The sequence below is a fragment of the Caulobacter sp. GW821-FHT11A05 genome, assembly GCF_058809015.1.
The window spans coordinates 1-53381 of the sequence record NZ_JBXASF010000004.1; the positions used below are offsets into that span (position 1 = coordinate 1).

Here is a 53381-nt window from a genome sequence, read left to right on the forward strand (position 1 = left end):
GCATCGTCGTCGCCTTGCTGCGCACCGGCCAGACTTGGCAACCAAACTACCAAGCCTAAACACAGTTGCTCATCCGAGCCCTTCGGGCCCACCTTCTCCCGCGAGGGGAGAAGGAAAGCCCAGAGGCGAACCCTTCGGCTATTGAGCATCCTACTTGCGGACATCGTCCCGCCCGGCCTCGCTGGCGGATTGCGCGAACTGCGCCGCCACCATCAGGCCCTTCATCGGGCGCAGCAGGCCAAGCACGACCAGCACGGTCAGCGGCAGCCACAGCACCAGCAGCACCCAGATCGGCGGGTTGAAGGCGATCATGTGGAACATGGCTCCGAAGGCCATCAGGAAGCCGGCGATGAGGATGATGAAGACGGCGGGTCCGTCCCCGCTGTCGGCCTTCGTGAAAGTGGCGCCGCACGCATCACACGCCGGCGCCACCTTCAGGAAACCATCGAACAGGAACCCTTCGCCGCAGCGGGGGCAGCGACCGGCCGCCCCCGCGAGGTAAGGATTGGTCATGCTCACGCCTCCAGGCGAAGTGCGAAGCGGTTCGCCGCCCGGGAGGCGTGACCACGTAAAAGTGGTCGCGCGTGCAGACGCAAAACCGGTGTCCACTTTTGCTGCACGCGCGCGGCCTACATCGTCCCGAAGATGACGTAGATGAAGGCGAACAGGAACAGCCAGACCACGTCGACGAAGTGCCAGTACCAGGCCGCCGCCTCGAAGCCGAAGTGCTGCTTGGGGCTGAAGCCGCCGCCCATCAGGCGCAAGAGGCAGATGGCCAGGAAGATGGTGCCGACCAGCACGTGGAAGCCGTGGAAGCCGGTGGCCATGAAGAAGCTGGAGCCATAGAGGCCGGCGTTGGCCGCCTCCTCCGAGTAGAACAGCTTCTCATGCAGGATGTGCTGGTACTCGTAGGCCTGGATCGAGGTGAACAGGATGCCGAGCAGGACGGTCAGCAGGAGGCCGATCTTGGCGCTCTTGCGGTCGCCCTGTTGCAGGGCGTGGTGGGCCCAGGTGACGGTGGTGCCCGACAGCAGCAGGGTCAGGGTGTTGACCAGCGGCAGGTGGAAGGCCGGCACCAGTTCGATGCCCTTCGGCGGCCACTGCTTCCAGGCCTCGGCGACGCCCTCGAAGTTGCCGACGGCGGGGGTCAGGGTGCGATGTTCCCAGAACAGCGCCTGCTCGAAGAAGATCCAGAACCAAGCCACGAAGAACATCACTTCCGAGGCGATGAACAGGATCATGCCGTAGCGCAGGCCGATGGCGACGACCGGGGTGTGATCCCCCTGGTTGGCTTCCTTGGTGACGTCCATCCACCAGCCGAGCATGGTGTGCAGCACCATGGCGAAGCCGAGGGCGGCGACCAGCCAGTTGCCCTTCTCCAGGCCGAACAGGCCCTTCATGCCGATGACGGCGCCGATCATCATGACCGTGGCGGCGAACGAGCCGTACAGGGGCCAGATGCTGGGGTTAACCAGGTGGTAGTCGTGCTTGACGGCGCCGTGAGCCATGCCTGTAAGCCCTGCCCTTCTCAATTCATCAGACTCGGCGCCGCACCGCGACGCCGTTGGGTTTCGCTATAGCCCCGCCTTGGTCGCCCCGCCAAGAGGCGAAGCGGCCTTAGCGTTGGCCTGTTGGGTTTCCACCGGGAAGAAGGTGTAGCTGAGGGTGACCTCGGTCTTGCCCTTCGTCTCGAAGTCGGTGGCGAACTGGGGATCGACGAAATAGACCACCGGGAATTCGACGCTCTGGCCGGGCTGGATGGTCTGGTCGTTGAAGCAGAAGCATTCCAGCTTCTGGAAATAGGCGCCGGCCGCCTCGGGCACGACATTGTAGCTGGCGCGGCCGGTGATGGCCTGCTTGCCGTGGTTGGTGACCTTGTAGAAGGCCAGGCCCGTGGCCCCGATCTTGACCTCCTGCGTCACCTGGCTGGGCTTAAAGTCCCAGGGCAGGTCGCGGACGTTGGCGTCGAAGCGGATGGTGAGGCTGCGGTCGAGCACCTTGCTTGGCGCGGCCTCGGCCTTGCGGATGGTGCCGTCGAAGCCGGTCAGCTGGCAGAAGGCGCGGTACAGCGGCACGGCGGCATAGGCCGCGCCGACCATGCCGAACAGGCCGATGGCGCAGAAGATGGCGATCCGCGCGTTGCGGCGGGCGAGGTCCTTAGAGGGGACGGTTGGCAATGGCCCCTCCCATCTTCAGGACGGTGACGACGTAGACCAGGATGATGAAGCCGACGAGGCCCAGCGCGATGGCGATATTGCGCTTGCGCTGGGCGGCCTTGGCCGCCTCGCGCTCGGCGGGGGTCAGCGGCTTCTGCGGCGCGGGGAACTGCTGCTGGTCGGTCACAGGCTGAGTCCCAACAGGCGCTCAGCCGCCAGGGTGGCGAACATCGCGAACAGGTAGAGGATCGAGAAGGCGAACAGGTTGCGGGCGTCGGTCGCCCCGGCCTTGACGTCGTAGAGCTCAGGCGTGTTGCGCGGGTCGGCGCCCTCGCCGGCGTGGCTGCGGTAGAGACGCCAGGCCAGCAGCAGGAAGACCAGGCCGCCAAGGCCGGCCACGGCCACATAGGCGATGCCGCCGAGGCCAGTGAAGAACGGCGCGACGCAGACCGGAATCAGCACCAGCGAGTAGAGCAGCACCTGCAGGCGGGTGGATTTGGCGCCCTTGACCACCGGCATCATCGGCACGCCGGCCTTGGCGTAGTCCTGGCTGGTGTAGAGCGACAGGGCCCAGAAGTGGGGCGGGGTCCACAGGAAGATGATCAGCACCAGCAGCCAGGCGTTGGCCGGCGCCTCGCCGGCGGCGGCGGCCCAGCCGATGGCCGGCGGCAGCGCGCCCGCGAGACCGCCGATGACGATGTTCTGGGCCGTCCAGCGCTTCAGCCACATGGTGTAGACCACGGCGTAGAAGAAGATGGTGAAGGCCAGCAGGCCGGCGGCCAGCCAGTTGGCGGTCATGCCCAGCAGCATGACCGACAGCAGGGTGAGGACGACGCCGAGGCCCAGCGCGTCGGCGCCCTGGACTTTGCCCGCCGGCACGGGCCGGCCCTGGGTGCGGCGCATGACGCTGTCGATGTCGGCGTCGTACCACATGTTGAAAGCGGCCGAGGCGCCCGCGCCGACGGCGATGCAGAAGATGTCGACGGCGGCCAGCACCGGGTTCATCGGTACGCCCGAACAGATCAGGCCGACGAAGGCGGTGAACACCACCAGGCTCATCACCCGGGGCTTCATCAGCTGGACATAGTCGCCCCACTGGCCAGGCGCGCGGGCGCCCGGACTAGTGGGATGCGTGATGTCCTCGATGGCGGTCGGCTTGGGCATGTAATGGGACTCCGCCGCGCCCTCCCCCTGAAAAGACTTGGGGAGAGCGCGGCGGGTCTGGTCCTTAGTGGTGATCGGGTTCGATCACCGGGGGTTCGTTGAACTGGTGGAAGGGCGGCGGCGAGGACAGGGTCCACTCCAGCGTCGTGGCGCCTTCGCCCCACGGGTTGGCCTCGGCCTTGCGGCGGCGGACCATGGCCTCGATCAGCACCAGCAGGAAGACGCCGACGCCGACCAGGGTGATCACGTAGCCGATCGAGGAAACCTCGTTCCAGTAGGAGAAGCCGGTCGGGTAGTCGACGTAGCGGCGCGGCATGCCCTGCAGGCCCAGGAAGTGCTGCGGGAAGAACACGACGTTGACCCCGACGAACATGATCCAGAAGTGGGCGGCGCCGAGGAACTCGTTGTACTTCACCCCCCACATCTTCTCGAACCAGTAGTAGAAGCCGGCGAAGATGGCGAACACGGCCCCGAGGCTGAGCACGTAGTGGAAGTGGGCCACGACGTAGTAGGTGTCATGCAGGCTGTAGTCGATGCCGGCGTTGGCCAGCACGACGCCGGTGACGCCGCCGACGGTGAACAGGAAGATGAAGCCGATCGCCCACAGCATGGGCGTCTTGAAGCTGATCGAACCGCCCCACATGGTGGCGATCCAGCTGAAGATCTTCACCCCGGTCGGCACGGCGATGACCATCGTCGCGGCCACGAAGTAGGCCCGCAGGTTGATGCCCATGCCCACGGTGTACATGTGGTGGGCCCAGACGATGAAGCCGACGAAGCCGATGGCGACCATGGCGTAGGCCATGGCGAGGTAGCCGAAGACGGGCTTCTTCGAGAAGGTCGAGACGATGTGGCTGATCATGCCGAACCCGGGCAGGATCAGGATGTAGACTTCCGGGTGGCCGAAGAACCAGAACAGGTGCTGGAACATGACCGGGTCGCCGCCGTTGGCCGGGTCGAAGAAGTGGGTCCCGAAGTTGCGGTCGGTCAGCAGCATGGTGATGGCGCCGGCCAGAACCGGCAGGGCCAGCAGCAGCAGGAAGACGGTGATCAGGATCGACCACACGAACAGCGGCATGCGGTGCAGGGTCATGCCCGGCGCGCGCATGTTGAAGATGGTGGTGATGAAGTTGATGGCGCCCAGGATCGAGCTGGCGCCGGCCAGGTGGAGGGCGAAGATCGCCAGGTCCATGGCCGGGCCCGTATGACCTGACGTCGAGAGCGGCGGATAGATGGTCCAGCCGCCGCCAAAGCCCTTGCCGGGCCCGCCGTCGCTGAACATCGAGGTGACCAGCAGGATCCAGGCGGCGATCAGCAGCCAGAACGAGATGTTGTTCATCCGCGGGAAGGCCATGTCCGGCGCCCCGATCATGATCGGCACGAACCAGTTGCCAAAGCCCCCGATCATCGCCGGCATGACCATGAAAAAGATCATGATCAGGGCGTGGGCGGTGACCACGGCGTTGTAGCCGTGCTTGGACTGCTCAACGAGGCCCATCAGCTGGATGGACGAGCCTTCCTTGAAGATCTGGATGCCCGGCTCGGCCAGTTCCCAGCGGATCAGGCCGGAAAGCGCCCCGCCCACCAGGCCCGCCATGATGGCGAACAGGATGTAGAGGGTGCCGATGTCCTTGTGGTTGGTCGACAGGAACCAGCGGGTGAAGAAACCCGGCTTGTGGTCGGTGTCGTCGTGCGCGGCGGCGGCGTGTGCCATCGTATCGGTACCTGCGATCAGAGCTTGGCGGCCGGCGCGGCGACGGGCGCGGCGGGGGCCGGAGTAGAAGCGGGGGTGGCGGCGGCAGGCGCGGCGCCGGCGGCCGGGGCGGCGACGGCGGGAGCCGGCGGAGCCTTCTTGGAGGCGACCCAGGCGTCGAATTCGGGCTGGGTGACGACCTTGATCTCGATCGGCATGAAGGCGTGGTCGACGCCGCACAGCTCCGAGCACTGGCCGTAGAAGGTGCCGGTCTGCTCGGCCTTGAACCAGGTTTCGTTCAGGCGGCCGGGGACGGCGTCGGTCTTCAGGCCGAAGGCCGGCAGGGCGAAGGCGTGGATCACGTCGACCGCGGTGACCTGCACCCGGACCACCTTGTTGACCGGCACGACCAGCGGCTCGGAGGCCTTCAGCTTGTAGAGGCTGGCCGGCAGGCCGGCCTTCTTGACGTCTTCCTCGCTCATGATTGTCGAGGTGATCTCGCCGATCTCCTGGTCGGGGTACTCATAGCCCCAGTACCACTGGTAGCCGGTGGCCTTGACCGTGAGGTCGACCTTCGGGGTGTCGTGGTACTCGAAGAGAAGCCGGAACGAGAAGATGGCGATGACCATCAGGATCAGCACCGGGACCAGGGTCCAGACGATCTCGATGAAGGTGTTGTGGCTGAACTTGGCCGGGACCGGGTTGGCCTTGGCGTTGTAGCGGAACGCGCACCACAGGATCAGGCCCAGCACGAAGACGCTGATGACGATGATCAGCGGCAGCAGGATCCAGTCGTGGAAGAAGTGGGCGTGGTGCTTCAGCGGCGAGGCCGCCGGCTGCAGGCCCAGCGCCCCGTCGGTGGGCTGCCCCATGTTATCGGCCAGAGCGGGCGCCGCCATCAAAACGCTGGTCAGCCCGGCCCCGAGGGCCGTTGCGAGCCAGCGCATCCCCTTAACCTTCGCCTTCATAAGCCTCACGTCCGTTAAGGCCGCCCCCAGAGGCGGGCCGTCATCATCGTCGGTGGAAAAGCGCTTAGCCCGGCCCGCACCTCGCGCGCCAGCGGCAAGCACCCGCCCATCGCCATTATCGGGCCGGTGCATACGCGCTGGTCCCCCGTTCGGCAAGGGTGTGGAGGCCTCCTTTGCGGGGTCATCGGCACAGCATTTTCGCCCGGCGTTCAGGCACATTGCTAAGATGTAATGATAGGTACCTTGCAACACTCACTACCGGTCGATACAAGGCAGCTATCAACAAGGACGGGGAACGCCGTGCCAGACATTATCGAACCACAGCTGAAAAAGGGGGTCCTGGCCCTCTGTGTGCTGGCCCTGCTCTCACGAGCGGACGGCTACGCCTACGACATCGCCAGCCGCCTGGCCTCGGCCATCGATATGGGGGAAGGCACCATCTACCCCCTGATGCGACGGCTGCAGGGCGACGGACTGGTGGAGACCTACCTGGTGGAATCACCGGCCGGTCCGCCACGCAAATACTACCGCCTGACCGAAGCCGGCCGCGCCAGCTTCACACAGCAGAAGACCGATTGGACGGCCTTCTCGGCGGCGGTGAACAGCATCATTCTGGGAGAGGGGCAATGACCAGAGCCGAATTCATGGCCAGGCTGCGACGCGGCCTGAGTGCGCTCAGCCTGAACGCACAGACCGAGATCACCGCCGACTACGAGGCCCACTTCAGCGACGCCGCCGCGGCGGGCCGCAGTGAAGAGGAAGCCGCCGCCGCGCTTGGCGATCCGGACCGCCTGGCCCGCGAACTGCGCGCCGAATACGGCCTCAAGGCCTGGGAAGACAAGAAGAGCCCGCGCAACGCGACCGGGGCGATTCTCGCCCTGCTCGGCCTGGGCGCCATCGACATCCTGATCCTGGCGCCGATCCTGTTCAGCGTCATCAGCGTCTTCTTCTCGATCGCCATGGTCGTGGTCATGGGCTTCGTCATGGGCGGGGTCGTGATGATCGGCGGACCGATCGTCGGCTACGACGGCGGGGCCGGCATCGCCGTCCTGGCCGGCCTGGGCCTGGTCGGCGCGGCCACCTGCATCGGCGCCCTGACCATCATGGCCGGCGTCGGCCTCGTGAACTTCCTGGTCTGGTACGCCAGGCTGCACTTCCGGCTCCTGAAGCCGGCCATCGATCAGGCTTAGGGGAGAGACAGCCATGATCCGCACACTCGCCATCATCGCCGGGGCAGGCTTCCTGACCTTCATCGTCTGCCTGACCTCGGTCATCGCCCTGGGCGGCCCGGAAATCGTCCGCGACGGGTTCGTCATCCCCGCTGTGCTCGAGCACATCGAGCAGGGCGACGACTACGTCAGTCCGGACACCCCCAGGGTCGAGAAGACCTTCGAATGGACCGGGACCGACGAACTGACCGTCGACCTGGCCGCCGACGTGACCCTGGTGGAGGGCGACAAGCCCGGCATCGTAGTCACCGGCCTGCAGCGCGACATCGACCAGGTGCGCGTCGAGGGCGGCCGCATCTTCTGGGAGGACCACGGGCGGCGCGAGCGGCACATCGTCTGGCACGACGACCGCAGCCTGAAGATCGTCGTCACCGCGCCGAAGGTCAGCAAGGTGAACATCAACGGCTCCGCCGACGTGACCCTCAAGGACTACAGCCAGCCGGCCCTGGCCATCTCGATCGACGGCAGCGGCGACGTCGATGGCCGCGGCGCCACCGAGAAGCTCACCGTCAATGTCGCCGGCTCGGGCGATGTGGACCTGCGCTATCTGCCGGCCAAGACGGCGGCGCTGACCATCGCCGGCAGCGGCGACATCAACGCCGACGCCAGCGACGAGGCCATCATCAAGGTGTCGGGCTCCGGCGACGTCACCCTGATGCGCAGCCCGACCCGGCTGGAGCAGGACGTGGCCGGCAGCGGCGATGTCTATGTCGCCGGCCGCAACATCACCATCGACGAGGACGACGAGGACGGGAACTAGCGCCCGTCATCCTCGGGCTTGTCCCGAGGACCCATCCGTCCGCCGCACATGCGGTTGACCATAGAAGAGCGAACGGCCGGGTTAACTCCCCGGCCGTTCGTGCGTTCGCCGCCATGGGTCCTCGGAACAAGTCCGAGGATGACGGTGTGGGGTGATGACGATGGATAGGTGGGTGACGGCGGCGCTCGCGATCCCTACGTTTAGGGGATGAGCCTCCCCGCCCTCGCCCCCTCCCTGCTCGACGCCGCCGGTGTCGAGACCGACCGCGCCCGTTCCATCCTCTCCGACGCCCTCAAGGGGGCCGACGATGGCGAGCTGTTCCTCGAACACAGCGAGAGCGAGGCCTTCGTCTTCGACGACGGCCGGCTGAAGACCGCCTCCTACGATTCGGGCGAAGGCTTCGGCCTGCGCGTCGTGGCCGGCGAGACGGCCGGCTACGCCCACGCCAGCGAGATCAGCGAGGCCGCCATTGGCCGGGCCGCCGATTCGGCCCGGCTGGCCAAGCGCGGCTACAGCGGCGTCGCCGCCGAAGGCCCGCGCAGCACCAACATCCGCCTGTATGGCGAGGACAACCCGGTCGCCTCCCCCGGCTTCTCGGAGAAGGTCGCCCTGCTCCAGGAGATCGACGCCTTCGCCCGGGCCCGCGATTCACGCATCGTCCAGGTCACCGCCTCGATGGCCGGCGAGCGCCGCATCGTCGAGATCCTGCGGGCCGATGGCCGGCTGGTGCGCGACGTGCGCCCCCTCAGCCGCGTCAACGTCCAGATCGTCGTCGAGAAGGACGGCCGCCGCGAGACCGGCACCTCGGGGGCCGGCGGCCGCGCCGGTTTCGAGACCTGGATCACCCCGGACAGCTGGCAGGGCCAGGTCGACGAGGCCCTGCGCCAGGCCCTGGTCAACCTGGAAGCCATCGACTGCCCGGCCGGCGAGATGGACGTGGTGCTGGGCCCGGGCTGGAACGGCGTGCTGCTGCACGAGGCCGTCGGCCACGGCCTGGAAGGCGACTTCAACCGCAAGGGCATCAGCGCCTTCTCAGGGAGAGTCGGCGAACGGGTCGCCGCGCCCGGCGTCACCGTGGTGGACGACGGCACCCTGCCCGGCCGCCGGGGCAGCCTGACCGTCGATGACGAGGGCACCCCGACCGAGCGCACCGTGCTGATCGAGGACGGCATCCTCACCGGCTACATGCATGACCGGCAGTCGGCCCGGCTGATGGACCTGACCCCGACCGGCAACGCCCGGCGCCAGTCTTACGCCCACATGCCGATGCCTCGGATGACCAACACCGTCATGCTGGGCGGCCATCACACGCTGGAGGAGATGATCGCCTCGACCAAGCGCGGCCTCTACTGCGCCTCGCTCGGCGGCGGCCAGGTGGACATCACCAACGGCAAGTTCGTCTTCCAGTGCACCGAGGCCTACCTCATCGAGGACGGCAAGATCACCCACCCGGTCAAGGGCGCCACCCTGATCGGCGACGGGCCGAGCTCGCTGACCCGGGTGACCATGATCGGCAACGACTTCTCGCTGGATCCGGGCATCGGCGTCTGCGGCAAGGCGGGTCAGGGCGTGCCGGTTGGGGTGGGGCAACCATCATTGAAGATTACCGGCCTGACTGTGGGCGGCACCGCCGTCTAACCTCTTTCCCCGAATTGGGGAGGGCAGACGCGCGGTTACGCGCGTCGGGTGGGGAAGTCGGTCACCGGCTCCAGATCTTTGAATGCGGGGAAACTTCCACTTCCCCACCCGGCGGGCTGCGCCCGCCTGCCCTCCCCAATTCGGGGAGGGAGGAACCGCGCTCGTCATCGACGTCCCGCAACATTTCACAAATTTAATCTACATTTCAGCCTTGTAACGTGCCCCTCCCACGCCGTGCAGGCAGGTTGCCGCCACCTGATGGGCCGGGGGGCTCTGAAGGGGGAGAATTGTATGAGCCCGTTTATCGCCCTGTTGGCGGCCGCGTCACCGGAAGTCATCGCCACGGCCGCGCCCGCGCCGGTGCTCGTCATCGCCCAGGAGGTCGCCCCGGCCGCTGCCCAGGCGGCGCCCGTCGCCAACCAGGGCGTGACGCAGTACCCCGCCAGCTTCTTCGCCGAGGCCCAGCCCAACTCGGCCATGGACATGATCGCCCGCATCCCAGGCTTCGCCTTCGACGAGGGCGACAGCGTGCGCGGCTACGGCGGCGCGGCCGGCAATGTGCTGATCGACGGCCAGCGCAACGCCTCCAAGTCGGAAGGCCTGGAAGACGCCCTGCGCCGCATCCAGGCCAAGCAGGTCGAACGCATCGACATCATCCGCGGCGGCGCCCCCGGCATCGACATGCAGGGCAAGACGGTGATCGCCAACATCATCCTCAAGAAGAACGCCGGCGGCAGCTGGCTGTTCGCCGTCGCCAACGCCGTCCACCAGGACGGCCGCACCCAGCCGGCCATGCGCTTCGAGGGCAGCGCCCCGATCGGCCCGGGCACCTTCACCTGGTCCAACCTGTTCTACAGAGGCATCGACGACGGGGCGGGCGAGGGCGTCCAGCGCGGCGTCGATTCGGCCGGCGTGGTGACCCGCACCGCCTGGGACGAGACCGGCGGCGGCCACGGCTACGACCTCAAGGCCGGCTGGAAGAGCCCGCTGTTCGGCGGCCGGCTGGCGGTCAACAGCCGCTACCACCCCGACCTCTACGAGTGGTCGGTGAACGCCTTCGACAACCCCCGCACCGCCCGCCAGTTCGTGGTCAAGGACCGCAGCGACCGGACCGACGCCGAACTGGGTGGCAGCTGGGAGCGCGACTTCGGCAAGGCCAAGTTCGAGGTCACCGCCCTGCAGACCCTCAGCGAGACCGACTTCTCCTCGCGGTTCGATGACGGGACCGACACCGGCCTGTTCACCGAGAACGCCAAGCGCGGCGAGAGCATCGGCCGCGGCACCCTGCGCTACACCTTCTCGCCGGGGCTGACGGTCGAGGGCGGGGGCGAGGCGGCCTTCAACTACCTCGACGCCTCGACCGACTATGTCGAGAACGGCGCGCCCGTCGTGCTGCCGCAGGCCAATGTGCGGGTCGAGGAGGAGCGCGCCGAGGGCTTCCTGACCGCCAACTGGCGGCTGAACCCCAAGTTCGCCGTCGAGGGCGGCCTGAAGGTCGAGGCCTCGACCATCAGCCAGACAGGGGCGACCAACCTCTCCAAGGAGTTCACCTACTACAAGCCCCGGATGATCGCGACCTGGTCGCCGACGGCGGTGGACCAGGTGCGGGTGCGGATCGAGCGCGAGGTTGGCCAGCTGAACTTCCGCGACTTCGCCTCCTCGATCTCGCTGTCGACCGGCGGCACGGTGACGGCCGGCGGCGCCGACCTGGAGCCGAGCAAGGCGACGGTGTTCGAGGCCGCCTATGAGCGCAAGTTCTGGAAGGACGGCGCCATCACCCTGAGCTACACCCACGAGGAGATCACCGACGCCACCGACCGCATCCGGGTCACCGACGTCAGCCTCTGCCCGCTGGTCGCCGGCGTGCCGGACACCAGCGACCTTTCCTGCAACTTCGACGCCCCTGGCAACATCGGCGACGGCGTCAACGACGAGTTCGAGATCTCGCTGAACCTGCCGCTCTCCAAGCTGGGCATCCCCGGCGGCCTGATCCGCAGCAATCTGGAATGGAGCCAGTCGGAGGTCACCGATCCGACCACCGGCGACAAGCGCCGCATCAGCGGCCAGTCGCCGTTCGAGTGGGAGGTGCGCTTCTCGCAGGACCTGGCCAAGTACAAGACCGTCTGGGGCATCGACGTCTTCGGCAACTTCGAGGAGCGCTACTACCGCTTCGACCGCACCGACCAGCTGGAGCTGGAGACCTGGGTGACGCTGTACGCCGAGTACAAGCCGCGGCCCGACCTCTCGATCCGCTTCGAGGCTCATAACCTGCTGGGCCGCGACCTGACCTTCAGCCGCCAGCTGTACGACGCCCCGCGCGACACCGGCAGCGTCCGCTACAGCGAGGTCCGGCCGCTGGACTATCCGTCCTTCTTCTACGCCCGGATCCGCAAGACGTTCTGACCTCCGCCGCCGTCGCCAAGCCCCGCGACGGCGGCGATAGGGGAGCGGCGCCCTGTTCTTCGGGTTGGTCCCCAGGCGGTCAGTCCCCCGCCGGACCAACCCAGTCCCGCTGGACAGGGCGCCGCTCCCCCTCTTCTCCAGACAGAAAAAAGGCCCCGGATCGCTCCGGGGCCTTTCGTCTTTGTCGGTCGCTTGCGGCTTACGCCGGGTCGCGGTCCGGGCCGGACTGGCGGTCGCCGTCCAGGGCCATCTCGGGATGCTGGTGGGCGCTGGCGTCGTTGACGCCATGGGCCCAGTGCTTGATCACGAAGCTGATCAGCACGAAGAAGACGCCGACCCCGACGCCCGCCCAGCCCAGCTTGCCGAACACGTCCAGCGAGGTGGCCAGGGCCGCGCCCGGGTCGAGGACCTGGCCGCCGACCGTCTCGGTGCCGGCCAGGCCGGCGATCCAGCCGCCGACGAACTGAGCGATCGAGCTGGACAGGAACCAGACGGCCATCATGAAGCTGACCACCGAAGGCACCGACAGCTTGGTGATCTCCGACAGGCCGACCGGCGACAGGAAGAGCTCGCCGGTGGTGTGCAGCAGGTAGAGCAGGGCCAGCATGATCAGCGGCAGGCGGAAGGCGGAATCCGCCATGCCGCCGGCCCAGACGATGACCAGGAAGCCGAGGCCCACCTGCAGCAGGCCGAGGCCGAACTTCATCACCGGGTTCGGATCCTTGCCGTGACGGCCCAGCCACAGCCAGACGCCGGCCAGGATCGGCGCGAAGATCAGGATGAAGCCGGCGTTGAACGACTGAGTCTGGGCGGCGGTGATGCCCATGTCGATCCAGCGGACGTTGTCCGGCACGCCGGCGGCCATGACCTGTTCGCGGGTGCCGAAGAAGAAGCTGTTGCCCAGGAAGTCCCAGGTGAACGGCGCCGGGATCAGCGACAGGTCGACATTGCGGTCGGCGAACAGGTTGAGCGAGGTGCCGGCCTGTTCGAAGAGGGTGAAGAACACCACCGCCCCGAAGATCAGCACCACGGCCAGGGCCATGCGCTCGCGCTGGATTTTGTTACATTTGGCGAACATGTAATAGACGATGAAACCCAGCGACAGCAGGGTGCTGATGCCCAGCGCCCAGCCGACCAGCGCGTTGCGCTGGACCAGGAACCAGACGATCGCCACGCCGCCGATGCCGCCCAGGTAGATCAGGCCCTCGGTGTTGACCGGGCCGAACAGCGGCTTCTTGATCGCTTCGGGGTTCGGCGGCTCGCCCTTGCCTTCCAGCAGGGGCTTGCCGAGCACGAAGACGATGTAGCCGGCCAGCATGCCGACGCCGGCCAGGCCGAAGCCCGCCCACCAGCCGAAGGTCTGGCCGAGATAGCCGCAGAGCACCGAGGCCCAGAAGGCGCCCAGGTTGATGCCGTAATAGTAAAGGGTGAAGCCCGGATCGCGGCGCGGATCGCCCTGCGGGTACAGCTGGCCGACGATGGTCGAGATGTTGGGCTTCAGGAAGCCGACGCCCATGATGATCAGGCTGACGGCCAGGTAGAAGATGTTCTCATAGGTCTTGCTGCGCTCGGTGACCTTCACCTCGTACTCGCCCTTGGGCAGCACGGAGGGGAGCGGCGAGCCGGTCGGCAGGCCCTCGATGGCCAGGCCGGTATCGGCCGGCTTGAAGGCGTAGAGGCCGTCGCCGACCTTCAGCTTGACGTCACGCCCGTCGCCGCGGCCCTCGACGACCAGCTCGTAGCTGGAGCCGGCGTAGGTCAGCGACTGGGTGGCGGGCTTGCCCTCGACGGCCATGGTCAGGTGGCCGGCGACCAGCAGCAGGGCGCCGAAGGCGATGGCCTTGCGGGTGCCGATGAAGCGGTCGGCGAGGATGCCGCCGATCAGCGGCAGCAGATAGACCAGGCTGGTGTAGGAGCCGTAGAGGCCGCCGGCGGTCTTGTCGTCGAACAGGAAGTGCTGGGTCAGGTAGAAGATCAGGATGCCGCGCATCCCGTAGTAGGAAAACCGCTCCCACATCTCCGCGAAGAAGAGGATGGGCAGCCCCCGAGGGTGCTTGCGCATCTGAAGCGCGACCGGAATCCCGGTGGCCAGGGTGACGAGTATCCCCAGCACGATGACAATGTTCATACGACAGACCCTGTTTAAGCTCGCTGGCCGGGGCGGAAACGGATTCCACCCCAACCTCCCCGATTTGCCGGGAGAAAATCACGCGCCGGATCGTTTCACAAGCAACGGTTTACCCAACATCGTTCGCGGGATGGTCTTGGGGATGGCCTTGGCGGAGCCGGCTCCCCATCTGAGGCGTTAGCCAAGTCGCGCATCGAAGGAGCCTGCCTCATGACCGAGCCCTACCTGAAGTTCGCCGCCGCCACGGGACGCGTCCGCGCCCTGTTCGAGGGCCATGAGATCGCCGACAGCGCCAATGCCGTGGTCTTGAAGGAGGGCGATTATGCGCCGGTGGTGTATTTTCCGCGCGCCGACGTCGAGATGCTGGCGCTGCGCCGCACCGACCATTCGACCCACTGCCCGCACAAGGGCGACGCCAGCTATTTCACCATCTACCGCGACGCCAAGGTGATCGAGAACGCCGCCTGGTCCTACGAGGACCCGATCGAGTCCGCCTCGCTGATCCGTGACCACATCGCGTTTTATCCGCAGCATGTGGAGATCGAGATGGACAGCGCCGCCGCCCCCCTGAAGGTGCCGCCGCACGACCCGCCGTATGCGGACATCGACCCGCTGTCGTAGCGGCCGTGTTCCTTCTCCCGCTCGTCGGGAGAAGGTGGCCCCCGAAGGGGGTCGGATGAGGGCAGCGCCGGCCCCGGCTAGGCTGCCCGAACTCATGAAAAATGAAGTCAGCGCCGAACCGCGCCAGAACGCGCCCGACCTCCACGAGCCGGTGCTGCCCTCATCCGGCCGCTACGCGGCCACCTTCTCCCGACAAGCGGGAGAAGGGCGCGCCGTTGGCGCTTAGTAGGCGCAGTCGGTGAACACCCGGCCCACGTCGCCGGCCCATTCGCCGTGGAACTTCTCCAGCAGGCGGTCGGCGGGGGTCAGGCCGCTGTCGGCGATCACTTCCAGTTCGCCCAGGTAGGTGGTCTCGTCGATGAAGCTGCCGTCGTATTCGGCGCGGTTCTTCAGGCCGGCGCGGGCGATGGCCACCATGTCGACGGCGACGTCGCGGACCGAGCGGCCGGCGACCTGGGCCTTCAGCCCCAGCCGCGGCACGTCGCGGCGCAGGCCCTCGCGGTCCTCCGGCGTCCAGTCCTTGCAGAGGTCCCAGGCGGCGGCGAGCGCCGCCTCGTCGTAGAAGATGCCGGTCCACAGGGCCGGCAGGGCGCAGAGCCGGCTCCAGGGCCCGCCGTCGGCGCCGCGCATCTCCAGGTAGGACTTCAGCCGCACCTCGGGGAAGATGGTGGTGGTGTGGTCCGACCAGTCCTTCATCGTCGCCCGCTGGCCGGGCATGTCGTCCAGCTTGCCGTCGATGAATTTCTCGAACGACTGGCCGGCGAGGTCGATGTAGAGGCCCTTGCGCTTGGCGAAGTACATCGGGACCTTGAGCGCATAGCGGGCGTAGGTCTCGAAGCCGAAGCCGTCCTCGAAGACGAAGTTCAGGAGGCCCGTGCGGTCGGGATCGGTGTCGGTCCAGACGTTGGCCCGCGCCGACAGGAAGCCGTTCGGCTTGCCCTCGGTGAACGGGCTGTTGGCGAACAGGGCGGTGGCGATCGGCTGCAGGGCCAGCGAGGTGCGGAACTTGGCGACCATGTCGGCTTCGCTGGAGAAGTCGAGGTTGGCCTGCACCGTGCAGGTGCGCAGCATCATGTCGAGACCCAGGCCCCCGACCAGCGGCATGTAGCGCCGCATGATCACATAGCGCCCCTTGGGCATGATCTGCGCCTGGTCGCGGCGGATGGTCGGGTGGAAGCCCAGCCCCAGGAACCCCAGGCCCAGCTCGTCGGCGACGGCCTTCACCTCTTCCAGGTGCTGGCCGGTCTCCGAACAGATGTCGTGCATGGTCTTCAGCGGCGCGCCGCTGAGCTCGAACTGGCCGCCGGGCTCCAGGCTGACGTTGGCCCCATTGCGCTCCAGGCCAATGATGGTCTGGCCGCCGTCGGCGCGGTCTTCCGTGACCGGCGTCCAGCCAAAGCGCATCAGCCCCTTGAGCAGGGCCTCGATGCCGTTGTCCCCGTAGTAGGGCACGGTCGAATGGTCGGAGAGGTTGAAGCCGAACTTCTCGTGCTCGGCGCCCACGCGCCAGGCGCTCTTGGGCTTGGACCCTTGCGCGAAATAGCCCGTCAGGTCTTCGAGCGTCAGCGGACGGTCGTCCGTCATCGCATCTGCCATGTCTGCCTCCCCAGGTTCTTTTAGTCCGATGGCGAGGGAGGCCCTTCCCCAACCGGCGGCGATCTTTACGCTGTTCAGCAGGTGGGAGACAATCTCGGTTTGTGCAAGGTGATGTGACACGGCCATGAGACTGGCATTGAAATCCCTGGTGGCTCTTGCGCTGGTGCTGCCGGCGTCTGTCGCGCAAGCGCCGCCGGCCTTGGCCACGACCTGCAGCAAGGCCACCCCGGACATGATCCGGCGCTGGCGCCGGGAACTCTGGCAGGAGCATCCGCTGGTCCTTATCGGAAAGGTCCTGGAGGAGGGGTGGGCGACGGAACGAATTTCCGACCCTGCTGATCCGGACTCCAGCCTCGGCAAGGTCATCAAGGTCCAGGTCACCATCGATCGGCTGGAAAAGGGCCGGGCGCCGCGGAGTCGCCTGATCACCTTTCGCCGGGAGATCGACCCCTTTCCCGAATTCAGCTGCTCCAGACCTCTCTCGCTGAATCCCGGCCAGCGTCGGCGTTTCTATCTGGCCCCTGACCCGCAAAATCCCGGCCAGTACATCGGGGAGGTCGCCGACCCCAATGAGCCGGCCCGATGAGCGTGCGCCGAAAGCTGGCCCTGCTGCTGGCCGTGCCGGTCATCGCCCTGGCCGTCCCGAGCATCGCGGCCGCCTGCAGCTGCATCATCACCTGGCCGCATCAGACTCATAAGAAATACGAAGACTACCTGCGGGCCGTCAGCGATCTGGTCGTGGTCGGCCGCGTCGTGACGGAATCGCCGGACAAGCAGGCCTTCGACACCGGCCGGGTGGTGATCCACAAGGTGCTCAAGGGGTCATCAAAGCGGGTCTGGAAAACTCAGGGTGCGCCTGTCGCCGGCTGGCCGATCGACGATGAGCAGGAGTGCGACTGCGCCGTCCACCTCTTTCCGAGTTACGAGACCGAGGTCATCTATCTGATGCGGTCAAAGCAGTTTCCCGGCTATTTCGAGGTGCTGGGGACGTCGAAGGCTCCGTCAGCCGCGCCAGTCCCCCAACGCTGACTGCCACAGGGTCATGGCGCTGATCGCGGCGGTATCGGCCCGCAGGATGCGCGGCCCGAGCGAGACCACCGACGCGCAGTCCATCGCCCGCAGCCGCTCGGCCTCCTCCGGATCAAAGCCCCCCTCCGGCCCGATCAGGATCGCCCACGGCCCACCCTCCGCGCCGTTGAGCGCCGCCAGCACCGGCGCCCCGCCGGTCTCGTCGCAGAACATCAGCCGCCGGCCAGGGTCCCAGCCGTCGAGCAGTTTCGACAGTTTCACCGGCGGCAATATCTCCGGCACGTCCAGCCGCCCGGTCTGCTCGGCCGCCTCGGTCGCGATCGCCTGCAACCTGTCGACATTGGCCTTGTCGGCGTTGGTCCGCCGGGTCAGCACCAGCTGCACCCGGGCCGCGCCCAGTTCGGCAGCCTTCTCGATGATGGTCTCCAGCCGGCCGCGTTTGACCAGGGCCATGACCAGCGTCAGGTCCGGCCCCGTCTCCTGCGCTCGCACTCGCGAGCCCACCGTCAGCCGGCAGCGGCGCTTGTCGGCGTCGACCACGGTGGCCCGCCACTCGCCGTCGCGGCCGTTGAACAGCAGGATCTCCGAGCCGATGGCCAGCCGCATCACCGCGATCAGGTAGCGGCTGGCTTCCATGCCGGGGGCGACGGGCGCGCCAGCCTTCAGGTCGTCGGATACAAAGAGACGGATCATGCCCGCCTTCTAGCGCGACAGACCCGCCCGTGTTTAGCGTGTCGCATGGGAAAAAAATCCGACGCCTATGACGACGAGCTGATCGCCCTGCAGACCGCCATCGTCGCCTGGCGACAGTGGTCGATGGCCCAGGGCGAGAAGGTGCTGGTCATCTTCGAGGGCCGCGACGCCGCCGGCAAGGACGGCACGATCCGCCGGATCGTCGAATACCTGCCGCCGCGCACCACCCCGGTGGTGGCCCTGCCCAAACCGTCCGACCGCGAACAGACGCAGTGGTATTTCCAGCGCTTCGTGCCGCACCTGCCGGCGGCCGGCGACTGCGTGATCTTCAACCGCTCCTGGTACAATCGCGGCGGCGTCGAGCCGGTGATGGACTTCTGCACACCTGCGCAGCACGAGGCCTTCCTGGTCGCCGCGCCCGACTTCGAGCGGCTGCTAACCGGCGAGGGCGTCCGCCTCGTCAAACTGTGGCTCGACATCGGCAAGGAGGAGCAGGCCCAGCGGCTGAAGGAACGCCACGAGGACCCCTTGAAGGCGCTCAAGACCAGCCCCCTCGACGCCGAGGCCCAGAAGCGCTGGGACGACTATTCGGGAGCCCGCGACCTGATGCTGATCCGCACCGACCATGCGGCCGCGCCCTGGACCTGCGTGCGGGCCGACAGCAAGAAGCCGGCCCGGCTGGCGGTGATGCGCCACCTGCTGCACACCCTGGCCCCGGCCAAGCTGCGCAAGGGCGTCGCCAAGCCCGACCCGGCCGTGCTGTTCCCATTCGAGGCGGCGGCGCTGAGCGACGGGCGGCTGGCGAGATAACCTTTGGGGACATGTTGGATTTCCAAAGGAAATCCTACGTGTCCCCTCTTTCAGCGCCGCAAACGGGGACCCGTACGGCTTCCTTCGAAAGCCGAACATGTCCCCAGGTCAGTGCGCGGCGTACCCAAAATCGTGCCGCAGGTGCCCCCGCAGCAGGGCTGACAGATAGGCCCGGTCCTCGTCGGTCCAGGCCACCGCCCGCTTCGCCTCGCTCGGCACGATGGCCTCGCCATAGGCCGGGTCCAGCTTCGCGGCGATCGCCGCCTTGCTCGACACCGCCACGGCGGCGGCCACATCCGCCTCGTCAAGCTGCACCCCCCAGTGGGCCCACAGCCGCCGCACGCCCTCGCCCGGATCGGCCCTCAGGTCCTCGTGGCGCAGCACCAGCACCCGGTCGGGCAAGGCCTCCGCCAGCGCGCCCCAGCGATTGAAGAACCGCACGAACCACCAGACGTCGTCGATCTTCTTGCGCCCCGGGGCCGGCCGCCGCAGGAACTGCGAGAAGCTCCCCAGGTCGTAGGTCTGCGCCCACTTCACATAGTAGCTGGCCAGAGCCTCGCGCGGGTCACGGACCAGCACCACGGTCGGCGGCAGGTCCAGCATGCCCGTCTCCGCCGCCACGGTGATCAGCCGCGAGGGGATGTTGTGCGAGCTGCCGATGCGCGGCGCTGATGCATGCACCCGCTCATGCTTGGGGTGGCCGATGAAGGCGTCGCTGCCCGGGCCGCTGGAGGTCGCCGGCGACGGCAGGCGCAGGTGATGGGCGATGGCGTGGCTGGCCATGAACCGCAGCCAGTGGGTGCCGCTGTTCTTGGCCGTGGCCAGGAAACCGTCGACGAAACCGGCATAGCGGACCAGGTGGAAGGCCTGGAGGTCGTTTTCCAGGTCGCGCCCCGCCAGACGGGCGGTGTCCGTTGCCAAACTCATCAGGGGTCTCCAACTAGGCCGGTACGCTCAAGCGAGAGAAGGCCATGGATTACGTCCGCCTCGGCGCCACCGGACTGAAGGTCTCACGGCTGTGTCTCGGTTGTATGACGTACGGTTCGCCCGACTGGCGTCCCTGGGTCCTCGACGAGGCCGCCGCCGAGCCCTTCTTCAGGGCCGCCGCCGAGGGCGGGATCAATTTCTACGACACCGCCGACATGTACTCGAACGGCGAGAGCGAGCGCGTCACCGGCAAGTGGCTGAAGGCCTTCACCCGCCGCCAGGACACGGTGATCGCCACCAAGGTCTTCTTCCCGCACGGCGCCGGCCCCAACGCCGGCGGCCTGTCGCGCAAGCACATCATGGACGCGGTGGACCGCTCCCTGAAGAACCTCGGGACCGACTACATCGACCTCTACCAGATCCACCGCTTCGACCCGGACACCCCCATCGAGGAGACGCTGGAGGCGCTGCATGACATCGTGAAGGCCGGCAAGGCCCGCTACATCGGGGCCAGCTCAATGTTCGCCTGGCAGTTCGCCAAGATGCTGGCCACGTCGGAGAAAAACGGCTGGACGAAGTTCGTCTCCATGCAGCCGCAGTACAATCTGGTCTACCGCGAGGAGGAGCGGGAGATGCTGCCGCTCTGCAAGGCCGAGGGTATCGGTGTCATCCCCTGGTCGCCGCTGGCGCGCGGCTTCCTGGCCGGCGGCCGGGCCAAGCCGGGCGAGGGCAATACAGAACGCTCGCGCACCGACGAGTTCAGCCCCCGCCTCTACTACCGCGACGCCGACCACGCCGTGGTCGACGCGGTCGAGGACATCGCCAGGGCGCGCGGCGTCTCCAACACCCAGGTCGCCCTGGCCTGGGTCCTGCGCAACAACGCCATCACCGCCCCCATCGTCGGGGCCAGCAAGCTGCATCACCTGAGCGAGGCGCTGGCGGCGCTCGACCTCGCGCTGACGGACGAGGAGGTGGCGGCATTGGAGAAGCCCTACCAGCCCAAGCCGGTGCTGGATCACAGCTGACACCATCCTCCCCCGTACGCTTCGCTACGGGTGAGGATGATGGCGCCCGTCACCCTCTCGGCCGCCCAGGCCCGGCGCATCGCCCTGGCCGCCCAGGGCTTCGCCGAGCCGCGGCCCGCCGAACCGTCGCGCCGCCACTTCCGCAAGGCCGTCGAGCGGCTCGGCGTGGTGCAGATCGACAGCGTCAACGTCGTCACCCGCACCCACTACCTGCCCAAGTTCTCACGCCTCGGGGCCTATGCCCGCGAGACCCTGGAGACCGAGGCCTGGGGCAAAAAGCCCAGCCTGTTCGAATACTGGGGCCACGAAGCCTCGCTGATGCCGGTCGCCACCCAGCCCCTGCTGCGCTGGCGCATGGCCCGGGCCGAGCACGGCGACGGCGCCTGGACCGGCCTCAACCGCTTCCGCCGCGAGCGGGGCGACTACATCGACAACATCCTGGCCGAGATCGAACGGCGAGGACCGGTCACCGGCGCCGACTTCGCCACCGGCCCGCGCGGCCAGCCCGGCTGGTGGTCCTGGTCGGAGGGCAAGCGGGCCCTGGAGTGGCTGTTCTGGGCCGGGCTGATCACCACCAGGACCCGGCGCGGCTTCGAACGCGTCTACGACCTGACCGAACGCACCCTGCCCCGCGCCGTCATCGACACCCCGACCCCGACCGAGGCGGACGCCCAGCGCGAACTGGTCCGCATCAGCGCGCGGGCCATGGGCGTCGCCACCGCCACCGACCTGCGCGACTACTTCCGGCTCGGCGTCGAGGACACCAGGGCGCGGATCGCCGAACTGGTCGAGGCCGGCGAGCTGACGCCGGTAACGGTCAAGGGCTGGGGCAAGCCCGCCTACCTGTGGCCCGGCGCGAAGATACCGCGCCGTATCCACGCCCGCGCCCTGCTCTCGCCGTTCGACAACCTGATCTGGTTCCGCGAGCGCACCGAGCGGATCTTCGGGGTGCGCATCCGCCTGGAGATCTACACCCCGGCCCACAAGCGCGAGCACGGCTACTACGTGCTGCCGTTCCTGGAGGGCGAGGCGATCACCGCGCGGGTCGATCTGAAGAGCGACCGCAAGGCCGGGGCGCTGCTGGTCCAGGCGGCCTGGCGCGAGCCGGACGCGGGGCCTGAGACGGCGGCGGCGCTGGCGGCGGAGCTGAAGCTGATGGCGGGGTGGCTGGGATTGGAACGGGTCGAGGTGGTCGGCAAGGGGGATTTGGCGCAGGCTCTCGCCGGTGCACTGTAACCTCCCTCCCCTTTATGGGGAGGGACAGACCGCGGAGCGGTCAGGGTGGGGAAGTCGGATGCCGCGCACCCGGAGTCAGTGATTATCGAACCCCAAGACCTGCCGCCGCCGGCGCCTGAACCTGAGTTCCCCACCCTGCGAGGCTCCGCCTCGCTGTCCCTCCCCATAAAGGGGAGGGAGAGCGCCAGCCCGTCAGAACCCTACGCCGTCCCCTCGGCCAAGGCCGCCAGCCGGGCGTACGTCCCCTGCTTCGCCTTCAGCGTTCCGTGGGTCCCCTCCTCGACGACCCGCCCGTTCTCGAACACCAGGATCCGGTCCGCCCCACGGATGGTCGACAGCCGGTGCGCGATGACGATCGTCGTCCGCCCCGCCATCAGCTCCTCCATCGCCGCCTGCACCTCCCGCTCGGTCTCGACGTCCAGGCTGCTCGTCGCCTCGTCGAACACCAGGATCGGCGCATCGGCCAGGAAGGCCCGCGCGATCGCCACCCGCTGGCGCTCGCCGCCGGACAGCTTGACCCCCCGCTCGCCAACCAGGGTCTCATACCCCTTCGGCAGCTCGGCGATGAACCCATCGGCCCGCGCCCGCCGCGCCGCCTCGCGCACCATCGCCTCGGTCGCCCCCGGCCGGGCATAGGCGATGTTCTCGGCGATGGTCCGGTGGAACAGGGCCGGATCCTGCGGCACCACGGCGATCGAGCGCCGCAGAGAGCCCTGGGTGACGTCGGCCACGTCCTGGCCGTCGATGCGGATCGTCCCGCCGTTCAGGTCATACAGCCGCTGGACCAGCTTGACGAAGGTCGACTTGCCCGCCCCCGTCGCCCCGACCAGCGCCACCCGCTCGCCCGGCCGGATGGTCAGGCTGAAATGGTCGTACAGCGGCGTCTCGGCGCTTTTGTAGCGGAAGGTCACGTCGTCGAAGACGATCTCGCCGCGCTGGGCCGAGAACACCGGCGCGTCCTCGCGGTCGGCCACCTGCGGGACCGTCCGCTCATAGGCGGCGACGTCCTCGGTGTCGTCGATGCCCTTCTGCAGCATCCGCACGTTCTCGCCGAGGTTCCGCAGGTAGCCGCTCATCAGCATGAAGGCGGTGATAGCGAAGGCCAGATCCCCCGGCGTCGCCTTCCCCTGGACCCACAGGTGCAACAGGATGCCGGTGCTGCCGGCCTGCAGGATCACCGACAGGATGTTCTGCAGGATCCAGACGTCCATGAACCGGTTCCAGGTCACCTTCACCGCCCGGCGCCAGGCCTCGGTGATCTCGCCGAACCGCTCTTCCTCGCGCGCCTCGGCCCCGAACGACTTCACCGTCGGGTTGGAGGTGATCGCATCCGCCAGCGCCCCGCCGATGCGGCTGTCGAGCGCGTTGGAGCGCAGGTTGGCCGGCCGCACATAGGCCTTCACCAGCCACAGGTTGGCCCACAGGTAGCCGCAGACCACCGCGAAGGCCAAGGCCCCGACCAGCGGCCAGCGCATCGCCATCTGCAGGCACAGCCCGAACAGCACGATGATCGCCGGCCCGATCCACAGCACCACGGCGTCGGATACGCTGTCGTATCCCCACATCGCCCGGCTGATCTTGCGCACGGTGGAGCCGGCGAAGCTGTCGGCATGCCAGTCGGCGCTGAAGCCCTGCACCCGGCGGAAGGCCTCGTTGGTCATGTCGCGCATGTTGCGGGCGGCCAGCGGGTTCCAGAACCGGAAGGCGATGTTGCGCACCACCACGAAGGCCACATAGACCCCGACGAACCAGCCCCAGGCCTCCCAGGCCCGGCCGGCGTCACGGTCCGGCGCCGCCACCGCGTCGAGCAGCCACTTGGAGGTCGTCGGCAGCATCAGGTCGAAGACCACCGCCACCATCATCAGCCCGGCCGCGGCGCTCAGCAGGAAGGGTCGCCGCAGCCACAGCCGGGCGATGAAGGCCAGGACCTGGCCGTTGGACAGCACCCGCGCGCGGGTGACCTCCTCGTCTTCGTACTGCTCGCTCACGATGCGGCTGACATAGGCCAGACCGCCGATCGGCGGGAGGGCCGGCGCCCGAAAAACAGGCGGCGCGGCTTTCGGGCGACAGCGAGGGCGCGGAACACAGTTCCTCCCCCCTCGGGGGAGATGGGCGCCGCGCAGCGGCGGTCGGAGGGGGTCCCCACGAATGGCGGCGACGGCTGACACAGGGTCAGCTGCCGCCTTGGTTTGGGACCCCCTCCACCATCGCTGCGCGATGGTCCCCCTCCCCCGAAAGGGGGAGGAACCGCTAAAACCGCTCCCCGACCATCTCTTCGCTCTTGGCCCACAGGGCCTTGGCGTTGTCCGGGTCGATGGCGTAGCCGCGCACACCGGAGCGCACATCGGGGCCGTCTTCCGGCCGCGCCAGGTGGCAGTCCTCGCAGTAGAGGCCGCCGACCTCGTTCACATCGGCCACCACCCCGGCCCAGACCGAGGTCGCCGCGCCCTGCGGGATGGTCTTCCAGCGGTACTCCTGGCCGGCCGGCTGAGCCGCGTTGATCGAGTCGACCAGGGCCTTCATCACCGCCGGCGTCATGTGCCGGCCAAGCTCGGTCTGGATGCCGCCCGGGTGCACGGCCACGGCCCGCACGCCGCGGTCCTTGTGGCGGCGGTCGAACTCCACCGCGAACAGGATGTTGGCCGTCTTCGAGCGGCCATAGGCGCCGAACTCGGTGTATTCGGTGGTCTCGAAGTTGGGGTCGTCGAGGTTGACGTCCGAGAACCGGTGGCCCGAGGAGGCCAGGTTCACCAGCCGCGAGCCCGGCTTCATCAGCGAGGCGATGCGGTTGACGAAGACGAAGTGACCCAGGTGGTTGGTGCCGAACTGGGTCTCGAAGCCGTCCTCGGTCTTCGAGAACGGACAGGCCATGACTCCGGCGTTGGCGATCACCAGGTCGAACGGCCGGCCGTCGGCGACCAGCTTGTCGGCGGCGGCCCGCACGCTCTTCAGCGAGGCGAGGTCCAGTTCGATCAGCTCCAGCGAGCCGCCGTTCGCGGCCTGGTCGCGAACCACCTGGGTGGCGCCTTCAGCCTTCTTCAAGTCGCGGACCGCGCCGACTACCTGGGCGCCGCGGGCGGCCAGGGCGCGGGCGGTCTCGACCCCCAGCCCGGCCGAAACACCGGTGACCAGGATACGCTTGCCCGACAGGTCGAGGCCGTCCAGGACATCGTCGGTGGTGGAGGCAGCTCCGAAAGTCTTGCTCATGTTGGCTCTCCTTGGCCTCCCGCGCATTGCCAACCGATGGCCGCGCCTGTAAAACGGAGGAGGTCTCCGCTTCATATACGGAGGGTTCCTCCGTTTAGCAAGGAGTCGTCTGTCCGTGCCCGCGCAAAGTCCCGTCCGCAAGCCGCGCGCCGACAGCCAGCGCAATCGCGAGCGCCTGCTTGAGGCGGCCAAGGCCGGCTTCGCGCAGACCGGCCCGGAGGTCACCCTCGACGAGATCGCCCGCCGGGCCGAGGTCGGCATCGGCACCCTCTACCGCCACTTCCCGACCCGCGACGCCCTGGTCGAGGCCGTCTACCGCCGCGAGGTCGAGGCCCTGGCCGCGGCGGTGGAACCGCTGCTGGCCGGGCATCGGCCGGGCGAGGCCCTGCGCCGCTGGATGCATCTGCTGGTCGACTATGTCGCCGCCAAGAAGCTGATCGTCGCCGCCCTGGCCGGTCCGACCGAGAACCTCTACGCCGCCTCCGGCCAGCTGATCAGCACCTCGCTGGACGCGCTGGTCGAGGCCGCCCGCGCCGCCGGCGACATCCGCCCCGACATCGAGGCCGCCGACCTCAAGCGGCTGATGAACGGCGTCTTCGGCGGCTACGGCGAACCGGGCTGGGCCGACAGCGCCCGGCGGCTGGTCGACGTGCTCATGAAAGGCCTGAAGCCCTAGCCAGGCGCCGTACCCGGGATTCAAATGACTGGCGGCGGGTAAATGTCGGAGAGCGCCCGCCGGGCCGGACCAGGCCGGCTCGCCGACGGCTGGCGAGGGGACCTGGGGTGGTTTTCCGGTTGGTGGCCGGTGGGTCGAAAAGGCTCTCTCGGCGGACCGGAGGCGGGCCTCAAGTTGGCCTTATCGCCTTGAAATATCTTGATAAATTTTCCACGCCCGAGCGGGTTTCCTGCTACAATGAACCCGCTTCGACCGGCAGTCGCCGGCATTGGATTTCGGCCCCGAACCGGTGATAACGGCTTCCATGACCCACGTCCTGCCCGACGCCGCCCCGACCAACTGGGTCGACCGCCATGCGCCGGAGAGCCTGCGCCCCTGGCTGAAGCTCGGCCGTTTCGACCGGCCGACCGGCATCTGGCTGCTGATGCTGCCCGGCTGGATGGGCATCGCCCTGGCCGGCTCGATGCAGCTGCGCTGGCCGGACCCCGTCCTGCTGGTCCAGTTCCTGGTCGGCGCCGCCCTGATGCGGGCCGCCGGCTGCGCCTTCAACGACATCGTCGACCGCGATATCGACGCCCAGGTCGCCCGCACCGCCCTGCGGCCGATCCCGGCCGGCCAGATCACCGTCAAACAGGCCTGGGCCTTCCTCATCGGCTGTTCCCTGGTCAGCCTGCTCATCCTGCTGACCATGAACCTCTGGGCGGTGGGCCTCGGGGTCGCCTCCCTGGCCCTGGTCGCCGCCTATCCCTTCATGAAGCGGATCACCTGGTGGCCGCAGGCCTGGCTGGGCCTGACCTTCAACTGGGGCGCCCCGCTCGGCTTCGCCGCGGCTATGGGTGGGCCGAATCTTTTCCAGTACGGCGGAATGCTTGCTGCAAACTATGAGCACAACTCGAAGATTTTCGCGCTGATCGATCCCATCAATGAACGGGTTCCCTCCCTGCTCGCGTACTTCAGGGACCTTCATACAGGGCAACTGCCGGATCTCGTCGCCGATCCAGTGTCGTCCTGGCCCGCCGTCATCCTCTACGCCGGCCTGGTGTTCTGGACCCTCGGCTACGACACCATCTACGCCGTGCAGGACCTCGAGGACGACGCCCTGGCCGGGGTCAAGTCCTCGGCCCGGCGGCTGGGCGAGCACGCCACGCGCGGGGTGCTGGTCTTCTATGGGCTCTGCTTCAGCCTGGTGCTGGCCGCCGGCTGGCTCGGCGGCCTGGGCCCCCTGGCCCTGCCGCCCCTGGCGGTCTTCGGCCTGATGCTGTCGCGACAGGCGGCGGCCCTGCGGCTGGACGATCCGCAGGGCGCGCTGGCCCTGTTCAAGTCGAACGTCTGGGCCGGCGCCCTGCTGGTCCTCAGCCTCGTCGCCGGCCTCTGGCGGCCGGCGGGCTTCTAGAAGGGCCCCCTTCTAGAACGGAGCTTGGGGATACACCCGCTCCTCGAGCACCTTGGTCAGCTCCCGCAGTCGCCGGTCGTAGGATCGGGCGAGGCATTTCCGATCGGCGCCGCACTTGTTGCGCTCGCGCAGCCAGATGACCTGCCGGTCGGTGATCGCCCCCCGCGTCCCCATCGGCACCAGCCGCCGGACCATGTCGTAGAGCTGGGCCATCCGTACGTCGCGGTCGTTGAGATTCATGTTGGCGCAGATGGTCAGCTCCGTCTGGTTGACCGCCCTGCCGCAATCGAAGCTGGCCGCCGAGGCGCTGGTCGGAGCCGCGACCAACAAGACGCCCGCACCCAGCAGCAGCATGAGCGACGAGGTGACGAAGGCGCGACGCATGGCAAAACTCCAGCGATCAAACGGCATAAGCTTGGCTCCACACATGGCCTTGGACTGACCCGATTACGCCCTGCCCGGCCGAATGTCACAGGCCAAGCGGCGCTAGCCCTGCGGGGTCGTTCCCCGGATATCGCGCCAATAGGCCTCGGCCACGTCGGCGTCCACATCGTCGGCCCCCGTGATTCGACCATAGAGGCCATCGGCGCCGTCGCGGCGAGGCCCTGAAATCCAGAATTCACTGCCGGTTTCGACCTCGAAGTAGTTGGCCTTGAACCCCGAACCCTTGAGGCTCTGGAAGGCGCGACCGCCATAGTAGAGGGTCGCGCCGGTCTTGGACTGGGTGACCAGCCCGATCCGCCCGGCGTTGGCCAGGCCGCCGGACTTGTCCTCGATGTACATGATCCGGGGCTTCATCGGCCGTCAGCCCTTCACGAAATATCCGCCCGGCGCGGACGCCCAGCCGAACTTCTGGATACGCGGCGGCTTGCCGTCAAAGAACTCTTCCACGGCTTCGGTCTCGCCCGGCCATTCGCGGATGGCGAACTCGTCGAACAGCACCACGCCGCCGGTCAGGATGCGCGGCCAGAAGGCCTTCAGCGCCGCCAGGGTCGGCTCGTAGAGGTCCATGTCGAGGTGGAGGAGGGAGATGCGCACCCCCGGGTTCTCGGCCACGTATTGCCCGGCCGTCTGGCAGACGTCGCCGTCGACCAGTTCGATCCGCGGCCGCACGGTGACGAAGGCGTCGGCGTTGAAGGCGTCGACCAGGGCGAACAGGGTGTCGCGGAAGGCGCCCGGATTCCAGCCCTCGGCGGTGTTGCCGACCCGGTCGTCGAGGCCGTCCTTCTCGGTGCGGTCGGCCAGCCCCCGGAAGTGGTCGAAGCCCAGCACCTTGCGCGTCCGATCGCCGGGACAGAAGGTCTCCAGAAACCGGGCGAAGCTGAGCAGGGAACTGCCCTTGTAGACCCCGCACTCGACGATATCGCCGGGCAGGTCCTGGATCAGCTTGAACACCTCATAGTGGGCGAAGGCCTTCATGAAGTGCATGCGCCGGGCGAAGCTGCCCAGGTTGGCGATCAGGTCGTGATCGTCGAGGTGGCCCTTGAGCAGGGACCGCAGGGTCTCGTCTGCCGGGATCTTGGGGGCGGGAATCATTCAGGTTTCCTCGGAAGCGATCAGGTCGGGGTGCAGGGCCTTGAAGGTCTCGAAGCCGTCGACGCGCCGGTTGCGCCAGCCGCGGGCCAGCATCTCCGGCGCCATCAGGTCGCCGAAACGGACCTGGACGGAATAGCGGTGGCGCGGGCCGGGGTTGAAGCCCGAGCGGTGGACCAGCCGGTTGTGGAACAGGGCCACGTCGCCGGCCGCCAGCTCCAGGGTCTGGGCCGCCGCCTCGAACCCGGGCTGCAGGGCCTCGGCGATGAAGGCGTCGCGCGTCCCCAGCCGCCGCCCTTCGGCGTCGCGCTTGTAGCGGATGTCCACCGGCCACAGGCGGTCGGACATGGCCGGCGCCGCCTCGATCGAGCCGTTGGCCGCCCCTGAGTCGGTCAGCGGCAGCCAGGCGGTCACATAGCGGTCGGAGAGCACATTGTAGGGCGCGTCCTGGTGCCACTGGAAGCCGCGCCAGGCCTCGCCCGCCAGGTCCATGCGGAACACCGCGTGCTGGAACGGCGCATGCAGGCGCGCCGCCCCGACCATGCTCCGCGCCGCCTCGACCAGGGTCGGGGCGGCGATCAGCTTCTGGAAAACCAGGGTCTCACGGAAGGCGTCGTAGACGGCCCCCAGCCGGGCCCGGTCATCGCTGCGCAGCCGGTCGACCAGGGTGTCGAGCCCGGTCTCGCCCGGCCCCTCGGGGCTGAGCATCTCGCGCAGGGTGTCGACCGCCTCGCCGATCAGCGCCGCCGGCATCAGCCCGCGGCGCACGACGAGCGGTGCGTCCTGGCTGTCGCTGCGGAGAATCGCCTGCGGGCTCATCGGCCGAATCTATCCCTCCGGGGCGGGCCTGTCGCTTCAGGCCTGGTTGACGGTGTTGGCCTTGATCCGCGCCGCGCCCTCGGCATCGAGGTCGGTGCGGATCTCGTCCAGGGCCAGCGGTCCCAGCAGGCCGGCGTTGACCCGGTCGATCCCGGCGCTCGCCGCCGGTCCGCGGGCCAGCAGGTAGCGCAGGGAGATGCGCTCGTGGTCGGCCTCGTCCGGCTGGGTGCCGTGCAGGGTGCAGGCGTGCCACATGGCGGCGTATCCCGTCCCGCCGGTCAGCACCCGCTGGGCGGCCAGGACCTCGCGGCCGTCACTGCGATAGCGCCAGGTCTCGCCCTCGCGGCTGAGGTCGTGCGGAAACACCGAGGCCCCCAGCCGGTGACTGCCCTCCAGCAGGAACAGCGGCGCGTCAGCCCGGGTGACCGGCGCCAGGTAGATGTAGAGGGTCAGGAAGTCGGCCTCGCGGCCTTTGAAGTCGATCAGGTCCTGGTGGAAGTCGATGCCGTAGAAGTAGGTGACGTCCCGATATTCAGGTCTGACGAAGGCCCCCAGATTGTTAACCGGATTGCCGGCGATCCGTGCCTTGAGCCAATCGGGGATGACGCTGGCCGGCACGCCGCAGACCACCTTGCGGTCGATCAGCCCATAGCCCTCGCCGAGCAGGGCGGTCAGGCCGGCGACGATGGCGGGATTGGCCTCGACCAGGGCCAGCCGGTCCTCGAACCGCTCCAGCAGGTTGCGGCCCGGCCGGGGATTCACCCCCCGGTACCGCGGGTCGGCGTCGAACGCGGCCTCGCTGAGGAACAGACCTTCAGCCCAGTCCCGTCCCGCCTTGAGATCGGCCAACAAGTCAGTGCAGGCGGCGGGATCGAGCACCTCGCCGAACAGGTGGACGCCCCGTTCGGCGACATCGTCGACCGCTGTACTGGAAGGAGCCCGGGCAGGGGTCATGACCGCCGACCTACGTTGCACACCCGCCATGCTGTCCATCGGACCGGGTTAAATTGCAATGAAGCCCTGACGGGTCAGCTCTCGGGCTGCAGCGTCACCTTCAGCGGGTTCGGCGCCAGGTCGAAGGCCGCCCCGTTGTTGAAGTCGATGCCGGCGCTCAGCGGCCCGCCGGCGAAGGTGATCGCCCCGCCCTTGTAGAACCGCTTGTCGATGTGGACGGTGACCGTCTTGTAGCCCGGCTTGCTGATGGTGACGTCGAACTCGCCCTTGCGGGACAGCTTTCTCGTGCAGGGCGTCACGCAGCTCCAGCCCAGCGACGACTCGACCTTGGCGCCGACCGGATCGGACTCCACCGTCCAGGCGACACTGGTGCCGCGCGCCATGGTGGCGCAGCCGCCGACCGACAGGGCGAGCACACCGGCAACGGCCAGGCCGGCCGCGTGGACGAAATTGAAACGCATGAGAATCCCCCAGACAGATGGATCCTTCCTAGACGCGGCGCAGGCGCTTGGCGAGGGCCCGCCGCCGCGACCAATGGCGCGCGCCCTGGCGTCCGCGCCGCCTCGCCCTTATCAATCGCCGATGACCCTCGCCGCGCCGCCCGTCCTGACCCTGCCGCAGGTTCTGTCGGCCGCCGACCTGGCGCGGGTGCTGGCCGGACTGACGCGGGCGCCGGCGACGCCTTCGACCGTCAACGGCGGTCAGGAAAGCCCGGCCCGTCGTTCGTCGCGGCTCTCGCCCGAGCAGGCGGTGGACGCCCTGCTGCGCAACCGTCTGGAAGCCGCCCGGCCCGCGCTGGAGGCCCATTTCGACCAGCCGCTCGGCGTGCTCGAACCTCTGCAGATCCTGCGCTACGGCCCCGGCGACTATTTCGTCGCCCACCAGGATGGCGCCACCCCGCTGATCTGGGACGACACCCGCCACCGCCGGGTCTCCGTCAGCCTGCTGCTCAGCGAGCCCGGCGACTGGGACGGCGGCGACCTCGTCTTTCACGGCCCGAAGGACGAGCGCTGGACAGCGACGGTCCCGGCCGGCGGCGCGATCGCCTTCCGGTCCGAGACCACCCATGAGGTGACGGCGCTGGAAACCGGCGAACGGCTGAGCGTCGCCGCCTGGTTCCGCGCGCCGGGGACCTGACGGGCCTTCTATTCGCCCGACGGCGCGGTGGCGACCACGGCAGGTTCGGCGACGGCCGCTTCCGGAGCCGGAGCCGCGACCGCGGCCGGCGTCGTTGCGGCCACTTCGGCCTTCGGCTTCAGGACCACCATCATCGGGTTGGGCCACAGGTCGAACATCGCGCCGCTGCCGGCGTCGATGCCCATGCCGATGGCGCCGCCAATGATCCAGTTGCCGCCGAAGGAGATCGTGCCGCCCTCGGCCGTCACCTTGCGGCCGACCGGGACCGTCGCCGTCTCGTAGCCATCCTTGCTGATGGTGACCGTGAAGCGGGTCTTGCGGTCGGTCTTGAAGGTGCAGGGGGTCGTGCAGGTCACGCCCAGGCTGGTCTTGGCCTCGGCCGCCGGCGGCGTGCTCTGGATGGTGAACTTCTGCTTGGTGCCGCGCACGATGGTGGCGCAGGCCCCCAGTTGCAGCGACGCAAGACCCAGGACGGCCAGACCGGCCGCCCGCGCGAGATTGATTTTCATGGTAGCCCCCTAGCTTACACTGGCGTTGCTAGACCAAACCCGCCGGTCTGGCGAGAGGGGCGAGGTGTCGCGCCCAGAGCAGCTAGACCCGGCGCCGCTAGGCCGGAACCAGCCTCACGGCGAACAGCAGGTGCTGCGGATCGCCCGGCTCCAGCTGGGTGACCTGACCCTGCGTCGCCGACCCCGGATTGACCGAGCAGCCGTTCTGCGTCCCCGGCCCGGCCCCGGCCGAGATGGTCACCGGGACCTGCTGGCCGTTGCGATAGCCGAGGAACAGGGTGACGCCCGGCTCCGGCATGTCGACGACGGCGCCGATGGTGACGCTGGCGTTCTCATTCAGGGTCGAGCCCCACTCCGGCGGGTCTCCGATCCAGCTCATCGGCGGCGTGGTGTTGGCCGGGTCGAGCAGCAGGTCCTGGCCGCTGGCGTTGTAGATCTCGACCGTGATGCTCCAGACGCCCGGCCCCTCCGCCAAGCCAACACTTTGTTCGATGCTCGCCATCGCCGTCTCCCCAAATCCCAGGACCGCCACCCTAGACCCATTCTGAGACCCGGCGAGCCGCACAAATCGTGCTGCATTTCGGGTTCGTCCTGTCGGCTGCTATCCCCCCGGCATGATCCTCGACCGCCCGGCCTTCATCCTCGCCAACACCCGCCTGCAGACCCCGCCCCACTGCCCGGAGATCCAGCTTCACCTGGCCGATGAGGTGACGCCGATCTGGCGGATGACCGAGGAGGCGCTCAGCGAGATCGGCCTGCCGCCGCCCTTCTGGGCCTTCGCCTGGGCGGGCGGCCAGGCGGTGGCGCGCTATGTGCTGGACCACCCGCAGGTCGTGGCCGGCAAGCGGGTGCTGGACTTCGCCACCGGCTCGGGGCTGGTGGCCATCGCCGCCATGCGGGCCGGGGCGCTCAGCGCGCTGGGCAGCGACGTCGACGCCTTCTGCGCCCCGGCCGTGGCCCTCAATGCCGCCGCCAACGGCGTCGAGGTCGCCTTCACCGAAGCCGACCTGCTGGACGGCCCCGTCCCCGACGCCGAGGTCATCCTGGCCGGCGACATCTGCTACGAACAGCCCCTGGCCGGCCGGGTGCTGGCCTGGCTGACCGCCGCCCGCGCCGAAGGCCGCACCGTGCTGATCGGCGACCCGATGCGCACCTACTTCCCGCGCGAAGGCCTGGTCCACCTGGCCGAGTACCAGGTGCCGACCACCCGCGAACTGGAGGACTTCGAGGTGAAACGGACCAGCGTCTGGGCGTTTCCGTGAGGGCGTTGACTCTTCGTCTCGATTGAGAACAAATAAGGAACACTGGAGGATCGACCATGCGTGAAGACGGCAAACTCGACTACCTGGAACTGCCCGGCGCCAACCTGGCGGCGACCAAGGCCTTCTACGCCGACGCCTTCGGCTGGCAGTTCATCGACTACGGCCCGACCTACGCGGCCTTCAACGAGGGCCTCGACGGCGGCTTCCAATCGGAGGAGGCGGCGGACCGGCCGCTGCCGGTGCTCTACGCCCACGACCTGGAGGCGATGGCGGCCAAGGTGACCGCCGCCGGCGGGACCATCCTCAAACCGATCTTCGAATTCCCCGGCGGCCGCAGGTTCCACTTCCGCGATCCGGCCGGCAACGAACTGGCGGTCTGGTCGGAAGGTTAGGGCGACTTGTTCGAGTCATACATTTTTCTCAGTGGGTAGAAATATGACTGTATTTGCTTCAATCAACGGGCACAGCTTCATTGCTTTTTCGGATGTTTTGGTATCGACAGATTTTTCCGCGAATAACTATATGGCACCCATGCGCGAGTATGCAGTGCTAGACGGCCCTGTATTTGCTGCAGGAAGCGCTCAAAAAGCGGCAATAATAAATGGTGATCACTTAGCTATGTGGTCAGGAAATGGGCGCACCGCAGTCAAGTTCTTCAATGCTTTGAATGATGAAATTCGACTCAATAAAGAGTACAAATTGTCGGATTTTATATCATTTTTCAATGAGAATGTTGAGAATATATTAGATCAGTCATATGTAATTCATCAAGCCGTTACAGATCATGAGATCAGAGGCTTTCATCAGAACGTTTGGAATATCGAGGCTGCGCATTTCACCGGCATCGCTGGCGGCTCAGGCGCAACAGACCTCTTCGAAGATCTTCAAATCTCTTCTCCCCCTCCAAGCTCCGATAAGGACGGCTTCTTTGACGCCTGGATCCCTAGAGTTTCCCTCGCCATTTCCAGAGAGCTACTCAGCGATCACGCAATTAAGAAGGGTTATGGCGGCTGGTATGAAATCATATGCATAAGAAACAAAACATTCAAGAAATATAGCTACTCTCTAATACAGTGGGAACAGGAAGGTGAAATTGCCCATCTGTTGGCGCCGCTTATGACTTGCTGGTACGAGGGACATCACCTGTACATTGCTCGGATAAGCCCCCTATCCGACGGACCCAAAGTTCACATCCACCTGTGTGAAGACCCCTTGCGGCGTGGAGAAGCGCCCACCGGGACCATTCCGGCGAGACCGATGGAAATGTCAGACTTCCACATTCATTTGGTCCGAATGCAAGAAGAGAATACATTTCGCGTTTCTGTAGTATTTGATAAGGAAAAACTCAACGATATGTCAGTTCTTATCGATTCTGGAAATATAACCTTCTCCTTTGGAGAAACAACCGGCACCATGATAAACGACCTCATAGCGTCCGCGCCCGAGCGATCCGCACATTTTAGATCGGAAGGGGCCTAACCTTCGTTAGAGGCGGTGGTGGCTGCCTGAAATCTCTCCTAGGGTATTGCCCTTTCGGGAGTGACCCATGCGCCGCCGCACCTTCCTCGCCGCCCTGCCCGCTTCCCTCGCCGCCGGCTCGGCGCTGGCTCAGGTTCCGCGGCCGAAGGACGGCAACCCCAACCTCGTCCGGCCCGACCTGCACGGCGGCGACCGGGTGGCCGGGGCGACCTGGGCCAGCCGGTCGGCGGCCTGGGGGGTCAATGGGGCGGCGGCCACCGCCCATCCGCTGGCGACGCTGGCGGCCATCGACATCCTGCGCAAGGGCGGCTCGGCGATCGACGCGGCCATCGCCGCCAACGCCTGCCTGGGCCTTCTTGAACCGATCGCCTGCGGCATCGGCGGCGACTGTTTCGTCCTGCTGTGGGACCCGAATACGAAAAAGGTCGTCGGGCTGAACGGCTCGGGCCGATCGCCCAAGGGGCTGTCGCTGGCGACCGTGCGGGAACGGGCCGGCGCGAACGGAACCATCCCTTCGTTCGGTGCCGTCTCGGTCAGCGTGCCCGGCGCCGTGGCCGCCTGGGGCGACCTGCACGGCCGCTATGGCAGGCTGCCCTGGAAGGACCTGTTCGGCCCGGCCATCGGCCTGGCCCGCGAGGGCGCGCCGGTCACCCAGAACGTCGCCTTCTACCTGGCCGCCAGCCAACGCCGCTTCACCAATCCGGACTCCAAGATCGAGGAGGTCGACAACTTCCTCAAGGTCTGGACCATCGATGGCAAGACCCCGGTCGAGGGCCAGGTGTTCAGGAACCCGGCGCTGGCCGACACCTACGAGACGATCGCCAAGGGCGGCCCCCGCGCCTTCTACGAGGGCGAGATCGCCGGCCGCATCGAGGCCTATTTCAAGCGCATCGGCGGCTGGATGACCAAGGCCGACCTCGCCGCCCATCGCAGCGAATGGACCCCGCCGCTGGTCACCGGCTATCGCGGCATCGACGTCTACGGACTGGCCCCCAACAGCCAGGGCCTGTCGACCCTGCAACTGCTCAACATCCTCGAGAATTTCGACGTCAAGGCCATGGGCTTTCAATCGGCCGCCGCCATCCACCACGCCGTCGAGGCCAAGCGCCTGGCCTACGAGGACCGCGCCCGCTACTTCGCCGACCCGGCCTTCTCGCCGGCCCCGCTGGAGTGGCTCAATTCCAAGGCCTACGCCAAGCAGCGCGCCGGCCTGATCCGCCCCGACGCCATCCTCGATCCCATCTATCCGGGCCAGGCCCCCAGCCATGGCGACACCACCTATTTCACCGTCGCCGACAAGGACGGGATGATGGTCTCGATCATCCAGTCCAACTATCGCGGCATGGGCTCGGGTCTGTCGCCCGACGGCCTGGGCTTCATGTTCCAGGATCGCGGCGAGCTGTTCGCCCTGACCGACGGCCACCCCAACCTCTATGCGCCGGGCAAACGGCCGTTCCAGACCATCATCCCCGGCTTCGCGGTCAAGGACGGCCAGCCCTGGCTCAGCTTCGGGGTCATGGGCGGCGACATGCAGCCCCAGGGCCAGGCCCAGATCATCTCCAACCTCGTCGACTTCGACCTCGACATCCAGGCGGCCGGCGACTCGCCCCGCTGGCACCATGAGGGCGGCATGGAGCCGACCGGCGAGCAGCTTGGCGTGCAGGGCATCCTGCGGCTGGAGACCGGCGTGCCGGCGCAGACCCGCGCCGCCCTGGAGAAGATCGGCTGGAAGATCGGCGCCAGCGACGGCGGCTTCGGCGGCTATCAGGCCATCCAGCGCTGGCCCGGCCGCTACGCCGCCGCCACCGAGATGCGCAAGGACGGCATAGCGCTCGCCTACTAGAGGAGGTTGGGATGGCGATCGAACTGGGCATGCTCTGCCCGCTGATCCAGGTCTTCGACATGGGGGCGTCCCTGGCCTTCTGGCGCGACAAGCTCGGCTTCGCGCGGGTCGATCCCCAGGGCGGCGGGGACGAGATCGACTGGTGCCTCTTAAACCTCGGCGACGCCTGGCTCATGCTCAACACCGCCTATGAGGCCCACGAACGGCCGGCCGAGCCGGACCCAGCCCGCATCGACGCCCACCTCGACACCGGCCTGTTCTTCAACGCCCCCGACCTCGACGCCATCTATGCCCACCTGCAGGCCCACGGCATCGCCCAGGAGCCGCCCAAGACCGTGGCCTACGGCATGCGCCAGCTCTATCTGCGCGACCCCGACGGCTACGGCCTCTGCTTCCAGCACCCGGTATGACCCCATGACCCGCGAAGAGTTCGACGCCGTCGCCTTAAGCTTTCCCGGCGCCGAGACCGGCAGCAGCTACGGCCAGCCGGCCTACAAGCTCGACGGCAAGTTCTTCACCCGCCTGCGCCGCGAGGACGACAGCGCCGTCCTTTCCTGCGTGCCGCACGACGAGCGGGAGTTCCTGATCGAGGCCGACCCGGCCACCTTCCACTTCACCGCCCACTACAAGGACTATCCCATCGTCCTGGCCCGGCTCAGCGGCCTGGAGCCCGAACAGGCGCGGGGTTTCCTCGAACGACAGTTCCGCAAGGTGGCCAAGAAGGCGGCGGTGAAGGCCTGGGAGGCGGCTCAGACCAGCAAGACGTCCACGCCGTAGTCGCCGAGAATCCTGTCGGACGTGACGAGGACGGCCCGCCGGTTCAGCGTCTGGGCCACGATCATGCGGTCGAACGGATCGCGGTGTAGAAGCGGCAGGTTGGCGGCCAGCCGTGCGTCGTCGAGAGTCGGCGACAGCACCGTAATCCGGCGCAGGTTCAGCTGCTCGGTGAGATCTCCCGGCATGTCGAGCCGGCCGGACGCCGCCTTGATCCATAGCTCCCAGGGTGTGACGACACTGACCGCCAGGTCGGGCTCGCTGTTGAGTCGGCCCATCAACTCTGGGGACAGGCGCGGGGAGTCCTCAAGCCACCAGACCAGGACATTGCTGTCGAGGACGATGCTCAAGTCTCGTCCGGAAACAGCGGCGCGTTGATGGAGGCTTCGAAGTCGGCGAGGATTTCGGCGTCCGCCTCGTCGTAGTCCGGCGCGTAGTGGATCTTGCCCTTCCAGGCGCCCGGTTGCCGATAGATCTTCCGCTCAGGTTCGGCCACCACCAGCGTCAGCCGCGCCACCGGCTTGCCGGCCCGGGCGATGATCACCTCCTCGCCCGCCTCGACGTCGGCGAGGAGTTGCGACAGCTGGCTCTTGGCCTCATGGACATTGACCTGCTTCATGTTAGCTAACTTAGTCCACTCGGGCGAAATTCGCAACGGGTGACAGGCGCGCGGTCCCGGCTTAGACCGGCGGCAAGGAGACCGTTTCCATGGCCTATCGCTCGCTTCGCGACTTCATCGCCGCCCTCGAAAAGGCGGGCGAGCTGGTGCGCGTCAGCGAGCCGGTCTCCACCGAGCTGGAGATGACCGAGATCTGCACCCGGCTGCTTGCGACCGGCGGGCCGGCGGTGCTGTTCGAGAATGTGCTGAAGGCCGATGGCAGCAAATCCGACATGCCCTGCCTGGCCAACCTGTTCGGCACGGTGAAGCGGGTGGCCATGGGCGTCACCCTCGGCGGCAAGCCGCGCACCACCGGCGAGGAACTGCGCGAGGTCGGTGAGCTGCTGGCCTTCCTGCGCCAGCCGGACCCGCCGCGCGGCTTCAAGGACGCTGTCGACCTCCTCCCCCTCGCCGGCACGGTGCTGTCGATGCGGCCGCGCGAGGTGAAGAGCGCGCCGGTGCAGCAGGTGGTGCTGAAGGGCGACCAGATCGACCTGAACCGCTTGCCGGTCCAGACCTGCTGGCCAGGCGAGCCGGCCCCGCTGATCACCTGGCCGCTGGTGGTCACCAAGGGCCCGTCGGACAGCAAGGAAGACGACTACAACCTCGGCATCTACCGCATGCAGCTGCTCGGCAAGGACCGGGCGATCATGCGCTGGCTGGCCCACCGCGGCGGGGCCCAGCACTACGGCCGTCACAAGAAGGCCGGCAAGCGCGAGCCCCTGCCGGCCTGCGCCGTCATCGGGGCCGATCCGGGCACCATCCTGGCCGCCGTCACCCCGGTGCCCGACACCCTCTCCGAATACCAGTTCGCCGGCCTGCTGCGCGGCTCCAAGCTCGATCTCGTCCCGGCCAAGACCGTGCCGTTGATGGTCCCGGCCCAGGCCGAGATCGTCATCGAAGGCCATGTCCTGCTCGACGAATTCGCCGACGAGGGCCCCTACGGCGACCACACCGGCTACTACAACAGCGTCGAGAAGTTCCCGATCTTCCAGGTCTCGGCCATCACCATGCGCAAGGACGCCATCTACCACACCACCTTCACCGGCCGGCCGCCGGACGAGCCCTCCGTGCTGGGCGAGGCGCTCAACGAGGTCTTCATCCCGCTGATCCGCCAGCAGTTCCCGGAGATCGTCGACTTCTGGCTGCCGCCCGAGGGCTGCAGCTACCGCATCGCCGTGGTCAGCATGAAGAAGGCCTACCCCGGCCACGCCAAGCGGGTGATGCTCGGCGTCTGGAGCTACCTGCGCCAGTTCATGTACACCAAGTGGGTCATCGTCGTGGACGACGACATCAACGCCCGCGACTGGAAGGACGTCATGTGGGCGCTCAGCACACGGATGGACCCGGCCCGCGACATCACCGTCATCGAGAACACCCCCATCGACTACCTCGACTTCGCCAGCCCCGAGAGCGGCCTGGGCAGCAAGATCGGCCTCGACGCCACCGACAAATGGCCGCCGGAGACCAAGCGCGAGTGGGGGGTGAAGATCGAGATGGACCGCGCCGTCGTCGACAAGGTGAGCGAAATGTGGAGCCGGCTTGGCCTGCCGGGTGAAGGAAAGCCGATCTGGTGATGCGCCTGCCCCGTCGAACCCTGGTCCTGCTGATCCTCGCCCTCGTCGCCTACGTCGGGGCCTACGCCGTCTTCCGCCAGACTCAGACCCGCACCTGGATCCGCGACCAGCGCCAGTATGTGATCTATCCGGCCAACCTGCCCGGCAAGGCGCTCTACGTCTTCTGGCGCCCCCTGGCCCTGGCCGACCAGGCCCTGACCGGCCGGCTCAGCCGGGTCGGCAACCACCTGCGCCTGCAGATCGGCGGGCCCAAGACCCACACCTGACAGGCCCGAGCAATCGGACTATCCGTTAGCCATGCGCAAGCTTCCCCTCGCCCTCGCGGCTTTGTTCCTGCTCTCGAGTCCCGCCATGTCGCAGCCCTCCTCATCGATCCCAAACGCCAAACCCTGGGACCAGCCCTTCCTGCCGCCCGCGCCGGAATGGGACGGCAAGTCGAAGGCCCTGCTGCTTGACGCCTCCGATCCTTGGGCCAGCGCCTTCGAGCAGGACCCCGAGCACGACTTCTCGCCCAGCTACGCCGACACCCGCGCCTGGTTCGACAAGCTGGACGCCGCCAGCAACCTGATCCGCATCGAACAGTTCGGCGTCTCGCCCGAGGGCCGGCCGATCTATGCGGTGATGGTCTCCAAGGACGGCCCCACCTTCGACCCCAAGAAGCCGGTGCTGCTGGTCCAGGCCGGCATCCATCCGGGCGAGATCGACGGCAAGGACGCCGGCATGATGCTGCTGCGCGACATCGCCTTCTACGGCAAGGACGGCCTGGTCGATAAGGTCAACCTGATCCTCATCCCCATCCTGTCGGTCGACGGCCACGAGCGGGCCGGCGCCTACAGCCGCCCCAACCAGCGCGGCCCCCGCATCCAGGGCTGGCGCAACACGGCTGCCAACCAGAACCTCAACCGCGACTACATGAAGCTGGACCAGCCGGAGATGCGCGCCGTCCGGGCTCTCGCCAACAAATACCGGCCGGACCTCTACGTCGACGTCCACGTCACCGACGGCATCGACTACCAGTACGACGTCACCTACGGCTTCAACGGCGAGGACGGCGCCTTCTCCCGCTCGCCGGCCATCTCCAAATGGCTCGACGCCACCTTCAAGCCGGCCATGAACAAGGCGCTGGAGAAGCAGGGCCACATCCCCGGCGAACTGGTCTTCGCCCTCGACGACCGCGATCCGAAGAAGGGCCTCGGCGACGGCGGGCTGGGGGAACGCTTCTCCAACGGCTGGGGCTCGGCCGCCCACGTCCCGACCATCCTGATCGAGAACCATAGCCTCAAGCCCCATGAGCAGCGGGTGCTGGGAACCTACGTCTTCATCGAGGAGGCCCTGCATCTCCTGGCCGCCAAGGGGAGCGACCTGCGCGCCGCCATCGCCAGGGACCGCGCCGAACGGCCAGCCGAGATCGCGGCCAACTTCGTCCCCGACGAGGCGCCGTCCGCCACCCGTCCGTTCAAGGGCATCCTCTACGAGACCTACGACAGCCCCTCGTCCGGCGGCAAGGAACTGCGCTGGCTGGGCAAGCCTGATCCCAAGCCCTGGGCCATGCCCTTCTACGGCTCCAAACCGACCCTGCGGCTGAAGCGCCCCGCCGCCTACTGGGTCCCTGGCTACCGCGCCGACCTGATCGAGCGGCTGAAGATCCACGGCGTCGAGATGGAGACCCTGACCGCGCCCAAGACGGTGAAGGTCGAAATGCTGCACCTGGACGACCCCAAGGTCGGGGCCTCGACCAATGAAGGCCATGTGCCGATCACCGTCACCAAGGTGACGCCCCAGGCCCGCGACTGGGTCTATCCCGCCGGCTCGGTGCGCGTTTCCACCGACCAGCCGCTCGGCGACATCGTCGTGCTGCTGCTGGAGCCGCAGTCGTCGGAGAGCTTCTTCGCCTGGGGCATGATCCCCGAGGTGCTCAACCGGGTCGAATACATCGAAGGCTACGCCGTCGCCCCCCTGGCCGACCGCATGCTGGCCGCCGATCCGGAGCTGAAAACCGAGTTCGAAGCCAAGCTGGCCGCCGATCCCAAGTTCGCCGCCGACCCGGACGCGCGCCTCAGCTGGTTCTACGAACGCACGCCCTTCTACGACTCGCGCTATCGGCTCTACCCCATCGGCCGTGAACTTCCGCGTTAGCCCTATTGATCCGTTTACCGAATGAGCGACTAATCCCGCGCTTCAAGAACGGGAAACCCGCATGCCGCTAGACTCCATTGGCCATGCAGCCGCCCTCTGGGTCGGGCTTCACCTGCTGCTCCTGCTGATCCTGGCCCTGCTGGTCGTGCGCCAGCGCCAGAAGCACAAGGTGGCGCTGGGCGACGAGGGCATCGCCGAACTGCTGCAGGCCATCCGCGCCCAGGGCAACGCCGTCGAATACATCCCGCCGGCCCTGATCGGCCTGGTGGTGCTGGAGCTGACCGGCGCCCCGGCCCTGCTGGTCCATGTCGGCGGCCTGGTGCTGTTCGTCGGCCGGGTGCTGCACGCCATCGGCCTCTCCAACAGCGGCGGCGTCTCGATGCTGCGCACGGCCGGCGTGGTGCTGACCTGGCTGGCCTACATCTTCATCATCGCCTCCTGCCTGTTCTTCGCTATCGGGTAGCAAGGGGACTGGTTCTCCGCCGCGCCGGTCTGACCGGACAGCCATGGGCCTGTCCCGGAGTACCTGTCCCCGATCTGGCGCGAGCGTCGGGGACAGGCACGCCGGGCGACAGAGGTGCAAGACTGTCCACCTCCAGCCCGCGGCGAGCCAGTCCCCGGCTGGTGGACCCTTGCGACAACTCCTTCCGGCGCCCATAAGCCCCTGATGGACGAAACCCTGTTGAATGAGCTTGTCGGCGCCGCCATCGCGGCCGGAGCCGACGCGGCCGAGGCCGCCTATGCCGAACGCCAATCCCTGTCGGTCTCGGTCCGCCTCGGCGAGCTGGAAGAGGTCGAGCGCGAGGAGGCCCGCGACCTTGGCCTGCGCGTCTTCGTCGGGGCCCGCCAGGCCTCCGTCTCCGGCAGCGACATCTCGGAGACCGGCCGCGCCAAGCTGGTCGAGCGGGTCGTCGCCATGGCCCGCCTGGCCCCGGAAGACCCCTACGCCGGCCTCGCCGACCGGGCCCGCCTCGCTGCCGGTCCCTATCCCGACCTCGACCTCTACGACGACCATGAGCCCAGCGCCGAGGCCCTGGAAGCCCGCGCCCGCGAGGCCGAGGACGCCGCCCGCGCCGTGGAAGGCGTCACCAACTCCGACGGCGGCAACGCCGGCTGGTCGTCCAGCCGCTGGATGCTGGCCACCAGCCATGGCTTCAGCGGCGCCCACCGGGCCAGCGGCTTCTCGGTCAGCGCCAGCGCCATCGCCGGCGAGGGTTCGGGCATGGAACGCGGCGGCGAGGGCCGCTCGACCCGCCACAACGAAGACCTGCCGGACGCCGCCTGGATCGGCGCCGAGGCCGGCCGCCACGCCGTCCGCCGCCTGGGGGCCCGCAAGATCGCCTCGCAGACCGCCCCGGTGATCTTCGAAAACCGCATCGCCATGAGCCTCATCGGCCCCTTCTTCGGGGCCATCAGCGGCCCCAGCGTCGCCCGCGGCGTCTCCTTCCTGAAGGACAAACTGAACCAGCCGGTGTTCGCCAAAAACGTTTCCATCCTCGACGACCCCTACCGCGTGCGCGGCCTGGGCTCCGGTCCCTTCGACGACGAGGGCGTCACCACCGAGCCGATGGCCCTGATAGACGAGGGCGAACTGACCACCTGGCTGCTCAACACCGCCTCGGCCCGCCAGCTGGGGATGGAGACCACCGGCCACGCTTCGCGCGGCCTCGCCGGCCCGCCCGGCGTCGGCGCCTCCAACGTCATCGTCACCGGCGGGACCGCGGACCTCGCCGGCCTGATGGGCGACGCCAAGGCCGGCCTGCTGGTCACCTCGATGTTCGGCCCCTCGCTGAACGGCAACACCGGCGACTGGTCGATCGGCTGCTCGGGCTTCTGGTTCGAGGGCGGCGAGCTGGCCTATCCGGTCAATGAGATCACCGTCGCCGGCAACCTGATCGACATCTACGCCCGCCTCGTGCCGGGCGATGACCTGGTCATCCGCGGCAGCCACGATGCCCCATCGTTGCTGGTCGACGGCCTGGCGATCGCCGGATCGTGAGCGATCTGGACCTCATCGTCGAGGCGGCGAAGCTGGTCGGCGAGACGGCCATCCGGCTGCAGTCCGAAGGCCTGCGCATCTGGGGCAAGGACAACAGCACCCCGGTCACCAACGCCGACATCGAGGTCGACAACCTGCTGAAGGCCATGCTGCTGCAGGCCAAGCCCGAATACGGCTGGCTGTCGGAGGAGACCGCCGACGACCCGGCCCGCCTGAGCCGCAAGCGGCTCTTCGTCGTCGACCCGATCGATGGCACCGTCGCCTTCATGAAGTACAAGCCCTGGTGGTCGGTCAGCATCGCCGTCGTCGAGGATGGCCAGCCGATCGCCGGCGTCGTCCACGCCCCCGAGCTGGGCGAGACCTTCACCGCCGTGCGCGGCCAGGGCGCGCACCTGAACGGCCAGCCGATCCACCCCAGCACCACGTCGGAACTCCCGGGCAGCGGCATGCTCGGCGACGCCAAGATGTTCGCCCACCCGGCCTGGCGGACCCCCTGGCCGGAGATGCGCATCGAAGCCCGCAACTCCGTCGCCTACCGCCTCTGCCTGGTCGCCGACGGCCGCTTCGACGCCGCCCTGGCGATGAGCTCGAAGAGCGAATGGGACCTGGCCGCCGCCGACCTGATCCGGTCCGAGGCCGGCGCGATTCTGACCGACCACAAGGGCCGGACCTTCAGCTACAACAAGCCGGCGCCGCTGATGCCCAGCCTGATCTGCGCCGCCCCGGCCATGCACCCGTTGATCCTGGAGCGCGTTGCGCATATCGACCTGCGAAACTGACCTCCCCTAAGGACACCCCTCACATGCCGGACAAGCAACTTCTCCACCTCGTCGTCGGCGGCGAACTGAAGAACGTCTCCGACATCGAATTCGCCGACCTTTCCAAGGTCGAGTTCGTCGGCGCCTACGCCAGCTACGCCGAGGCCCACAAGGCCTGGAAAGCCAAGGCCCAGGCCACCGTCGACAACGCCCACGCCCGCTACTTCATCATCCACGCGCATAAGCTGCTGGATCCGAGCGAGGATGGCGACCACCACTAACCCTCCTTCCCCCGCCCATCCTCGCGAAGGCGAGGATCCATGCGTCGTCCGCCCTTGGCGCGCAGTCACCCGGCCAGGCATGGATGCTCGCCTTCGCGAGCATGATCGGTGATGGAAGAACGCGGGTTGGGCGCCCCCGACATCCGGTGCTAGCCTCCTCCCAAACAAAGGGAGGATCACATGCATCTCGAAGGCGGTTGCTACTGCGGCAAGGTCCGCTACGCCGTGGACGGCGATCCGATGATGAGCGGCCAGTGCCATTGCCGCGAGTGCCAGTACATCACCGGCGGCTCGCCCAATGTGTTCATGGCCTTCCCGCTGGCCGCGGTGACCTACACCAAGGGGACCCCCAAGACCTTCATGCGCGAGGACCTCGACGGCGCCGCGACCCGCGAGTTCTGCGCCGACTGCGGCACCCACATGGCGACCAGGCCGCGCATGCTGCCGGCGGTGATCGTCAAGGTCGGCACCCTGGACGATCCGAGCGTGTTCACGCCGGGAATGGCCATCCAGGCGGCGGACAAACAGGCCTTCCACCGGATTCCCGAGGGCATCCCGGTGTTTGAGCGGTTTCCGGGGTAAGAAACGGGGACACATTGAATTTCGCCGACGGCGAAATTCAATGTGTCCCCTCTTCCGCCTTCGCCTACTCCCGCCCCAGCAACCGGTCGGTGATCAACGTCCCCCACCAGGCTTCCTGGAAGTCGGCCTTGATCGCCTTGGGATCATAGGCGTCGCTCATCACCCATTCGAGGAAGCTCAGCCCCTGCGGCTCGGCCTCCTCGAGGTAGCGCTCGAACACATAGTCCAGCACCCCGGTCTTGCCCTGCTTCACATGCAGGGTGCGCAGGCCCAGCTCGGTCATCGCCTCGCGGATCGAATCGCCCAGGTGAAAATGCCGGTACAGCACGCTCATGATCCCGGCCCGGTCCGCCCCGGACTTGCAGTGCATCAGGGCCGGATACTGGATCGAGGCGAACATGTCCCTTGCCCCCAGCACCTGCTCCCGCGTCGGCACGGCCCGCGAGGTGATGGTGAAATCCACCATGTCCAGCCCCAGCCGCGCGCAGGCGTCCTTCTCCAGCGCATGGAAGCTGGCGTCGAAGCCGCCGCGCAGGTTGATGATCGTCCTCACCCCGTCGCGCTTCCAGTATTTCAGCTGGAAGGGCCAGGGCTGGGCGGCGCGGACCATGTCCGGCCCGATCCAGTGGGCGTTGGCGAACGACAGGCGCAGGAAGGCGTGGTCCTTCCAGAAGAAGTCCCAGTTGGCGCGGAACCGGCCCTTCGCAGTGCTTAGATCATAGCCGGACAAGTGGCGCTCCATCGCAGAGCGTCCTAAGTAGTGGCCCAGCACCGCGATGCAAACCCTCCTGGAGGCCCATTGGCCGACGCCGCGCCCAAGTTGACGAGCCGCCAGCTGGCCGCGCGCATCGCCCGAACCTATCTCGCCCCGCGCTGGAAGGGCGTGACCACGGCCGTCGTCTGCGCCCTGGTGGTGGCCGTGACGGCCGCCATCTTCACCAAGATCATCGCCAGCGGCATCCAGGATCTGCTGGTCGACCACAAGCCGGGCGCCATCTGGATCGTGCCGGCCATCGTCATCGCCTGCGCCCTGGCCCGGGTCATCGCCCAGGTGGTGCAGTCGGCCATGGTCAATTCCATCGGCCACGGCATCGTCGGCGATATCCAGGTCGAGCTGTTCGCCCGCATGGTCCGCGCCGACCTGGCCCGCCTGCGCGCCACCCACTCGGGCGCCTTCGTCTCCCAGGTGCTCTACGACGCCGGCCTGATGCGCGAGGCGACCACCACCGGCGTCATCAACTACGCCCAGGGCGCCATGCTGGTGCTCGGCCAGCTGGTCGTGATGTTCAGCGCCGACTGGCAGCTGAGCCTGGCCGTGCTGCTCGTCGCCCCCTTCGCCAGCCGGCTGATGCGCCGCTTCTCCAGACGCTCGCGCAAGGCCGCCAAGGGGGCCATGGCCGCCACCGGGACCCTCTCCAGCCTCTTGATGGAAGGCCTCGACGGCGTCCGGGTGGTCAAGATGGAGAACAGCGAGGCCCGCGAGGAGGCCCGCGTCGCCGCCGCCGTCGCCGAGCGCCAGAAGCACATCATCAAGGGCGCCAACGCCCGCGCCCAGTCGGCCCCGACCACCGAGCTGATCGGCTACCTGATCCTCGCCCTCGTCCTCGTCTACGCCGGCTGGCGCGGCGCCCGGGGCGAGATGAACGCCGAGAGCTTCACCGCCTTCGCCTTCGGCCTGGTCACCGCCGCCAACGCCCTGCGCCAGATGGCCAACACCCAGACGGTCTTCGCCGAAGGCCTGACCGCCGCCCGCCGCCTGTTCGGCGCCCTCGACGTCAAGCCCGAGGTGGCCGAGGACGCCGCCGCCAAGCCGCTCACCACCGCCCTTGGCCAGATTCGCTTCGATGACGTCAGCTTCCACTACGGCGCCGGCGCCCCGGCCCTCGACGGCGTCACCCTGGAGGCGGGCCGCGGCGAGACCATCGCCCTGGTCGGTCCCTCGGGCGGCGGCAAGAGCACCATCCTCTCCCTGCTGCCGCGCTTCTACGACGTCACCGCCGGCACGGTGAGCATCGACGGCCAGGACGTGCGCGGCGTCACCACCGCCTCCCTGCGCAGCCACATTGCGCTCGTCACCCAGGAGCCCTTCCTGTTCGACGACACCATCCGCAACAACATCGCCTACGCCCGCCCGGCCGCCACCCAGGACGAGGTCGAACAGGCCGCCCGCCTGGCCGCCGCCCATGACTTCATCCTGCAGCAGCCGGCCGGCTACGACACCGTCGTCGGCGAAGGCGCCGCCCGCCTGTCGGGCGGCCAAAGGCAAAGGATCGCCATCGCCCGCGCCTTCCTGAAAGACGCCCCCATCCTGCTGCTCGACGAGGCGACCAGCGCGCTGGACACCGAGAGCGAGGCCCAGGTCCAGGCCGCCCTCGAACGCCTCATGGCCGGCCGCACCACCATCCTGATCGCCCACCGCCTGTCGACGGTGAAGAACGCCGACCGCATCTACGTCATCGACAAGGGCCGGGTGGTCGAGACCGGGACCCACGCGGCCCTGGTCCGCAGGAAGGGCCTCTACGCCCGGCTGGCCCAAGCCCAGAACCTCGATTCCACCGAACCTCCAGGCGCCGGCGCATGAAGAAGTGGCTCCGCTCCCAGGGCGTCCAGGGCTTCCTGGCCCGGGTCTTCGCCGGCTGGCTGCGCCTGTGCTTTTCCACCATGCGCTGGACCCGCGAGGGCCAGGACCAGGCCGAGGGCGTCTGGGCCGGCTGGCGGGCCGGCCAGCCGCCCTACGCCGGCAAGGGGGCCATCCTCTGCATGTGGCACGGCCGCATCCCGCTCTCGCCGATGAGCTGGCCGCAGGGGCCTGAGCGCCACGACATGCGGGCCCTGATCAGCCGCAGCGCCGATGGCGAGTTCATCGCCCTGGCCATGCAGGCCATCGGCTTCCCGGCCATCCGCGGCTCCTCCAAGAAGAAGTCCGACCCCGGCAAGAACAAGCACGGCGAACAGGCCTTCCGCGACATGATCCGCTGGGTAGGCGAGGGAGGCGGCATCGCCATCACCCCCGACGGCCCGCGCGGCCCGCATGAGGTGATGCAGGCCGGAACCCCTGCCCTCGCCCGCGTCACCGGCGCCCCGGTGCTGCTGGTCGGCCTGGCCTGCAAGCCGGCCATCCGCCTGGGCAGCTGGGACGGCGCCATGATTCCCCTGCCCTTCGGCCGCGGCGCCATGGTCTGGGACGCCCCCCTGTTCGCCACGCGCGGCGACGATCCGGAAGCCTTGGCGCTGGAGTGGGGGCCGAGGTTGTCGGCGGTGACCCGGCGGGCGGAACAGCTCCTCGACGCTTGAAGAGTTCGCCTCGGGTCTCCCTTCTCCCCTTGCGGGAGAAGGTGGCGCGAAGCGCCGGATGAGGGGTCGAAAACCCTCAAAGCCGCTCTCAAAGGCCAAGCTCGCACCAGCGATTTCCTCTTGATCATCGAACATTGTTCATGTTTTGTTCGATCTCAGCATGTCCGACCTGAAACCCAAACTCGCCTTGGCGCGTCGGATGCGCCGCGCCCCGACCTTCCACGAGGAGCTTCTGTGGAAGATTCTCCGCAATCGCCGCCTCGATTATCTAAAGATCCGCCGCCAGGTTCCGCTCGGCCGCTACGTCGTTGACTTTCTGTGCCTGAGGCATCGCCTGATCGTCGAAGCGGACGGACCGTTTCACGATCCGGAGCAGGACGCGGTCCGCGACGCCTGGCTCAAGACCCAGGGCTTTCGGGTGCTGCGCTTTCCAAACGGCGCCGTGTCCAACAGGCCGAACGAGGTGGTTGCCGCCATCCTGAAGGCGGTTGAAGCGCCCATCACGACCGACTACGACGCGCCGGTCGATCATTGGACGCTCGATACCGGCGCGCCTCTACCGTCGAGCTATCTGCACGCCGTACCGCCAGAGCGCGGCTGATCCAATCATCGACCCCTCATCCGGCGCTTCGCGCCACCTTCTCCCGCAAGGGGAGAAGGGAGACCCGAGGCGAACTCCCCACCGCCCCGGAACCCCCGACCACCTCGGACCGTTATCCCTTCAACGGATCGCTCTGACGCGCTCCGAGGAGCATCCCCTTGAAAAAGTCATTCTGGGTCGCCGGCATCGCCGTCGCGACTCTCCTGCCGTCCATGGCCTTCGCCCAGGACCGCTGCGAACAGCAACGTGACGAGCGTTCCGTCGCCGGCACGATCATCGGCGGCATCGCCGGCGCGGTGGTCGGCAGCAATGTCGCCGCCAATAAGAACCGCACCGAAGGCGCCGTCCTCGGCGGCGTGGTCGGGGCCGTCGCCGGCAACGCCATCGCCCGCTCCAGCGCCGACTGCGACCGCGCCTACGGCTACTACGACAGCCACGGCCAGTGGCACGCCAACGACCGCCGCGTCGGTCGGGCCAGCGGCTACTTCGACCGCGACGGCCGCTTCGTCGAGGGCCAGCCGAACGGCTATTACGACAACGGCCGCTGGGTCGAGGTTCGCGGTGCCGGCGGTTACAACGACCGTGACGGTCGCTGGGTGCCCGCCGCCGCCAACGGCTATTACGACAGCCGTGGCCAGTGGGTCGCCGGTACGTCCAGCGGCTACTATGACGACGGTCGCTGGGTCTCGGGCCCCGCCCAAGGCTACTACGACCGCAACGGTCGCTGGGTCCGTGGCGAGGCCCCCGGCCGTCGCGACGAACGCGGCGTCTGGGTCGCCGACGCCCAACCCGGCTACTACGATAACGGCCGCTGGGTCTCCGGCGAAACCCGTGGCTATTACGACAGCCAGGGCCGCTGGATGCGCCTGGACAATGGCCGGGACTACGCCCAGGGCGACCGCCGGGACAACGACCGCGGCTACGGCCGTGATCGCGACGGCGAGCGTTGGAGCGGCGCCGACACCCGTCGCCGGGCCAGCATGCTCGGCGACTACATCCGCACCGCCCGCGCCGACGGCCAGCTGACCCGCCGCGAGTCGCGCAGCGCTCTGACCACCCTGGCCGAGATCAGCCGTTCCGACGAGCAGATGCGCCGCCGCAACGGCGGCCGCCTCGGCCCGCGTGGCATGGCGGCGATCAACGCCCGCCTCGACAGCCTGGCCCGCAACGTCCGCATGGACGTCCGCGACGACCGCTATCCGGCCAACTATCGCCGCCAGTAGTCGGCAAAGTCTGTAAGCGTAAGCACGCCCCGGCAGCCGAAAAGCGGCCGGGGCGTTTGCTTGTCTGGCTCAGGAAATCTCCACCGCCAGTGGGCGCTAATCCGGGGACACTATATAGATTTTCGCTCTGCGGTCAGGGGATGTTCACCGCCGTGATCACCGCAAAATCAGTCACCACCTGCACCGGCTTGTCACTGGCGTCATAGCCGACCCATGAGGCGTAGTAGCCGTCGCCCCAGCCGGACGACATCATGACCATGCCGCCCGGCCCGACCTCGAGGGTCAACAGGAAGGTATGGGGAAGACCGACCTTCGGCCCCTCCGCCTCGCCCCGACGGATCCAGTCCTCGCTCAGCGCCTCGGACGTCTCCGGTGTCTGCGCCGCCAGCCACTGCACCGCGCCGGCGTCCATGAAGGCGCCCGTGCCGGTGTCGACGCCATAGCTGAACACATGGTCACGCTTCAGCGTCCGGATGTCCTCGCCCTCGTTCAGCGCCATCCCCCAGCGGACCGGCGCGGCGTCCGACAGCACCAGCCGCGCCAGCGCCACCCGGTGACCCCCCTTACCGGTGTCGGCCACCGCGATGTCGACGGGATAGCGGCCGGCCGGGATTTTCAGGGCCAGCGGCTTGTCACGGTCGGAAACGATGAGCGGATCGCCGAGGATCAAACGCCCGCTGCTCAGGTTCAGCTCGCCGATCCGCACAGTGCGCAGCGGATAGCGATCGTCGTCGGCCTCGCCGATGAACCCCGGCTGGAAGGCCCCGACCATCACCTCCGGCCGCGCCGTCACCTGGGCGGCGGCGGGCCCGGCGCCCACCATCACGGCGGCCAACGCCGCCAGCACCTTGCGCAACATCACCGGCTCCCTGACTGGCGAGGAGCTTACCGCGGCGCCGTCGCGGTTCAACAGGTCGGTTAACGCCGGACGGCCGCCTGTTAACCGCTCGCCGAACAGCCTGGAAACAGACCATGACCGAATCGGCGAAACTGCTGATTTCGCGTTTTGTTCACCCCCAACATCTTGTAGGCTGCGTCCGCTCGGGACCAAGAGACACAAGGGAAAACGCGCATGTCAGGCACAATCCGCACCGGCTGCGGCGGCTGGACCTTCGAGCCCTGGCGCGGGGTGTTCTTCCCGGGCGCCGTCAAGCAGAAGGACGAGCTCGGCTACATGAGCCGCCAGCTGCGCTCGATCGAGATCAACGGCACCTACTATTCGACCTTCAAGCCCGACAGCTGGAAGAAGTGGCGCGACGAGACGCCGGACGGCTTCGTGTTCTCGGTGAAGGGCAGCCGCTTCACCACCAACCGCAAGGTGCTGAGCGAGGCCGGCGAGTCGCTGGAGCGGTTCATGGGCCAGGGCCTGACGCAGCTGGGCGACAAGCTCGGCCCCATCTTCTGGCAGTTCGCCCACACCAAGAAGTTCGACCCGGAGGACTTCGAGGGCTTCCTGAAACTGCTGCCCAAGTCCCTGGACGGCCTCACCCTGCGCCACGCCGTCGAGGTGCGCCACGACAGCTTCTGCACCCCGGACTTCCCGGCCCTGATCCGCAAGTACGGCGTCGCCTGCGTCTACGCCAAACACGACAAGTACCCGGAGATCGCCGACGTCACCGCCGACTTCGTCTACGCCCGGCTGCAGACCGGCAGCGATGACTGCGAGACCGCCTACCCGCGCAAGGAACTCGACCAGTGGGCCGACCGGCTGAAGACCTTCGCGGCCGGCGGCGTCCCCGCCGACCTGCCGGTGGTCGACCCAGGCCATACCCCGGATTCAAAACCGCGCGACGTCTTCGCCTACATCATCCATGAGGGCAAGGTGCGGGCCCCGCATGGGGCCCAGGCGCTGCAGGAGCGGGTGGATTGAAAACCCCCATGAAACCCTCATGTCACCCCCATGCCGGCGGCATGCGAAGGCGCGGGAAAACCCATGCCGACACCATGCAACCACCATGGCTATCTTATTGATTTAATTGTGTTATTCTTCGCCCGCCAGTGCTAAGCTAGGTCGTTCAGCGCCATTCCTTGCCGACGGCCCAGGCGGCGCGGGTCTTCAGCAGGGCGCCGACCGAGCGACCGTCCTGCAGGGCGCAGACGGCCCGGCCATCGGCCAGAACCCGGCAGTCGACGGTCTGGCTGAAGGCGACGGCCATCAGGGTGCCGCGCGGGTTTTCGTCGGTGTTGGCGGCGCGCTGGATGGGGTTGGCGGCCGGGGCGTCGGCCAGGGTCAGGCGCACCCAGCGGTCCGGGGTCGCGCCCAGGGCCACGCAGAGGGTGGCGCCGTCCTCGACCTGCAGCACCGGGCCATGCACCACGCCGCCGGTCGGGGCCTGGGCCGTGCAGACGCTGCCGGCGGCCTGCGCCCCGCTGGCGCCGAGCAGGAACCCGGCGGCGGCGAGGGCGGCGAAGGCGATGACGGTCTTGGCGAGGTAGGACATGGGACGCCCGAGGGGTTCTGCTGAAGTTAGCGCGCGGGTTCCGCGATCGTTCCCCGCGCCATCTCTGCGGATACGTCCGTTCCGGCTGTCCGGATCAGGGGTTGAGCGTCCAGGTGTAGGTCCCGGCCTCGTCGGCATGCATCGGCATGAAGCCGCGCAGTTCCTCGTT

Annotated in this window: 60 protein-coding genes (1 of these 60 running past the window's edge); 33 read left to right on the forward strand and 27 right to left on the reverse strand. The window is 67.8% G+C overall.

The genetic code is table 11. From position 1 onward, the window contains the following. Positions 1 to 150: 150 nt before the first annotated feature. From AC1RSK_RS07540 to coxB, 7 genes are all read right to left on the reverse strand, one after another. A complete protein-coding gene (locus AC1RSK_RS07540) occupies positions 151 to 519 on the reverse strand; it encodes a DUF983 domain-containing protein (protein WP_492906877.1) in 369 nt (122 codons plus the stop codon). A gap of 110 nt (positions 520 to 629) precedes the next feature. Continuing rightward, entirely contained in the window at positions 630 to 1508 is an 879-nt protein-coding gene (locus AC1RSK_RS07545; RefSeq protein WP_492906878.1) for a cytochrome c oxidase subunit 3, read from the reverse strand. Between the two features lie 66 nt (positions 1509 to 1574). Then, positions 1575 to 2177 carry a cytochrome c oxidase assembly protein gene (locus AC1RSK_RS07550; protein WP_492906879.1) on the reverse strand — a complete coding sequence of 201 codons (603 nt, stop codon included), beginning with the start codon at positions 2175 to 2177 and terminating at the stop codon, positions 1575 to 1577. Continuing rightward, a complete protein-coding gene (locus AC1RSK_RS07555) occupies positions 2158 to 2343 on the reverse strand; it encodes a cytochrome c oxidase system small membrane protein (RefSeq protein ID WP_492906880.1) in 186 nt (61 codons plus the stop codon). The genes AC1RSK_RS07550 and AC1RSK_RS07555 overlap by 20 nt, the downstream gene beginning before the upstream one ends. After that, positions 2340 to 3320 carry a heme o synthase gene (cyoE, locus tag AC1RSK_RS07560; RefSeq protein ID WP_492906881.1) on the reverse strand — a complete coding sequence of 327 codons (981 nt, stop codon included), beginning with the start codon at positions 3318 to 3320 and terminating at the stop codon, positions 2340 to 2342. The genes AC1RSK_RS07555 and cyoE overlap by 4 nt, the downstream gene beginning before the upstream one ends. A gap of 64 nt (positions 3321 to 3384) precedes the next feature. Then, entirely contained in the window at positions 3385 to 5034 is a 1650-nt protein-coding gene (gene ctaD, locus AC1RSK_RS07565; protein ID WP_492906882.1) for a cytochrome c oxidase subunit I, read from the reverse strand. Between the two features lie 17 nt (positions 5035 to 5051). Next, positions 5052 to 5981, reverse strand: a complete 930-nt coding sequence (gene coxB, locus AC1RSK_RS07570; RefSeq protein ID WP_492906883.1) for a cytochrome c oxidase subunit II — start codon at positions 5979 to 5981, stop codon at positions 5052 to 5054. 300 nt (positions 5982 to 6281) lie between these two features. Between coxB and AC1RSK_RS07575 the strand changes: the two genes are divergently transcribed. From AC1RSK_RS07575 to AC1RSK_RS07595, 5 genes are all read left to right on the forward strand, one after another. Beyond that, entirely contained in the window at positions 6282 to 6611 is a 330-nt protein-coding gene (locus tag AC1RSK_RS07575; protein WP_492906884.1) for a PadR family transcriptional regulator, read from the forward strand. Further along, positions 6608 to 7171, forward strand: coding sequence for a DUF1700 domain-containing protein (locus tag AC1RSK_RS07580; RefSeq protein ID WP_492906885.1), 564 nt, complete (start codon positions 6608 to 6610; stop codon positions 7169 to 7171). The genes AC1RSK_RS07575 and AC1RSK_RS07580 overlap by 4 nt, the downstream gene beginning before the upstream one ends. A gap of 13 nt (positions 7172 to 7184) precedes the next feature. Then, the gene (locus AC1RSK_RS07585; protein ID WP_492906886.1) at positions 7185 to 7970 is read left to right on the forward strand and encodes a GIN domain-containing protein; all 786 of its coding nucleotides are present in this window, start codon (positions 7185 to 7187) and stop codon (positions 7968 to 7970) included. A gap of 207 nt (positions 7971 to 8177) precedes the next feature. After that, positions 8178 to 9608 (forward strand): metalloprotease TldD, encoded by a 1431-nt coding sequence (gene tldD, locus AC1RSK_RS07590; RefSeq protein ID WP_492906887.1) that lies wholly within the window; start codon positions 8178 to 8180, stop codon positions 9606 to 9608. 291 nt (positions 9609 to 9899) lie between these two features. After that, on the forward strand, positions 9900 to 12011 hold the full coding sequence (locus AC1RSK_RS07595; protein WP_492906888.1) for a TonB-dependent receptor plug domain-containing protein: 2112 nt from the start codon (positions 9900 to 9902) through the stop codon (positions 12009 to 12011). Positions 12012 to 12210: 199 nt separating this feature from the next. Here AC1RSK_RS07595 and AC1RSK_RS07600 read toward each other — a convergent pair whose 3' ends face one another. Beyond that, positions 12211 to 14139, reverse strand: coding sequence for a peptide MFS transporter (locus AC1RSK_RS07600; RefSeq protein ID WP_492906889.1), 1929 nt, complete (start codon positions 14137 to 14139; stop codon positions 12211 to 12213). 210 nt (positions 14140 to 14349) lie between these two features. On the opposite strand from AC1RSK_RS07600, the gene AC1RSK_RS07605 reads away from it, so the two are divergent. Further along, positions 14350 to 14760: a DUF427 domain-containing protein gene (locus tag AC1RSK_RS07605; protein ID WP_492906890.1), complete on the forward strand. Its 411-nt coding sequence runs from the start codon at positions 14350 to 14352 to the stop codon at positions 14758 to 14760. Positions 14761 to 14982: 222 nt separating this feature from the next. Here AC1RSK_RS07605 and AC1RSK_RS07610 read toward each other — a convergent pair whose 3' ends face one another. Then, positions 14983 to 16356: a glutamate--cysteine ligase gene (locus AC1RSK_RS07610; protein WP_492906891.1), complete on the reverse strand. Its 1374-nt coding sequence runs from the start codon at positions 16354 to 16356 to the stop codon at positions 14983 to 14985. A gap of 124 nt (positions 16357 to 16480) precedes the next feature. Between AC1RSK_RS07610 and AC1RSK_RS07615 the strand changes: the two genes are divergently transcribed. After that, on the forward strand, positions 16481 to 16942 hold the full coding sequence (locus AC1RSK_RS07615) for a hypothetical protein (protein WP_492906892.1): 462 nt from the start codon (positions 16481 to 16483) through the stop codon (positions 16940 to 16942). Beyond that, on the forward strand, positions 16939 to 17385 hold the full coding sequence (locus AC1RSK_RS07620) for a hypothetical protein (protein WP_492906893.1): 447 nt from the start codon (positions 16939 to 16941) through the stop codon (positions 17383 to 17385). The genes AC1RSK_RS07615 and AC1RSK_RS07620 overlap by 4 nt, the downstream gene beginning before the upstream one ends. On the opposite strand, the gene AC1RSK_RS07625 is transcribed toward AC1RSK_RS07620, so the two are convergent. Continuing rightward, positions 17359 to 18078, reverse strand: a complete 720-nt coding sequence (locus AC1RSK_RS07625; protein WP_492906894.1) for a 16S rRNA (uracil(1498)-N(3))-methyltransferase — start codon at positions 18076 to 18078, stop codon at positions 17359 to 17361. The genes AC1RSK_RS07620 and AC1RSK_RS07625 overlap by 27 nt on opposite strands. Positions 18079 to 18123: 45 nt before the next feature. On the opposite strand from AC1RSK_RS07625, the gene ppk2 reads away from it, so the two are divergent. Next, entirely contained in the window at positions 18124 to 18888 is a 765-nt protein-coding gene (gene ppk2 / locus AC1RSK_RS07630; protein ID WP_492906895.1) for a polyphosphate kinase 2, read from the forward strand. 108 nt (positions 18889 to 18996) lie between these two features. On the opposite strand, the gene AC1RSK_RS07635 is transcribed toward ppk2, so the two are convergent. Continuing rightward, a complete protein-coding gene (locus AC1RSK_RS07635) occupies positions 18997 to 19815 on the reverse strand; it encodes a sulfotransferase domain-containing protein (protein WP_492906896.1) in 819 nt (272 codons plus the stop codon). A gap of 44 nt (positions 19816 to 19859) precedes the next feature. On the opposite strand from AC1RSK_RS07635, the gene AC1RSK_RS07640 reads away from it, so the two are divergent. Together AC1RSK_RS07640 and AC1RSK_RS07645 are read left to right on the forward strand one after the other, a co-directional pair. Further along, positions 19860 to 20840, forward strand: coding sequence for an aldo/keto reductase (locus AC1RSK_RS07640; RefSeq protein ID WP_492906897.1), 981 nt, complete (start codon positions 19860 to 19862; stop codon positions 20838 to 20840). A gap of 39 nt (positions 20841 to 20879) precedes the next feature. After that, positions 20880 to 22076, forward strand: coding sequence for a winged helix-turn-helix domain-containing protein (locus AC1RSK_RS07645; RefSeq protein WP_492906898.1), 1197 nt, complete (start codon positions 20880 to 20882; stop codon positions 22074 to 22076). Positions 22077 to 22276: 200 nt separating this feature from the next. Here the strand turns inward: AC1RSK_RS07645 and AC1RSK_RS07650 are convergent, their stop codons facing one another. Further along, a complete protein-coding gene (locus AC1RSK_RS07650; RefSeq protein WP_492906899.1) occupies positions 22277 to 24064 on the reverse strand; it encodes an ABC transporter ATP-binding protein in 1788 nt (595 codons plus the stop codon). 262 nt (positions 24065 to 24326) lie between these two features. After that, complete coding sequence (locus AC1RSK_RS07655; protein ID WP_492906900.1) at positions 24327 to 25283, reverse strand: SDR family NAD(P)-dependent oxidoreductase; 957 nt, start codon at positions 25281 to 25283, stop codon at positions 24327 to 24329. A gap of 115 nt (positions 25284 to 25398) precedes the next feature. Between AC1RSK_RS07655 and AC1RSK_RS07660 the strand changes: the two genes are divergently transcribed. Together AC1RSK_RS07660 and AC1RSK_RS07665 are read left to right on the forward strand one after the other, a co-directional pair. Continuing rightward, positions 25399 to 25959, forward strand: coding sequence for a TetR/AcrR family transcriptional regulator (locus AC1RSK_RS07660; RefSeq protein WP_492906901.1), 561 nt, complete (start codon positions 25399 to 25401; stop codon positions 25957 to 25959). A 304-nt stretch (positions 25960 to 26263) separates the two neighbouring features. Next, positions 26264 to 27352: a UbiA family prenyltransferase gene (locus AC1RSK_RS07665; RefSeq protein WP_492906902.1), complete on the forward strand. Its 1089-nt coding sequence runs from the start codon at positions 26264 to 26266 to the stop codon at positions 27350 to 27352. Between the two features lie 12 nt (positions 27353 to 27364). On the opposite strand, the gene AC1RSK_RS07670 is transcribed toward AC1RSK_RS07665, so the two are convergent. The 6 genes from AC1RSK_RS07670 to AC1RSK_RS07695 form a co-directional block, all read right to left on the reverse strand. After that, a complete protein-coding gene (locus AC1RSK_RS07670) occupies positions 27365 to 27736 on the reverse strand; it encodes a lysozyme inhibitor LprI family protein (RefSeq protein ID WP_492906903.1) in 372 nt (123 codons plus the stop codon). Positions 27737 to 27838: 102 nt separating this feature from the next. Continuing rightward, on the reverse strand, positions 27839 to 28150 hold the full coding sequence (locus AC1RSK_RS07675; RefSeq protein WP_492906904.1) for a 1-deoxy-D-xylulose-5-phosphate synthase: 312 nt from the start codon (positions 28148 to 28150) through the stop codon (positions 27839 to 27841). 6 nt (positions 28151 to 28156) lie between these two features. Next, positions 28157 to 28888, reverse strand: a complete 732-nt coding sequence (locus tag AC1RSK_RS07680) for a TylF/MycF/NovP-related O-methyltransferase (RefSeq protein WP_492906905.1) — start codon at positions 28886 to 28888, stop codon at positions 28157 to 28159. After that, positions 28889 to 29704 carry a phytanoyl-CoA dioxygenase family protein gene (locus AC1RSK_RS07685; RefSeq protein ID WP_492906906.1) on the reverse strand — a complete coding sequence of 272 codons (816 nt, stop codon included), beginning with the start codon at positions 29702 to 29704 and terminating at the stop codon, positions 28889 to 28891. Between the two features lie 36 nt (positions 29705 to 29740). After that, positions 29741 to 30658, reverse strand: coding sequence for a phytanoyl-CoA dioxygenase family protein (locus tag AC1RSK_RS07690; RefSeq protein ID WP_492906907.1), 918 nt, complete (start codon positions 30656 to 30658; stop codon positions 29741 to 29743). 74 nt (positions 30659 to 30732) lie between these two features. After that, a complete protein-coding gene (locus tag AC1RSK_RS07695) occupies positions 30733 to 31119 on the reverse strand; it encodes a PEGA domain-containing protein (RefSeq protein ID WP_492906908.1) in 387 nt (128 codons plus the stop codon). A gap of 121 nt (positions 31120 to 31240) precedes the next feature. On the opposite strand from AC1RSK_RS07695, the gene AC1RSK_RS07700 reads away from it, so the two are divergent. After that, a complete protein-coding gene (locus tag AC1RSK_RS07700; protein WP_492906909.1) occupies positions 31241 to 31795 on the forward strand; it encodes a 2OG-Fe(II) oxygenase in 555 nt (184 codons plus the stop codon). Between the two features lie 8 nt (positions 31796 to 31803). Here the strand turns inward: AC1RSK_RS07700 and AC1RSK_RS07705 are convergent, their stop codons facing one another. Beyond that, positions 31804 to 32304, reverse strand: coding sequence for a translation initiation factor 2 (locus tag AC1RSK_RS07705; protein WP_492906910.1), 501 nt, complete (start codon positions 32302 to 32304; stop codon positions 31804 to 31806). Between the two features lie 97 nt (positions 32305 to 32401). Next, positions 32402 to 32806: a hypothetical protein gene (locus tag AC1RSK_RS07710; protein ID WP_492906911.1), complete on the reverse strand. Its 405-nt coding sequence runs from the start codon at positions 32804 to 32806 to the stop codon at positions 32402 to 32404. 112 nt (positions 32807 to 32918) lie between these two features. Here AC1RSK_RS07710 and AC1RSK_RS07715 point away from each other — a divergent pair, with 112 nt between their 5' ends. The 6 genes from AC1RSK_RS07715 (at position 32919) to AC1RSK_RS07740 (ending at position 37665) form a co-directional block, all read left to right on the forward strand. Further along, positions 32919 to 33566: a class I SAM-dependent methyltransferase gene (locus tag AC1RSK_RS07715; protein ID WP_492906912.1), complete on the forward strand. Its 648-nt coding sequence runs from the start codon at positions 32919 to 32921 to the stop codon at positions 33564 to 33566. 56 nt (positions 33567 to 33622) lie between these two features. After that, entirely contained in the window at positions 33623 to 33958 is a 336-nt protein-coding gene (locus AC1RSK_RS07720) for a VOC family protein (protein ID WP_492906913.1), read from the forward strand. 43 nt (positions 33959 to 34001) lie between these two features. Then, the gene (locus AC1RSK_RS07725; protein ID WP_492906914.1) at positions 34002 to 35045 is read left to right on the forward strand and encodes a hypothetical protein; all 1044 of its coding nucleotides are present in this window, start codon (positions 34002 to 34004) and stop codon (positions 35043 to 35045) included. Positions 35046 to 35112: 67 nt separating this feature from the next. Next, entirely contained in the window at positions 35113 to 36888 is a 1776-nt protein-coding gene (gene ggt, locus AC1RSK_RS07730) for a gamma-glutamyltransferase (protein WP_492906915.1), read from the forward strand. 11 nt (positions 36889 to 36899) lie between these two features. Beyond that, the gene (locus tag AC1RSK_RS07735; RefSeq protein WP_492906916.1) at positions 36900 to 37298 is read left to right on the forward strand and encodes a VOC family protein; all 399 of its coding nucleotides are present in this window, start codon (positions 36900 to 36902) and stop codon (positions 37296 to 37298) included. A 4-nt stretch (positions 37299 to 37302) separates the two neighbouring features. Next, positions 37303 to 37665, forward strand: coding sequence for an MmcQ/YjbR family DNA-binding protein (locus AC1RSK_RS07740; protein ID WP_492906917.1), 363 nt, complete (start codon positions 37303 to 37305; stop codon positions 37663 to 37665). On the opposite strand, the gene AC1RSK_RS07745 is transcribed toward AC1RSK_RS07740, so the two are convergent. Together AC1RSK_RS07745 and AC1RSK_RS07750 are read right to left on the reverse strand one after the other, a co-directional pair. After that, complete coding sequence (locus AC1RSK_RS07745; protein ID WP_492906918.1) at positions 37638 to 38012, reverse strand: type II toxin-antitoxin system VapC family toxin; 375 nt, start codon at positions 38010 to 38012, stop codon at positions 37638 to 37640. The genes AC1RSK_RS07740 and AC1RSK_RS07745 overlap by 28 nt on opposite strands. Further along, positions 38009 to 38281: a type II toxin-antitoxin system Phd/YefM family antitoxin gene (locus tag AC1RSK_RS07750; protein WP_492906919.1), complete on the reverse strand. Its 273-nt coding sequence runs from the start codon at positions 38279 to 38281 to the stop codon at positions 38009 to 38011. Before AC1RSK_RS07750 ends, AC1RSK_RS07745 begins: the two co-directional genes overlap by 4 nt. 89 nt (positions 38282 to 38370) lie before the next feature. Here AC1RSK_RS07750 and AC1RSK_RS07755 point away from each other — a divergent pair, with 89 nt between their 5' ends. The 8 genes from AC1RSK_RS07755 (at position 38371) to AC1RSK_RS07790 (ending at position 45653) form a co-directional block, all read left to right on the forward strand. Further along, positions 38371 to 39897: a UbiD family decarboxylase gene (locus AC1RSK_RS07755; protein WP_492906920.1), complete on the forward strand. Its 1527-nt coding sequence runs from the start codon at positions 38371 to 38373 to the stop codon at positions 39895 to 39897. After that, positions 39894 to 40163, forward strand: coding sequence for a hypothetical protein (locus AC1RSK_RS07760; protein ID WP_492906921.1), 270 nt, complete (start codon positions 39894 to 39896; stop codon positions 40161 to 40163). Before AC1RSK_RS07755 ends, AC1RSK_RS07760 begins: the two co-directional genes overlap by 4 nt. Before the next feature lie 85 nt (positions 40164 to 40248). Next, positions 40249 to 42033 carry a M14 family metallopeptidase gene (locus tag AC1RSK_RS07765; RefSeq protein ID WP_492906922.1) on the forward strand — a complete coding sequence of 595 codons (1785 nt, stop codon included), beginning with the start codon at positions 40249 to 40251 and terminating at the stop codon, positions 42031 to 42033. 61 nt (positions 42034 to 42094) lie between these two features. Further along, positions 42095 to 42496, forward strand: a complete 402-nt coding sequence (locus tag AC1RSK_RS07770; RefSeq protein ID WP_492906923.1) for an MAPEG family protein — start codon at positions 42095 to 42097, stop codon at positions 42494 to 42496. A gap of 204 nt (positions 42497 to 42700) precedes the next feature. Next, positions 42701 to 44032: a TldD/PmbA family protein gene (locus AC1RSK_RS07775; RefSeq protein ID WP_492906924.1), complete on the forward strand. Its 1332-nt coding sequence runs from the start codon at positions 42701 to 42703 to the stop codon at positions 44030 to 44032. After that, a complete protein-coding gene (locus AC1RSK_RS07780; protein WP_492906925.1) occupies positions 44029 to 44811 on the forward strand; it encodes a 3'(2'),5'-bisphosphate nucleotidase CysQ in 783 nt (260 codons plus the stop codon). Before AC1RSK_RS07775 ends, AC1RSK_RS07780 begins: the two co-directional genes overlap by 4 nt. A gap of 23 nt (positions 44812 to 44834) precedes the next feature. Beyond that, a complete protein-coding gene (locus AC1RSK_RS07785) occupies positions 44835 to 45071 on the forward strand; it encodes a DUF4170 domain-containing protein (protein WP_492906926.1) in 237 nt (78 codons plus the stop codon). Between the two features lie 180 nt (positions 45072 to 45251). Continuing rightward, complete coding sequence (locus AC1RSK_RS07790; RefSeq protein WP_492906927.1) at positions 45252 to 45653, forward strand: GFA family protein; 402 nt, start codon at positions 45252 to 45254, stop codon at positions 45651 to 45653. A 64-nt stretch (positions 45654 to 45717) separates the two neighbouring features. Here AC1RSK_RS07790 and AC1RSK_RS07795 read toward each other — a convergent pair whose 3' ends face one another. Continuing rightward, positions 45718 to 46383, reverse strand: coding sequence for a fused DSP-PTPase phosphatase/NAD kinase-like protein (locus tag AC1RSK_RS07795; RefSeq protein ID WP_492906928.1), 666 nt, complete (start codon positions 46381 to 46383; stop codon positions 45718 to 45720). A 69-nt stretch (positions 46384 to 46452) separates the two neighbouring features. Here AC1RSK_RS07795 and AC1RSK_RS07800 point away from each other — a divergent pair, with 69 nt between their 5' ends. The 4 genes from AC1RSK_RS07800 (at position 46453) to AC1RSK_RS07815 (ending at position 50771) form a co-directional block, all read left to right on the forward strand. Further along, entirely contained in the window at positions 46453 to 48234 is a 1782-nt protein-coding gene (locus AC1RSK_RS07800) for an ABC transporter ATP-binding protein (RefSeq protein WP_492906929.1), read from the forward strand. Beyond that, entirely contained in the window at positions 48231 to 48947 is a 717-nt protein-coding gene (locus AC1RSK_RS07805) for a lysophospholipid acyltransferase family protein (protein ID WP_492906930.1), read from the forward strand. Before AC1RSK_RS07800 ends, AC1RSK_RS07805 begins: the two co-directional genes overlap by 4 nt. 160 nt (positions 48948 to 49107) lie before the next feature. Next, positions 49108 to 49548 carry a DUF559 domain-containing protein gene (locus tag AC1RSK_RS07810; protein WP_492906931.1) on the forward strand — a complete coding sequence of 147 codons (441 nt, stop codon included), beginning with the start codon at positions 49108 to 49110 and terminating at the stop codon, positions 49546 to 49548. 158 nt (positions 49549 to 49706) lie between these two features. Then, complete coding sequence (locus tag AC1RSK_RS07815; RefSeq protein WP_492906932.1) at positions 49707 to 50771, forward strand: glycine zipper 2TM domain-containing protein; 1065 nt, start codon at positions 49707 to 49709, stop codon at positions 50769 to 50771. A 133-nt stretch (positions 50772 to 50904) separates the two neighbouring features. Here AC1RSK_RS07815 and AC1RSK_RS07820 read toward each other — a convergent pair whose 3' ends face one another. Next, positions 50905 to 51630 carry a DUF4241 domain-containing protein gene (locus AC1RSK_RS07820; protein ID WP_492906933.1) on the reverse strand — a complete coding sequence of 242 codons (726 nt, stop codon included), beginning with the start codon at positions 51628 to 51630 and terminating at the stop codon, positions 50905 to 50907. Between the two features lie 213 nt (positions 51631 to 51843). Here AC1RSK_RS07820 and AC1RSK_RS07825 point away from each other — a divergent pair, with 213 nt between their 5' ends. Next, entirely contained in the window at positions 51844 to 52641 is a 798-nt protein-coding gene (locus AC1RSK_RS07825) for a DUF72 domain-containing protein (protein WP_492906934.1), read from the forward strand. Between the two features lie 145 nt (positions 52642 to 52786). Here the strand turns inward: AC1RSK_RS07825 and AC1RSK_RS07830 are convergent, their stop codons facing one another. Then, positions 52787 to 53212, reverse strand: a complete 426-nt coding sequence (locus AC1RSK_RS07830; protein ID WP_492906935.1) for a hypothetical protein — start codon at positions 53210 to 53212, stop codon at positions 52787 to 52789. Between the two features lie 94 nt (positions 53213 to 53306). Next, positions 53307 to 53381 carry the 3' portion of a DUF1036 domain-containing protein gene (locus AC1RSK_RS07835; RefSeq protein WP_492906936.1) on the reverse strand. Its footprint extends 366 nt past the window's final position, so 75 of the gene's 441 nt are visible here — the last part of the coding sequence; its start codon lies beyond the right edge, outside the window; the stop codon is at positions 53307 to 53309.

Bases quoted from the DNA above. Each gene is read 5' to 3' on its own strand.
- AC1RSK_RS07585 (WP_492906886.1), top strand. From the start codon at position 7,185: ATGATCCGCACACTCGCCATCATCGCCGGGGCAGGCTTCCTGACCTTC.
- AC1RSK_RS07700 (WP_492906909.1), top strand. From the start codon at position 31,241: ATGACCCTCGCCGCGCCGCCCGTCCTGACCCTGCCGCAGGTTCTGTCG.
- AC1RSK_RS07805 (WP_492906930.1), top strand. From the start codon at position 48,231: ATGAAGAAGTGGCTCCGCTCCCAGGGCGTCCAGGGCTTCCTGGCCCGG.
- AC1RSK_RS07715 (WP_492906912.1), top strand. From the start codon at position 32,919: ATGATCCTCGACCGCCCGGCCTTCATCCTCGCCAACACCCGCCTGCAG.
- AC1RSK_RS07680 (WP_492906905.1), bottom strand. From the start codon at position 28,888: ATGATTCCCGCCCCCAAGATCCCGGCAGACGAGACCCTGCGGTCCCTG.
- AC1RSK_RS07645 (WP_492906898.1), top strand. From the start codon at position 20,880: ATGGCGCCCGTCACCCTCTCGGCCGCCCAGGCCCGGCGCATCGCCCTG.
- AC1RSK_RS07600 (WP_492906889.1), bottom strand. From the start codon at position 14,139: ATGAACATTGTCATCGTGCTGGGGATACTCGTCACCCTGGCCACCGGG.
- AC1RSK_RS07605 (WP_492906890.1), top strand. From the start codon at position 14,350: ATGACCGAGCCCTACCTGAAGTTCGCCGCCGCCACGGGACGCGTCCGC.
- AC1RSK_RS07785 (WP_492906926.1), top strand. From the start codon at position 44,835: ATGCCGGACAAGCAACTTCTCCACCTCGTCGTCGGCGGCGAACTGAAG.
- AC1RSK_RS07770 (WP_492906923.1), top strand. From the start codon at position 42,095: ATGCCGCTAGACTCCATTGGCCATGCAGCCGCCCTCTGGGTCGGGCTT.
- AC1RSK_RS07670 (WP_492906903.1), bottom strand. From the start codon at position 27,736: ATGCGTCGCGCCTTCGTCACCTCGTCGCTCATGCTGCTGCTGGGTGCG.
- AC1RSK_RS07695 (WP_492906908.1), bottom strand. From the start codon at position 31,119: ATGCGTTTCAATTTCGTCCACGCGGCCGGCCTGGCCGTTGCCGGTGTG.
- AC1RSK_RS07640 (WP_492906897.1), top strand. From the start codon at position 19,860: ATGGATTACGTCCGCCTCGGCGCCACCGGACTGAAGGTCTCACGGCTG.
- AC1RSK_RS07725 (WP_492906914.1), top strand. From the start codon at position 34,002: ATGACTGTATTTGCTTCAATCAACGGGCACAGCTTCATTGCTTTTTCG.
- AC1RSK_RS07580 (WP_492906885.1), top strand. From the start codon at position 6,608: ATGACCAGAGCCGAATTCATGGCCAGGCTGCGACGCGGCCTGAGTGCG.
- AC1RSK_RS07675 (WP_492906904.1), bottom strand. From the start codon at position 28,150: ATGAAGCCCCGGATCATGTACATCGAGGACAAGTCCGGCGGCCTGGCC.
- AC1RSK_RS07790 (WP_492906927.1), top strand. From the start codon at position 45,252: ATGCATCTCGAAGGCGGTTGCTACTGCGGCAAGGTCCGCTACGCCGTG.
- AC1RSK_RS07705 (WP_492906910.1), bottom strand. From the start codon at position 32,304: ATGAAAATCAATCTCGCGCGGGCGGCCGGTCTGGCCGTCCTGGGTCTT.
- cyoE (WP_492906881.1), bottom strand. From the start codon at position 3,320: ATGCCCAAGCCGACCGCCATCGAGGACATCACGCATCCCACTAGTCCG.
- AC1RSK_RS07820 (WP_492906933.1), bottom strand. From the start codon at position 51,630: ATGTTGCGCAAGGTGCTGGCGGCGTTGGCCGCCGTGATGGTGGGCGCC.
- AC1RSK_RS07690 (WP_492906907.1), bottom strand. From the start codon at position 30,658: ATGACCCCTGCCCGGGCTCCTTCCAGTACAGCGGTCGACGATGTCGCC.
- AC1RSK_RS07830 (WP_492906935.1), bottom strand. From the start codon at position 53,212: ATGTCCTACCTCGCCAAGACCGTCATCGCCTTCGCCGCCCTCGCCGCC.
- AC1RSK_RS07825 (WP_492906934.1), top strand. From the start codon at position 51,844: ATGTCAGGCACAATCCGCACCGGCTGCGGCGGCTGGACCTTCGAGCCC.
- AC1RSK_RS07625 (WP_492906894.1), bottom strand. From the start codon at position 18,078: ATGATCCGTCTCTTTGTATCCGACGACCTGAAGGCTGGCGCGCCCGTC.
- AC1RSK_RS07655 (WP_492906900.1), bottom strand. From the start codon at position 25,283: ATGAGCAAGACTTTCGGAGCTGCCTCCACCACCGACGATGTCCTGGAC.
- AC1RSK_RS07720 (WP_492906913.1), top strand. From the start codon at position 33,623: ATGCGTGAAGACGGCAAACTCGACTACCTGGAACTGCCCGGCGCCAAC.
- AC1RSK_RS07775 (WP_492906924.1), top strand. From the start codon at position 42,701: ATGGACGAAACCCTGTTGAATGAGCTTGTCGGCGCCGCCATCGCGGCC.
- ggt (WP_492906915.1), top strand. From the start codon at position 35,113: ATGCGCCGCCGCACCTTCCTCGCCGCCCTGCCCGCTTCCCTCGCCGCC.
- AC1RSK_RS07545 (WP_492906878.1), bottom strand. From the start codon at position 1,508: ATGGCTCACGGCGCCGTCAAGCACGACTACCACCTGGTTAACCCCAGC.
- AC1RSK_RS07765 (WP_492906922.1), top strand. From the start codon at position 40,249: ATGTCGCAGCCCTCCTCATCGATCCCAAACGCCAAACCCTGGGACCAG.
- AC1RSK_RS07685 (WP_492906906.1), bottom strand. From the start codon at position 29,704: ATGAGCCCGCAGGCGATTCTCCGCAGCGACAGCCAGGACGCACCGCTC.
- AC1RSK_RS07735 (WP_492906916.1), top strand. From the start codon at position 36,900: ATGGCGATCGAACTGGGCATGCTCTGCCCGCTGATCCAGGTCTTCGAC.
- ctaD (WP_492906882.1), bottom strand. From the start codon at position 5,034: ATGGCACACGCCGCCGCCGCGCACGACGACACCGACCACAAGCCGGGT.
- AC1RSK_RS07710 (WP_492906911.1), bottom strand. From the start codon at position 32,806: ATGGCGAGCATCGAACAAAGTGTTGGCTTGGCGGAGGGGCCGGGCGTC.
- AC1RSK_RS07755 (WP_492906920.1), top strand. From the start codon at position 38,371: ATGGCCTATCGCTCGCTTCGCGACTTCATCGCCGCCCTCGAAAAGGCG.
- AC1RSK_RS07610 (WP_492906891.1), bottom strand. From the start codon at position 16,356: ATGGCAGATGCGATGACGGACGACCGTCCGCTGACGCTCGAAGACCTG.
- coxB (WP_492906883.1), bottom strand. From the start codon at position 5,981: ATGAAGGCGAAGGTTAAGGGGATGCGCTGGCTCGCAACGGCCCTCGGG.
- AC1RSK_RS07615 (WP_492906892.1), top strand. From the start codon at position 16,481: ATGAGACTGGCATTGAAATCCCTGGTGGCTCTTGCGCTGGTGCTGCCG.
- AC1RSK_RS07740 (WP_492906917.1), top strand. From the start codon at position 37,303: ATGACCCGCGAAGAGTTCGACGCCGTCGCCTTAAGCTTTCCCGGCGCC.
- AC1RSK_RS07635 (WP_492906896.1), bottom strand. From the start codon at position 19,815: ATGAGTTTGGCAACGGACACCGCCCGTCTGGCGGGGCGCGACCTGGAA.
- AC1RSK_RS07665 (WP_492906902.1), top strand. From the start codon at position 26,264: ATGACCCACGTCCTGCCCGACGCCGCCCCGACCAACTGGGTCGACCGC.
- AC1RSK_RS07595 (WP_492906888.1), top strand. From the start codon at position 9,900: ATGAGCCCGTTTATCGCCCTGTTGGCGGCCGCGTCACCGGAAGTCATC.
- ppk2 (WP_492906895.1), top strand. From the start codon at position 18,124: ATGGGAAAAAAATCCGACGCCTATGACGACGAGCTGATCGCCCTGCAG.
- tldD (WP_492906887.1), top strand. From the start codon at position 8,178: ATGAGCCTCCCCGCCCTCGCCCCCTCCCTGCTCGACGCCGCCGGTGTC.
- AC1RSK_RS07810 (WP_492906931.1), top strand. From the start codon at position 49,108: ATGTCCGACCTGAAACCCAAACTCGCCTTGGCGCGTCGGATGCGCCGC.
- AC1RSK_RS07620 (WP_492906893.1), top strand. From the start codon at position 16,939: ATGAGCGTGCGCCGAAAGCTGGCCCTGCTGCTGGCCGTGCCGGTCATC.
- AC1RSK_RS07750 (WP_492906919.1), bottom strand. From the start codon at position 38,281: ATGAAGCAGGTCAATGTCCATGAGGCCAAGAGCCAGCTGTCGCAACTC.